This window comes from Streptomyces sp. P9(2023), from assembly GCF_032436795.1.
Lineage (GTDB): Bacteria > Actinomycetota > Actinomycetes > Streptomycetales > Streptomycetaceae > Streptomyces.
This window is the reverse complement of the sequence record NZ_JAUPWM010000040.1, coordinates 1-55,970: the sequence shown is the minus strand read 5'-3', so window position 1 is coordinate 55,970 and position 55,970 is coordinate 1. Positions and strand designations below refer to the sequence as shown.

At 69.2% G+C, this 55,970-nt stretch carries 54 protein-coding genes and 9 pseudogenes (1 of these 63 running past the window's edge); 35 read left to right on the top strand and 28 right to left on the bottom strand.

Annotation, left to right across the window (positions count from 1 at the left end):
* Positions 1–625: the 5' portion of a LysR family transcriptional regulator gene (locus Q5762_RS31635; RefSeq protein ID WP_315895705.1), read on the bottom strand. Its footprint begins 356 nt before the window's first position; the window shows 625 of its 981 coding nt (coding positions 1–625); the start codon lies at positions 623–625; its stop codon lies off the left edge, out of view.
* A gap of 93 nt (positions 626–718) precedes the next feature.
* Between Q5762_RS31635 and Q5762_RS31630 the strand changes: the two genes are divergently transcribed.
* Complete coding sequence (locus Q5762_RS31630) at positions 719–1,876, top strand: nuclear transport factor 2 family protein (RefSeq protein WP_315895704.1); 1,158 nt, start codon at positions 719–721, stop codon at positions 1,874–1,876.
* A 199-nt stretch (positions 1,877–2,075) separates the two neighbouring features.
* Here Q5762_RS31630 and Q5762_RS31625 read toward each other — a convergent pair whose 3' ends face one another.
* The 4 genes and pseudogenes from Q5762_RS31625 to Q5762_RS31610 form a co-directional block, all read right to left on the bottom strand.
* Entirely contained in the window at positions 2,076–2,645 is a 570-nt protein-coding gene (locus tag Q5762_RS31625; protein ID WP_315895703.1) for a HutD family protein, read from the bottom strand.
* A 1,011-nt stretch (positions 2,646–3,656) separates the two neighbouring features.
* Positions 3,657–4,202: a hypothetical protein gene (locus Q5762_RS31620; protein WP_315895702.1), complete on the bottom strand. Its 546-nt coding sequence runs from the start codon at positions 4,200–4,202 to the stop codon at positions 3,657–3,659.
* Positions 4,203–4,318: 116 nt separating this feature from the next.
* Positions 4,319–5,320 (bottom strand): annotated as a pseudogene (locus Q5762_RS31615) (lysyl oxidase family protein); the annotation flags it as partial.
* Between the two features lie 234 nt (positions 5,321–5,554).
* On the bottom strand, positions 5,555–6,373 hold the full coding sequence (locus Q5762_RS31610) for a DUF6042 family protein (protein ID WP_315895701.1): 819 nt from the start codon (positions 6,371–6,373) through the stop codon (positions 5,555–5,557).
* A gap of 70 nt (positions 6,374–6,443) precedes the next feature.
* On the opposite strand from Q5762_RS31610, the gene Q5762_RS31605 reads away from it, so the two are divergent.
* Positions 6,444–6,638, top strand: a complete 195-nt coding sequence (locus tag Q5762_RS31605; RefSeq protein WP_315895700.1) for a hypothetical protein — start codon at positions 6,444–6,446, stop codon at positions 6,636–6,638.
* Positions 6,639–6,915: 277 nt separating this feature from the next.
* Positions 6,916–7,005, top strand: a pseudogene (locus Q5762_RS31600) (helix-turn-helix domain-containing protein); the annotation flags it as partial.
* 27 nt (positions 7,006–7,032) lie between these two features.
* Here Q5762_RS31600 and Q5762_RS31595 read toward each other — a convergent pair.
* Positions 7,033–7,515, bottom strand: a complete 483-nt coding sequence (locus Q5762_RS31595) for a hypothetical protein (protein WP_315895716.1) — start codon at positions 7,513–7,515, stop codon at positions 7,033–7,035.
* Positions 7,516–8,266: 751 nt separating this feature from the next.
* Here Q5762_RS31595 and Q5762_RS31590 point away from each other — a divergent pair.
* Genes Q5762_RS31590 through Q5762_RS31570 form a run of 5 tightly spaced genes read left to right on the top strand, consistent with a single transcriptional unit; the run spans position 8,267 to position 12,379 of the window.
* The gene (locus tag Q5762_RS31590; RefSeq protein WP_315895699.1) at positions 8,267–9,556 is read left to right on the top strand and encodes an ATP-binding protein; all 1,290 of its coding nucleotides are present in this window, start codon (positions 8,267–8,269) and stop codon (positions 9,554–9,556) included.
* 1 nt (position 9,557) lies between these two features.
* Entirely contained in the window at positions 9,558–9,965 is a 408-nt protein-coding gene (locus tag Q5762_RS31585; RefSeq protein ID WP_315895698.1) for a roadblock/LC7 domain-containing protein, read from the top strand.
* A complete protein-coding gene (locus tag Q5762_RS31580; RefSeq protein WP_315895697.1) occupies positions 9,962–10,318 on the top strand; it encodes a DUF742 domain-containing protein in 357 nt (118 codons plus the stop codon). The genes Q5762_RS31585 and Q5762_RS31580 overlap by 4 nt, the downstream gene beginning before the upstream one ends.
* Positions 10,299–10,922 carry an ATP/GTP-binding protein gene (locus tag Q5762_RS31575; protein WP_315895696.1) on the top strand — a complete coding sequence of 208 codons (624 nt, stop codon included), beginning with the start codon at positions 10,299–10,301 and terminating at the stop codon, positions 10,920–10,922. Before Q5762_RS31580 ends, Q5762_RS31575 begins: the two co-directional genes overlap by 20 nt.
* Positions 10,919–12,379, top strand: coding sequence for a cytochrome P450 (locus tag Q5762_RS31570; protein WP_315895695.1), 1,461 nt, complete (start codon positions 10,919–10,921; stop codon positions 12,377–12,379). Before Q5762_RS31575 ends, Q5762_RS31570 begins: the two co-directional genes overlap by 4 nt.
* 91 nt (positions 12,380–12,470) lie before the next feature.
* On the opposite strand, the gene Q5762_RS31565 is transcribed toward Q5762_RS31570, so the two are convergent.
* The 3 genes from Q5762_RS31565 to Q5762_RS31555 all read right to left on the bottom strand — a co-directional run bounded on the left by Q5762_RS31565 (position 12,471) and on the right by Q5762_RS31555 (position 15,296).
* The gene (locus tag Q5762_RS31565) at positions 12,471–13,502 is read right to left on the bottom strand and encodes a terpene synthase family protein (protein ID WP_315895694.1); all 1,032 of its coding nucleotides are present in this window, start codon (positions 13,500–13,502) and stop codon (positions 12,471–12,473) included.
* A 368-nt stretch (positions 13,503–13,870) separates the two neighbouring features.
* On the bottom strand, positions 13,871–14,032 hold the full coding sequence (locus Q5762_RS31560) for a hypothetical protein (protein WP_315895693.1): 162 nt from the start codon (positions 14,030–14,032) through the stop codon (positions 13,871–13,873).
* A gap of 319 nt (positions 14,033–14,351) precedes the next feature.
* Positions 14,352–15,296, bottom strand: a complete 945-nt coding sequence (locus tag Q5762_RS31555; RefSeq protein WP_315895692.1) for a LysR family transcriptional regulator — start codon at positions 15,294–15,296, stop codon at positions 14,352–14,354.
* 116 nt (positions 15,297–15,412) lie between these two features.
* Here Q5762_RS31555 and Q5762_RS31550 point away from each other — a divergent pair, with 116 nt between their 5' ends.
* The 5 genes and pseudogenes from Q5762_RS31550 to Q5762_RS31535 all read left to right on the top strand — a co-directional run bounded on the left by Q5762_RS31550 (position 15,413) and on the right by Q5762_RS31535 (position 18,114).
* The gene (locus tag Q5762_RS31550) at positions 15,413–16,225 is read left to right on the top strand and encodes an inositol monophosphatase family protein (protein ID WP_315895691.1); all 813 of its coding nucleotides are present in this window, start codon (positions 15,413–15,415) and stop codon (positions 16,223–16,225) included.
* Positions 16,222–16,920, top strand: a complete 699-nt coding sequence (locus Q5762_RS31545) for an NAD(P)-binding domain-containing protein (protein WP_315895714.1) — start codon at positions 16,222–16,224, stop codon at positions 16,918–16,920. The genes Q5762_RS31550 and Q5762_RS31545 overlap by 4 nt, the downstream gene beginning before the upstream one ends.
* Positions 16,921–17,260: 340 nt before the next feature.
* Positions 17,261–17,494 (top strand): annotated as a pseudogene (locus Q5762_RS40080) (nuclear transport factor 2 family protein); the annotation flags it as partial.
* 1 nt (position 17,495) lies between these two features.
* Entirely contained in the window at positions 17,496–17,651 is a 156-nt protein-coding gene (locus Q5762_RS31540) for a hypothetical protein (RefSeq protein WP_315895690.1), read from the top strand.
* A 262-nt stretch (positions 17,652–17,913) separates the two neighbouring features.
* Positions 17,914–18,114, top strand: a complete 201-nt coding sequence (locus tag Q5762_RS31535; protein WP_315895689.1) for a hypothetical protein — start codon at positions 17,914–17,916, stop codon at positions 18,112–18,114.
* A gap of 151 nt (positions 18,115–18,265) precedes the next feature.
* Here Q5762_RS31535 and Q5762_RS31530 read toward each other — a convergent pair whose 3' ends face one another.
* Complete coding sequence (locus Q5762_RS31530; RefSeq protein WP_315895688.1) at positions 18,266–18,925, bottom strand: hypothetical protein; 660 nt, start codon at positions 18,923–18,925, stop codon at positions 18,266–18,268.
* Between the two features lie 73 nt (positions 18,926–18,998).
* On the opposite strand from Q5762_RS31530, the gene Q5762_RS31525 reads away from it, so the two are divergent.
* Positions 18,999–19,238 carry a hypothetical protein gene (locus Q5762_RS31525; RefSeq protein WP_315895687.1) on the top strand — a complete coding sequence of 80 codons (240 nt, stop codon included), beginning with the start codon at positions 18,999–19,001 and terminating at the stop codon, positions 19,236–19,238.
* Positions 19,239–19,534: 296 nt separating this feature from the next.
* Here Q5762_RS31525 and Q5762_RS31520 read toward each other — a convergent pair whose 3' ends face one another.
* From Q5762_RS31520 to Q5762_RS31500, 5 genes are all read right to left on the bottom strand, one after another.
* Complete coding sequence (locus tag Q5762_RS31520) at positions 19,535–20,179, bottom strand: response regulator transcription factor (protein WP_315895686.1); 645 nt, start codon at positions 20,177–20,179, stop codon at positions 19,535–19,537.
* A complete protein-coding gene (locus tag Q5762_RS31515) occupies positions 20,143–21,432 on the bottom strand; it encodes a sensor histidine kinase (RefSeq protein WP_315895685.1) in 1,290 nt (429 codons plus the stop codon). The genes Q5762_RS31520 and Q5762_RS31515 overlap by 37 nt, the downstream gene beginning before the upstream one ends.
* The gene (locus tag Q5762_RS31510; protein WP_315895684.1) at positions 21,429–22,226 is read right to left on the bottom strand and encodes a CPBP family intramembrane glutamic endopeptidase; all 798 of its coding nucleotides are present in this window, start codon (positions 22,224–22,226) and stop codon (positions 21,429–21,431) included. Before Q5762_RS31510 ends, Q5762_RS31515 begins: the two co-directional genes overlap by 4 nt.
* A 662-nt stretch (positions 22,227–22,888) precedes the next feature.
* Entirely contained in the window at positions 22,889–23,371 is a 483-nt protein-coding gene (locus tag Q5762_RS31505; protein WP_315895683.1) for a GNAT family N-acetyltransferase, read from the bottom strand.
* 431 nt (positions 23,372–23,802) lie between these two features.
* Positions 23,803–24,351 (bottom strand): hypothetical protein, encoded by a 549-nt coding sequence (locus Q5762_RS31500; protein WP_315895682.1) that lies wholly within the window; start codon positions 24,349–24,351, stop codon positions 23,803–23,805.
* A gap of 184 nt (positions 24,352–24,535) precedes the next feature.
* Here Q5762_RS31500 and Q5762_RS31495 point away from each other — a divergent pair, with 184 nt between their 5' ends.
* The gene (locus Q5762_RS31495) at positions 24,536–24,856 is read left to right on the top strand and encodes a hypothetical protein (RefSeq protein ID WP_315895681.1); all 321 of its coding nucleotides are present in this window, start codon (positions 24,536–24,538) and stop codon (positions 24,854–24,856) included.
* A 103-nt stretch (positions 24,857–24,959) separates the two neighbouring features.
* Here Q5762_RS31495 and Q5762_RS31490 read toward each other — a convergent pair whose 3' ends face one another.
* Complete coding sequence (locus tag Q5762_RS31490; protein WP_315895680.1) at positions 24,960–25,655, bottom strand: TetR/AcrR family transcriptional regulator; 696 nt, start codon at positions 25,653–25,655, stop codon at positions 24,960–24,962.
* A 100-nt stretch (positions 25,656–25,755) separates the two neighbouring features.
* Between Q5762_RS31490 and Q5762_RS31485 the strand changes: the two genes are divergently transcribed.
* The 6 genes and pseudogenes from Q5762_RS31485 to Q5762_RS31460 all read left to right on the top strand — a co-directional run bounded on the left by Q5762_RS31485 (position 25,756) and on the right by Q5762_RS31460 (position 29,467).
* On the top strand, positions 25,756–26,694 hold the full coding sequence (locus tag Q5762_RS31485) for an NADP-dependent oxidoreductase (protein WP_315895679.1): 939 nt from the start codon (positions 25,756–25,758) through the stop codon (positions 26,692–26,694).
* A gap of 52 nt (positions 26,695–26,746) precedes the next feature.
* Positions 26,747–27,118: a DoxX family protein gene (locus Q5762_RS31480; protein ID WP_315895678.1), complete on the top strand. Its 372-nt coding sequence runs from the start codon at positions 26,747–26,749 to the stop codon at positions 27,116–27,118.
* 89 nt (positions 27,119–27,207) lie between these two features.
* Positions 27,208–27,846 carry an NAD(P)H-binding protein gene (locus Q5762_RS31475; protein ID WP_315895677.1) on the top strand — a complete coding sequence of 213 codons (639 nt, stop codon included), beginning with the start codon at positions 27,208–27,210 and terminating at the stop codon, positions 27,844–27,846.
* 52 nt (positions 27,847–27,898) lie between these two features.
* Positions 27,899–28,159 (top strand): annotated as a pseudogene (locus Q5762_RS40075) (LLM class flavin-dependent oxidoreductase); the annotation flags it as partial.
* A gap of 65 nt (positions 28,160–28,224) precedes the next feature.
* Positions 28,225–28,596: an LLM class flavin-dependent oxidoreductase gene (locus tag Q5762_RS31465; RefSeq protein ID WP_315895713.1), complete on the top strand. Its 372-nt coding sequence runs from the start codon at positions 28,225–28,227 to the stop codon at positions 28,594–28,596.
* A gap of 112 nt (positions 28,597–28,708) precedes the next feature.
* A complete protein-coding gene (locus tag Q5762_RS31460) occupies positions 28,709–29,467 on the top strand; it encodes a MerR family transcriptional regulator (protein WP_315895675.1) in 759 nt (252 codons plus the stop codon).
* 9 nt (positions 29,468–29,476) lie between these two features.
* On the opposite strand, the gene Q5762_RS31455 is transcribed toward Q5762_RS31460, so the two are convergent.
* Positions 29,477–30,275, bottom strand: a protein-coding gene (locus Q5762_RS31455; RefSeq protein ID WP_315895712.1) for an IS5 family transposase whose coding sequence is annotated in 2 segments (ribosomal slippage) — positions 29,477–29,623 and positions 29,625–30,275 — 798 coding nt in all. Because the reading frame shifts where the segments join, the coding sequence is not laid out codon by codon here.
* Between the two features lie 497 nt (positions 30,276–30,772).
* Between Q5762_RS31455 and Q5762_RS31450 the strand changes: the two genes are divergently transcribed.
* The gene (locus Q5762_RS31450; protein WP_315895674.1) at positions 30,773–31,255 is read left to right on the top strand and encodes a VTT domain-containing protein; all 483 of its coding nucleotides are present in this window, start codon (positions 30,773–30,775) and stop codon (positions 31,253–31,255) included.
* Positions 31,256–31,423: 168 nt separating this feature from the next.
* A pseudogene (locus Q5762_RS31445) lies at positions 31,424–31,789 on the top strand (transposase); the annotation flags it as partial.
* Here the strand turns inward: Q5762_RS31445 and Q5762_RS31440 are convergent.
* The 4 genes and pseudogenes from Q5762_RS31440 to Q5762_RS31425 all read right to left on the bottom strand — a co-directional run bounded on the left by Q5762_RS31440 (position 31,699) and on the right by Q5762_RS31425 (position 36,080).
* Complete coding sequence (locus Q5762_RS31440; protein WP_315895673.1) at positions 31,699–32,046, bottom strand: VOC family protein; 348 nt, start codon at positions 32,044–32,046, stop codon at positions 31,699–31,701. The pseudogene Q5762_RS31445 and the gene Q5762_RS31440 sit on opposite strands and share 91 nt — an antisense overlap.
* A gap of 185 nt (positions 32,047–32,231) precedes the next feature.
* Entirely contained in the window at positions 32,232–32,483 is a 252-nt protein-coding gene (locus Q5762_RS31435) for a hypothetical protein (RefSeq protein ID WP_315895672.1), read from the bottom strand.
* A 590-nt stretch (positions 32,484–33,073) separates the two neighbouring features.
* Positions 33,074–33,247: pseudogene (locus Q5762_RS31430) on the bottom strand (IS5/IS1182 family transposase); the annotation flags it as partial.
* Between the two features lie 475 nt (positions 33,248–33,722).
* The gene (locus Q5762_RS31425) at positions 33,723–36,080 is read right to left on the bottom strand and encodes an LPXTG cell wall anchor domain-containing protein (protein ID WP_315895671.1); all 2,358 of its coding nucleotides are present in this window, start codon (positions 36,078–36,080) and stop codon (positions 33,723–33,725) included.
* 222 nt (positions 36,081–36,302) lie between these two features.
* Between Q5762_RS31425 and Q5762_RS31420 the strand changes: the two genes are divergently transcribed.
* Complete coding sequence (locus tag Q5762_RS31420) at positions 36,303–36,833, top strand: hypothetical protein (RefSeq protein WP_315895670.1); 531 nt, start codon at positions 36,303–36,305, stop codon at positions 36,831–36,833.
* Between the two features lie 372 nt (positions 36,834–37,205).
* Here the strand turns inward: Q5762_RS31420 and Q5762_RS31415 are convergent.
* Both Q5762_RS31415 and Q5762_RS31410 read right to left on the bottom strand, forming a co-directional pair.
* A protein-coding gene (locus Q5762_RS31415; protein ID WP_399495311.1) for an IS3 family transposase occupies positions 37,206–38,401 on the bottom strand; the annotation gives its coding sequence in 2 pieces (ribosomal slippage) (positions 37,206–38,119 and positions 38,119–38,401; 1,197 coding nt in all).
* 68 nt (positions 38,402–38,469) lie between these two features.
* Positions 38,470–38,874, bottom strand: a pseudogene (locus tag Q5762_RS31410) (DUF4360 domain-containing protein); the annotation flags it as partial.
* Between the two features lie 1,725 nt (positions 38,875–40,599).
* Here Q5762_RS31410 and istA point away from each other — a divergent pair.
* The 3 genes from istA (at position 40,600) to Q5762_RS31395 (ending at position 43,939) form a co-directional block, all read left to right on the top strand.
* A complete protein-coding gene (gene istA / locus Q5762_RS31405) occupies positions 40,600–42,246 on the top strand; it encodes an IS21 family transposase (RefSeq protein ID WP_399495310.1) in 1,647 nt (548 codons plus the stop codon).
* Positions 42,243–43,040, top strand: coding sequence for an IS21-like element helper ATPase IstB (gene istB, locus Q5762_RS31400; protein ID WP_315895668.1), 798 nt, complete (start codon positions 42,243–42,245; stop codon positions 43,038–43,040). The genes istA and istB overlap by 4 nt, the downstream gene beginning before the upstream one ends.
* Before the next feature lie 134 nt (positions 43,041–43,174).
* The gene (locus tag Q5762_RS31395) at positions 43,175–43,939 is read left to right on the top strand and encodes a methyltransferase domain-containing protein (RefSeq protein WP_315895667.1); all 765 of its coding nucleotides are present in this window, start codon (positions 43,175–43,177) and stop codon (positions 43,937–43,939) included.
* A gap of 906 nt (positions 43,940–44,845) precedes the next feature.
* On the opposite strand, the gene Q5762_RS31390 is transcribed toward Q5762_RS31395, so the two are convergent.
* Entirely contained in the window at positions 44,846–45,631 is a 786-nt protein-coding gene (locus Q5762_RS31390; protein WP_315895666.1) for an alpha/beta hydrolase, read from the bottom strand.
* A 404-nt stretch (positions 45,632–46,035) separates the two neighbouring features.
* Here Q5762_RS31390 and Q5762_RS31385 point away from each other — a divergent pair, with 404 nt between their 5' ends.
* Both Q5762_RS31385 and Q5762_RS31380 read left to right on the top strand, forming a co-directional pair.
* Entirely contained in the window at positions 46,036–47,655 is a 1,620-nt protein-coding gene (locus Q5762_RS31385; RefSeq protein ID WP_315895665.1) for an acyltransferase, read from the top strand.
* Positions 47,655–48,254, top strand: a complete 600-nt coding sequence (locus tag Q5762_RS31380) for a hypothetical protein (protein WP_315895664.1) — start codon at positions 47,655–47,657, stop codon at positions 48,252–48,254. Before Q5762_RS31385 ends, Q5762_RS31380 begins: the two co-directional genes overlap by 1 nt.
* Positions 48,255–48,354: 100 nt before the next feature.
* On the opposite strand, the gene Q5762_RS31375 is transcribed toward Q5762_RS31380, so the two are convergent.
* The 3 genes and pseudogenes from Q5762_RS31375 to Q5762_RS31365 form a co-directional block, all read right to left on the bottom strand.
* On the bottom strand, positions 48,355–48,498 hold the full coding sequence (locus Q5762_RS31375) for a hypothetical protein (RefSeq protein WP_315895663.1): 144 nt from the start codon (positions 48,496–48,498) through the stop codon (positions 48,355–48,357).
* A 249-nt stretch (positions 48,499–48,747) separates the two neighbouring features.
* Positions 48,748–49,636: pseudogene (locus tag Q5762_RS31370) on the bottom strand (PhzF family phenazine biosynthesis protein).
* A 237-nt stretch (positions 49,637–49,873) separates the two neighbouring features.
* Positions 49,874–50,086: a hypothetical protein gene (locus Q5762_RS31365; protein WP_315895662.1), complete on the bottom strand. Its 213-nt coding sequence runs from the start codon at positions 50,084–50,086 to the stop codon at positions 49,874–49,876.
* Between the two features lie 215 nt (positions 50,087–50,301).
* Between Q5762_RS31365 and Q5762_RS31360 the strand changes: the two genes are divergently transcribed.
* Positions 50,302–50,574, top strand: coding sequence for a hypothetical protein (locus Q5762_RS31360; protein ID WP_315895661.1), 273 nt, complete (start codon positions 50,302–50,304; stop codon positions 50,572–50,574).
* A 345-nt stretch (positions 50,575–50,919) separates the two neighbouring features.
* On the top strand, positions 50,920–51,420 hold the full coding sequence (locus tag Q5762_RS31355; protein WP_315895660.1) for a hypothetical protein: 501 nt from the start codon (positions 50,920–50,922) through the stop codon (positions 51,418–51,420).
* Positions 51,421–51,445: 25 nt separating this feature from the next.
* Here the strand turns inward: Q5762_RS31355 and Q5762_RS31350 are convergent, their stop codons facing one another.
* Entirely contained in the window at positions 51,446–52,354 is a 909-nt protein-coding gene (locus tag Q5762_RS31350) for a squalene/phytoene synthase family protein (protein ID WP_315895659.1), read from the bottom strand.
* Positions 52,355–52,446: 92 nt separating this feature from the next.
* Between Q5762_RS31350 and Q5762_RS31345 the strand changes: the two genes are divergently transcribed.
* From Q5762_RS31345 to Q5762_RS31330, 4 genes and pseudogenes are all read left to right on the top strand, one after another.
* Positions 52,447–53,160 carry a hypothetical protein gene (locus Q5762_RS31345; RefSeq protein WP_315895658.1) on the top strand — a complete coding sequence of 238 codons (714 nt, stop codon included), beginning with the start codon at positions 52,447–52,449 and terminating at the stop codon, positions 53,158–53,160.
* Positions 53,127–53,534 (top strand): annotated as a pseudogene (locus Q5762_RS31340) (nucleotidyl transferase AbiEii/AbiGii toxin family protein); the annotation flags it as partial. The gene Q5762_RS31345 and the pseudogene Q5762_RS31340, both read left to right, overlap by 34 nt.
* Positions 53,535–53,586: 52 nt before the next feature.
* Positions 53,587–54,249, top strand: coding sequence for a nucleotidyl transferase AbiEii/AbiGii toxin family protein (locus Q5762_RS31335; RefSeq protein ID WP_315895657.1), 663 nt, complete (start codon positions 53,587–53,589; stop codon positions 54,247–54,249).
* Positions 54,250–55,108: 859 nt separating this feature from the next.
* Positions 55,109–55,324, top strand: a complete 216-nt coding sequence (locus tag Q5762_RS31330) for a hypothetical protein (protein ID WP_315895656.1) — start codon at positions 55,109–55,111, stop codon at positions 55,322–55,324.
* The last annotated feature ends 646 nt before the right edge of the window (positions 55,325–55,970 follow it).

Genomic DNA, 55,970 nt, shown 5'->3' with positions numbered 1-55,970 from the left:
GGCGCAGGAGCGCCGCCGAGCCGTCGTTGTCCTCGACCCAGGTCTGGTCGGCCAGCGTCTGCATGTGCACCGGACCGCCCCCGGCCTGCGGATGGCCGACGGGCAGGACGACGACCATGTCGTCCAGCCCGAGGAACCGTCGCTCGACCCGCGAGTCATGGGGCAGCCCCGGTGGCGCATCGGTGACCACCGCGATGTCGAGATCGCCGGCGATCACGCGGTGGTGCAAGTGTGCGCTCAGGCCGGGGACCAGGCTCCAAGGGAGGGATCCGGCTTGCTTCAGCAGGTCCCGGATCGCCTCGGGAACGATTCCTGCGGCCAGGGAGGGGGTGGCACCAACAGCCAGCGGCCGAATGAACGCCCCGTCGTGAACGTCTCGTGCGGCGAGAACGGCGCGGTCGGCTTCGTTGAGCGTGGCCAGGGCGTTGCGCCGAAACACCTCGCCGGCAGGCGTCGGACGCACACCGCGCGCATGGCGCTCGATCAGAGGCACGCCGAGCTGCCGCTCCAGTCCGGCGATCTGTCGGGAGACGGCCGACTGCGTGTGGTTGAGCTCGGCGGCGGCCGCCGACAGCGACCCGAGGCGGCACACGGTCACGAAGGTCTGCCACACAGTCAGTTCCATGGCGCCAGTATGCAGCCGGTATGCGGATCCAGCAGGGCTGACCTGCGAAATCTGCGCTGGTCGCAGCCATCGCAGTGCACCATTCTGACCCGCATGACCGCACCACACACGATCGCCGTCCTCGGCTTGGGGCGCATGGGCGACGCGATCGCAACACGACTCACCGCGCAGGACTGGGACGTCGTCGGCTGGACACGCTCCGGGCGCACATCAGGCACCGTCAGGATGACCGGCGATCCGAATGACGCCGTGGGCATGGCCGACCTCGTGATCCTGGCGTTGTTCGACGGACTGGCCTGTCGGCAGGTACACGACGACGTCCGCGACTCGCTGCGAGCGGACACGATGGTGCTGAACACCAGCACCATCGCCCCCGCCGAGGCGGCAAGGCTGGCCCGGCAACTCGGCCCGTCCTACGTCCACGCGCCCGTGCTCGGCTCCGTGCCGGCTGCCGCCGCCGGCGCCCTGCAGATTCTCGCCGCCGCCGGCCCAGGCGCGCTCGATCGAGTCCGACCGGTTCTGGAAGCGCTGGGCACCATGAGGCGCGTCGACGACGCCGCCACCGCCGCTGCACTCAAGCTGGTCGCCAACAACAGCCTCGCCGGCGCCGTCCTCGCACTGCGCGACTCACTGCGGCAAGCCGACGCCCTCGGCCTGCAGCGCGCCGAGGTGCTGGACGTCCTCGAACTCGGCCAGCTCGGCGGGCTCGTGGCCCGCAAACGCCCCTTCCTCGACAGCGACTCGGCTGCCGGCACCGCCGACTTCACCATCGGCGCGCTGGCCAAGGACATGACTCTGCTGGCCGACGCGTCGAACACACCTCTGCGCAGCGCCTCCGGTCTGGCCGACACCCTTGCCGAACCGGAGGCCGACATCGCCATTGCCGCCACGGTCCCCGCCGTGGCGGACGCCGTGCTCGAACCGCTCCGCGCCTACATCCGCGGACACGCCACCGGCGACCCCACTCACTTCCGCGACGCGTTCCTGTCCACCGCCCACATCGAGGGAATCCGGGACGGCGCATTCGTCTCGTGGCCCCTGGACGAGTACTGCGCTCTCTTCCACGGCCAGTCGGCCCCGGACGAACCGATCCGCTCCCGCCGCATCGACGCCGTCGACGTCCACGGCACCGTCGCGACCGCGACCATGACGCTCTCGCACGGCGCGGACACCTTCACCGACATATTCCTGCTGGTCCGCGTCGACGACAGTTGGCGCATCGCCAACAAGGCTTATCACCGACGCTCCTGAGAAGGCTTTCCCCAGGCGGAAGTTCACGTTGTCCCCCAGGTGCTCGTGGTAGGGACACCTGGGATTGGATGCTGCGTCAGTCCCGTCGAGATCGACGAGGGGCTGTCTGCGGCCGAGTGAGGTCCCGGGCACCACGACTGGCTGGGCAGTGGCTGCCGGTACGGCAAGGGCGAGGTCCGTCGCAGGGCGCCGGCTGGAGTCAGTTGGTTGGCGCGATGTCTGCCCATAGGGCGGTGGCGTCGGGTGTGATCGGTGTGACCGCTCCGCCCGACGCGCAGTCCTCTCCGTCCCACCACACGCCTTGGCCGGATGCCAGGACATGCCCCTCGGTGGCGGCCTGCCAGTTGCCGCGCAGTACGTAGAGGACCCCGGCGTGTCCGGCGGGTGGGACGACCGGGACGGTGACCTGCGACACCCGGGCGTTCCAAGGGCCGCGTCGTACCATGATGTTGAGGACCCGGCAGGGGCCGCCGGGCAGTTCGGCGGTCGCGGTATGGTCGCCGGCGAACGCGAAGGGCTCGCCGGCGCGCGCGAGCAGCCGGTCGAACACCCCGGGGCAGGTCAGCCGCAGGCCATCGCCGGCCAGCAGGGTGAGTGTCCGGTCGACATCGGGGAACGCCGAGAACGGCCCGTCCCGGTCGATGTCGGCGACGCTGGCGCGCCACCCGAACCCCTCCGCGCCCGCAGGCGACGAGACGATCGTTCTGGTCGTTCCTCCGCCGTTGCGCCACGGGCCGGCCGGGAGTGTCTCGACGTCGAAGTGGTGCATGGGCGGGCTCCTGGCCTGTGTGTGGCGTGAGTGCGGGTCGTACCTGTGGGTCGATGTCGGCCGAGGCGCGTTCGCCGGTGGTGGCGGCCGTGTTCAGGTCCGGGTCGCCGATGCCGGTGCGCTCGGCCGACGAAGTGTACGTGCCGCCTGCGCGAGCACGGCGGGGCGGTTCGTGGACGTCCCTCGTCGGCCGCGCCGCCTGCCCCGGAGCCCTGGGCGCCTGCCGTCGTTCCACTCCAGCCTTGGTGGCGGGGGAGTGGCCCCCGCCGCGGTCGACCGCGCACGGCCGAAGCAGCACGGCGTGCGGTACGCGACCGCGTTGCGGGTCGGCGGTCGAACCCGCCGGTGGGATGCCACCGCGACGTGTACTGACGACGGGACCCGCGTGTTCGTCCTGCTCGATGGCGTCGCAAGCTCCGGCACGGTGCGCGCGTGGACCCGTACCTAGGCCCAGCCTGCTCGCCCGCGCCGCCGCCGCGGGCTGCGGGGCGGAGATGGGGCCCGCGGCGCGTTCACGCGTTGGCGGCGCCGCGGAGCCCGGCCACGGCATCTGGAGGGCCGGGCACGTGCCCGTCGTCGTCGGCGTGGCAGCTGGAACGAGCCGCTGGACGCGTACCAGCCGCTCTCTGCCCGTCGTGGATCCCCGGCCCTGACGGGTAGGGGCGGCTGAGCAGGCGCCGGGTTCACATGGGGAGGGCCACGCTGCCGCGGTGCGGGGAGGGGCGCGCGACGGCGCGATCTTGGGTTGGGTTCGCCGTCACGGTCCCAGCGTCGGCTCAGGGCCCTGCCGGCCCCTGCGGTACTCAACTGCGGGCCGTGTGCCGCTTGGCTCTCCGCAACCTGTGCTTGGTCTGCTGGAGGCTTGTGAGAAGAAGCTCCGCGAGGAGGTGGCGTGGTTGCGGGGGAGGGCGAGGTCGAGCGGGTGCGGGCGGCTCTCGACGTCCAAGGCGGCGAATATTTCCTCGACCAGCCGCTCGGCCATCCTCGGCGCCTTCGGCCGTAATGGGGTGATCAGCCGCCGCCTGGCAGCCTTGCGGATCCGGGCCGGGAGAGCCGAACCGTCCCAGCAGCATGAGTGACCAGGGGCTCTTCGAGGGCAACGACTCGATCGGCTTCGACATCGAAGCCGAGCACCGGATGGCCAAACTCGCCCTCCGGATCCATCAGCACCGGCTTGCCCAACCGCCGCCCGATCTCCCGAAGGAAGCCACAGAACACATCCAAGCGCTCCTGGCCCCGCAACTCCCGCAGGTCGACGTCGAAGTCGACTTCATCGTCGGCATGGAAACGGAAGATCGCCAACACATCGGCAGTCGGCCAGACCCGCAGGGTCGGGCTCTCGGCATCCGCCGGGCGGGACAGCACTACCTCCGCCCGGGGCACGGGAAGAACCATCTCCCCTTCGGAGTACTGACATTTCCAGCCCTTCTCAGCGACAAGATCGAGGGCCGCCTGCCAGTCCTCCACCAAGGCATCCGGGACACGCATGTCCGGCAACGACCCCATCAAGTCCGGGTCGAAGAAGCACCTCACGTCATCCCACAGCAGATCAGCCACCCCGCCATGCTGCCCGGCTCGCCGACCCGACGCACCCCCGTTTCCCTTGTCCAAAGAAATGGGGGCACACCCCCCTGGGTGGGATCAGGTTCACTGATCCCACCCAGGGGGGAGGGTCAGTTGGCGTCGACGAGGTCGTGTGCGGGGACGGTCACCGTCCGGCTGCCGGGCTTGCCGCCGAGTACGATTTTCCGTAGGGCGCTGTTGTTGGTGAGGTCGGTTTCCTTGAGCCTCTTTGCCGGGTTCGCCAGCACCTGGATGTAGTAGGTGCCGTTGGGAACGTCGGTGATGTCGAACGACTGGCCCGGCAGGTCCTGGGTGTACGTGTCACCGGAGCCGACGTCGAGTACCTCGCGGACGGAGATCGAGTTCTCCTGGCCGCAGGCGGTGGCCAGATCGGTGTTGTACGGGAGCCAGTTGGCGTTCTTCACGGTGTAGTCGACCGCGTCGGTGTTGGCCAGGCAGACGGCCTCTTTGCCGCTGCGCACGGCTTCCTTCTTGTCCGCCTTCAGGAGTCGGTAGCTGGCGAAGTCGGTGAAGTGCCAGTGGACATGGCCCGGCCGCGGGTCCCATTCCATGGTTCCGGTCGGGGTGTAGCCGACCTGCTTGCCCTTGGCGTCGTAGAAGTACTGGAAGGCGTCCATCTCGTCCTTGCCCGGCGAGCGGAAGCCGTCGACGACGTGCTGCGCCGGGCCGGCGTTCCAGACGTTGGCGCTGAAGGCCAGGTAGTCCTTGCCGGGGATGTCCTGCTCGCCGTCGCTGATGGTGATGCCGTAGGCCGGCAGCGATCGCAGGTCGGGCTTGGGGACGTTCGGGACGGACGGCTTGCCCGCGGGTCGCTCGGCGAGCGGGCCCAGGGCGGGCGCCTTGCGTGAGCCGTCGTTCTGGCCACGGGTGTCGCCGACCTGCGTCGCACGCGCGGCCTGCTGCTTCTTCAGTGCCCACGGCAGGGCCGGCGGCGCCGCCTTCAACGGCCCATGGCCCACGTTGTACGAAGGGCCCGCGCCGCTCGTCACCGGTGCGGCGGCCTGGGCGGGCGTCGGGGCGTGACCCGGCCCGTGGCCGGAGTGCGCGGCCGGCGCCTGGTGGGTGGTGCCGTGCCCGGCGTGTTCACCGGATGCGCAGTGCGGTGTCGTGGATTCGCCACCGCGAGGCCGGACCGGCTCGCGGGCGAGGTCGGTCAGGGTCCGTCGGCGGACGAAGTCTGCCCCTGGACGTCCGCGCCGCCGGATCCGTCCTCCTGCTCTTCGGCCGGCATCTCGCACGGGTTTCTCGCTGAGGATCTCGGTCATGGGTTCCCCTGGAGTGGGCCGGGGCTGGGCGCCCCGGTCGGCGGCGGAGGTCGTGGGGGCTCAGCCTCGGACGATGGTGATCCGGTTCTCTTCGAAGTGCGCCCAGTCCAGGACGAGGTGGAACCGCTGGTGGTTCTTCAGATCCTCGAGGAGCACCTGCTCGCGGGCCTCGCCGCGTTCCAGCCGGAGTTCGCCTTCCCGGAACATCCGCCCGAGCGTGTACCGGACGTCGTCGTGGCGCAGGTCTGCTGCCTCGGCCAGCCGGTCGATGGAGGTGAAGACCTCGTCCGGGCGCTCCAGCTCGTCCTTGAGATACTTGATCAGGGCCTGCTCCGAAGGGGCGCTCTCCCAGACGCGTCGCGTGTCCGCGATCCTGGCCCGTTCTTCGTCTGCCAGCGGCAGGACGTTCTCGGGCCTGGGGATGTTCTCGGGCATGGACCACGCGCCGTTCTTCTGGGTGGCGATGCCCAGAGCGAGCATGGTGTCCGCCAGTTCGCGGATCGTCGTGGGGACCGCCAGGCCGGCATCGTGGAGCAGTCCTTCGCACTTGGCCTGGTGGGCTTCGGCATCCGCAAGGAGCTGCGCCTTCTCCTCGTCGGTCTCGGCGTAGTTCAGCTCATCGGGGTCCATCCAAGCGAGGGGGGAGTCGAGGGTGTCTCCGTCCCGGCCGAAGAAGCCACTGGGCCGACCGTCGAAAAGCTGATGCACGACGTCGTCGATGCTGCCGCGCAGATCCCGGACCGTCGCGGTGCCGAAGATCATGCACACCACCATCGACTGATGCTGGGGCAGATAGCTCGACCAGCCGCTGGGGAACCAATCGTTGTGCATGGACAGGTAGCTGTCGCTGTCCTGAGGCGTGTCCTGGTCGACGGACATGGGTCTCCTTAGAGAGCTGCTGGGGGCGGGCGGCGACTACCGGGGGAGTGTTTGATCTGTTCCTCAAGCAGTGGGCGAGCGGCCCGTCCTGGTCGTCGTGGTCGTCGTGGTCGTCGTGTTCGAGGAGCCCCGCTTCGGCGAGGCGCTGGAGCCCGGCACGAAGTTCGGCCTCGCTGTTCTGCTTGCCGAAGACTCCACCTCGGATTTGCGCGATGAAGTCGTCGACGCTGACGTCGTCAACGAGGAACGGGAGCCACTCGCTTGACCTTCCCGCAGTGGCCGATGCCGTAGAGCGACAGGCCGGTGCTGAGCATGTCGGGCTCGACGACGACGGGTTGCGGCCGGGCACTGCGGATCGGGGACATGCTGCTCCATCTCTGTGCGCGGGTCGGCGCCGTTCAGCACCGTATCGGCGGGTCTGGTGGTGCGTGGTTGGTTCGCGCCACGCACCACCAGATCGGGCAGTACTGAGGTTTTCGTTGCGTTGTCGGTTGTGACAGGAGAAGAGCGGTGCCCGGTTTGAGTCAGCCGAGAGGACCTCGGTGATCGCCCGGGACCTGCGGGTCAGCGAACGGTCGGTGGAGCGTTGGCGGCGGGCCTGGCGCGAGGGTGGCATGGATGCCCTGCGCTCAGCCGGGCCGGCGAACGTGCCGAAGCTGTCAGCGGCCAAGTACGCCGAGTTGGAGGAGGAATTGGGCAAGGGTCCAGCCGCTCATGGGTGCGAGGAGCAGCGGTGGACGTTGGCCCTCGTACACGCTCAGTTCCTGCCGACTGCGCGTCCGCCCGCGCCCAGCGCCAGCGCCGCCCGTACGACTTGCCGCCGAAGATGCCCCCAGGTTCAGGGGTCGCCCGTCCTGCCATGCCTGCAGCGGTCCGAGCACGGAGATCCGCACCTCGGGCCGCCGGCCGCTCGACCGGCGGCAGTGCGCCGCACCAGGCGCCGTCCGCGTGTTGGGGCCACGGCCGGGGACGACCAGGCCGCAGTCGAAGGCGTGGATGCTGGCGGCGGCCCGGTCGCGCAGACCGAGGTTCACGTGGATCCGCGCGAGGTGTTCGACCACGGCATCCTCGGAGGCGGCGAGCGCCGCGGCGATCTCGTCGTCCCGCAGTCCGCACCCGACCGCCGAGACCGTAGTCGGCACCCGACCGCGGGAGACCGTAGTCCGCACCCGACCGCGGAGAGCACCCTGCGCTCCTGATGCGCGAACACGCCGGAGCCTGGGCAGTCGGTGGTCGCGCGGTCGGTGGTCGCGGCCGTCGGCATCGCTGCTCCCCGGGGTCCGGACCGGTCGGTTCGGTCTGGCTGCCGCCGCCGACAAGAGAGGCGGGAACCTCGGGCAAGCCATCCGGAACGATGGGGAGTGACACGCGCGACGGGGAGTCCTTCGTGGAGCCGGCGTGTCGAGGCTTGGGGCCCGGTAGGCGCCAGAATCTGATCGGTTCATTGCGTATTTGGCGCGACCGTTGGTCGTTTTATGGGTCCGGAATGACCAGTGGAGCCTGTCCTTCCAGCAAAGTCACATGGCGAACCCGAACTGACTATGCTCCCCGATGTGTTGCGCTGCGCTCACAGCGAGTCATGGACGCTGTGGTGCGCGGGGATGGAACGTGTTTGCGAAGAGAAGCGGCCATCAGCGCATCGCATCACCTCAGTCCGCTCATTTCAGACTGTTTAGGGACCCCTTGATGGTTCGCGCAGGATCAGTTTCCAGAACCCGGCCGACTACGGCTGTTCGGATATGGCTTCTTCCCCCTGGAGTTCTGGCCGGAGCGTCCGCAATGGCGTTGCTCCTTTCCCCTGCACAGATACGGACACCGATTGCCTGGTGCGGCCTTGCCGCGGTCGTCCTGACGGTCGTCACCTCGGCCGAGGCCGCACGCAGGTTGCGATCGGTGGAAGCGGCCCGCCACACGCGGGCGAGCGCCGCGGCAGAGGAGTACCACGCGCAACGCGAGGCCGCCCTGATCGGGCGGCTGGCCGATCAGCGGGCCACCACCGTCTGGCTCGCCGAAGAGCTCCTGCCCGCGGCTGTCGACCGTATGCAGAAGGGCGATCCCGCCTCGGAGATCCTGCAGGCCGTCAGCTTCGGGAAGCACCTCGACGGCGAGTTCACCGAAGCGCTCAGGGGAGCTCTGCGGACGCTCCTGGAAGCCGTGGAGGCCGAGGAGCGCACCCGGGACGCCTCCCAGCGGGCGCTTGTGGCGGTCGCGCGCCGGGTTCAGGCGATCGTGCACCAGCTCGCCAAGGACCTGCATTCCATGCAGATCCTCCACGGGACGGATGTCGTGGTCTCCCGCGGTCTGCAGGACATCGACCATCGCAACGCGCTGATCGGCCGCCTCGCGGCCAGCATCGCCGTCCTCGGTGACGCGCGGCCCGGACGCCAGTGGTCGAAGGCGATTCCGCTCTACGACGTACTGCGCGGAGCGATGTCACGGATCGTGGACTACCCCCGGGTGAAGCTGCAGGCGGTGACAGAGGTGGCGGTGATCGGACCGGGAGCCGAACCGCTGATCCATCTGCTCGCCGAGCTGCTCGACAACGCCACGACGTTCTCGCCGCCGCACACCCCGGTGGAGGTGACCGCGAGCGAGGTGCCCTCCGGCATCGCGATCGAGATCGAGGACCGTGGAGTCGGACTCACCGAAGAGGTCCGGCAGCGCCTCGAACGCGTCATGGCGCAGTCCTCGTCGGGTATCCACCTGGCGGGCCTGGGCGAGGTGACACAGCTCGGCCTGCCCGTCGTCAGCCGGCTGGCCCGCGAGCACGGCTGCGAGGTCGACCTGCGTATCTCCGCGTACGGAGGTGTACGGGCCGTCGTGCTCGTCCCCCGGCGTCTGATCACCACGGTGCCGCAGCCCGTCGTGCGGGCCCAGGAGCCCGCCCGGAAGCGCGTCGGCGGCCCGATCCTGCCTCGGCCGACCCCGTCGCGCGAGGCCGTCACGGAGTCCGCCGAGGTCAGGAAGACCCCCAACGGACTCCCGCAACGCCGACGGGAGTCGCCTGTCCCGAAGCCCGTCGTCCTGGCGACTCCCACGCCTCCCGCCGCACCGACCGCCTCCCGGGAACCGTCCGGCACCTCCCGCCAGCCGGGTCTGATGTGGGAGGCCTTCAACGGCGAGAAGAGATCGATCGCCGAACCTTCCACTCCACACAGCGAGCCGTCAGATGAGGTTGAGTAACATGCAGCCACTGCCCAACATGGACTGGATGCTCAAGGAGCTCGTGGGCGGCGTCCCGTACGTGCGACACGTGGTCGTCCTGTCGTCGGACGGACTCTGCATCGGGCAGGCGAACACGGCGTCCGACACCGCCGACGCGATCGCCGCCGCCTGCTCCGGCATCCAGAGCCTGGCGAGGGCCATCGCGCAGATGTTCCCGCACGGGGACGGTTCGACTCGGATGGTTGGCATCGAGGCCGACGGCGGATACTTCTCCTTGATGGCGGCCGGGCCCGGGGCCTATCTCGCGGTCCTTGCCGACCAGGAGGTGGACGCCGGACTGCTCGGCGACCGCATGCGGACGTTGGTGGTGCGGATCGGCCAGCACATGACCAGCCCGCCCCGTGATGACGTCGGGCAGGCGATGTGACATCGGAGAACCAGGACCCCTGGGAAGAAGGCACTCCTGTCCCGCTCTACGTCATCACCGGCGGCCCGGGTTCCTCGGCCAACACCTTCAACCTGGTCACCCTCATCGCCGCGAGGTCCGAGCCCGAACCCGCGATGCAGCCCGAGCAGGCGGCGATCCTCACCATGTGCACCTACCCGCTCTCGGTGGCCGAGGTCTCGGCGTACCTCAGTCTTCCGTTCAGCGTCGTCACCGCGCTGCTCTCCAAACTGGTCGACGCCGAGCGGGTCGAGGCGATCGCACCCGTGCCGGTGGCGGCCTACCCCGAACGCGGCCTGCTGGAGGCGGTGATCCATGGACTACGTAAGCTCTGACGCGCCCGGAGCCGGCCCGCGTGGCACCGACGTGCTGCTGCCCCACGGCGCCAGGGGAGTCAAGGTCGTGATCGTCGGCGGCTTCGGCGTCGGCAAGACGACCATGGTCGGGGCGGTGAGCGAGATCCCGCCCCTGACCACCGAAGAGACCATGACGCAGGCAGGCGTAGGGATCGACCACAACCCCGGCGCCGAAGGCAAGAAGACCACGACCGTCGCGCTGGACTTCGGAAGGATCAGCATCAATCAGGAGCTGATCCTCTATCTGTTCGGGACGCCGGGACAGGAGCGCTTCTGGTTCCTGTGGAACGGCATCTTCGAAGGCGCGCTCGGCGCCGTGGTCCTCGTCGACACCCGCAGGATCGAGGTCTCCTTCGAGGTCATCACCCGTCTCGAAGACCGCCGCGTCCCGTTCGTCGTGGCCGTCAACGCCTTCCCGGAGGCCCCCAAGTACCCCGTACCGGATCTGCGCGCAGCTCTCGCCCTCAGCGAATCCGTGCCCATCGTCACGTGTGACGCACGGGACCGGGCGTCCTGCCGTGACGCCCTGCTCTCGCTGATGGGCTACCTGTACACCCTCGCCGCCGCCCAGGAGACCGCATGACCGTCCCACCCTCCGAACACGCCACCGCGACGTCCGGGGCGATCCCGCCCCCGGGCTGCCCGGCCCACACCGCCACGGGAACCGACGGAGCCACCCGGCTCTACGGCGCCGCCGCCGAGACGGACCCCATGGGCCTGTACGAGAAGCTGCGCGCCGCCCATGGTCCGGTGGCGCCCGTCCTCCTCGACGGCGACGTACGCGCCTGGCTCGTCCTGGGGTATCTCGAGAACCGCGACGTGGCCAGCCGCCCGACCCAGTTCTCCCGCGACCCCCGTGTCTGGCACGGCTGGAAGAGCGGGGAGATCGACCCCGCCACCTCGCCGCTCGTGCCGATGATCGGCTGGCGTCCCGACTGCGTCTGCGCGGACGGCGAAGAACATCAGCGCCTGCGTGGTGCGGTCACGGCCGGCCTCAGCCAGTTCGACCATCGCGGGATCCGCCGCGACATCACCCGCTTCGCCCACCAGTTGATCGACACGTTCTGCGAGAGCGGCGAGGCGGAGCTCGTCGCCCGGTTCACCGAGCACCTGCCCATGCTCACGCTGACCCACCTGCTCGGAGCGTCGGAGGAGTCCGGCCCCAAGCTCGTGCACGCCGCCCGTGACCTCTTCAAGGCCACCGAGACGTCGCTCGCCAGCAACGCCTATGTGTTGGAGAGCCTCGAACGGCTCGTCGTCGCCAAGCGTTCCCGCCCGGGGCACGACATCGCCTCCGCGCTGATGGCCCATCCTGCCAACCTCACGGATGAGGAGGTCCAGCACCACCTGCGCCTCATCCTGCTCGCCGGGTACGAGACGACCGCCAACCTCATGTCCAACGTCCTCCGCATGGTCGTCACCGACCCCCGGTTCCGCGGTTCGCTGGCCGGCGGCCAGATGACCTTGCCCGAGGCCGTGGAGCAGGTGCTATGGGACGAGCCGCCGCTGATGGTGTGCCCGAGCCGCTGGGCCAACGGTGACACCACCCTCGGTGGACAGGAGATCAAGGCGGGCGACATGCTCCTGCTGGGCCTGGCCGCCGGAAACGTCGACCAGGCGATCCGCCCGGATCCCTCCACCCCCGTGCACCACAACCGCGCGCACCTGTCCTTCAGCGCCGGTACGCACGAATGCCCCGGTCAGGACATCGCCCGCATCATCGCCGACACCGGCATCGACATCCTGCTCACCCGGCTTCCGGACATCGCCCTGGCGGTCCCCGAGGAGAGCCTCACCTGGCGTTCCTCCACCTGGGCCCGGCATCTGACGGAACTGCCGGTGAAGTTCGATCCACGCTCTCCCAAGGCCGACGAGGTCCAGGCCCCGCTTCCGGCGCCCCCCACCCAGAGCGGCGCGATGCCGGCAGCGCCGGCGCGTCCGGTGGCCGCCCCCGAGCCGGAGGGCCGGACCTCGGACGGCCGGCCCGCACCCCGTGCGTCGTGGTGGAGGCGCGTCGGACGTCGCCTGCGGAGGCGGTAGGCCTGCGCGGCCGGTGCGTGAACGCGGAGTGTTGCGGCTGAGGGGGGGGCCGACGAATGTGCGTCGGTGCCTCTCGGCTGCGAGGCTGCCGTCACTCCGGGAAGGAGGCGTCCGCGGGGACGTAGCGCGGTGCTCCGGTGTACCAGGAATGGAGACCGGAGAGGAAACTGCACGCTCCCCGGAGCCACTTCTCCAGCTCGACGCGTTCCTCGGGGTGCAGCCCGGCTCGCAGGACGAGCAGGGGCAGGTCCTTCTGCCTGAGGCGCTCGAAGTCGCGCAGGCGGGCGTTCACCAGATGCAGGGCAGCGGGTACGGCGGCGTGGAGGTTGATGCCCAGGGACGTCCCGACGACCAGGATGAGGTTGTTGACATCGTTCTCCTCATGGACCTCCCTCTCATAGGAGGCGATGTCGTTCGCCAGCCCCATGAAGTCCATGAAGGCGTCGAGCAGGGCACGGACGATGCGGCTGTGCCGGACCTGCTCGGGTATTCGCGCGCCGGTGGCCAACTCGACGGAGTAGGGGGCCGTATGGGCGGCGAAGCTCTCGCGTCGGAACGGGACGTAGTCGATCAGGTGGGGGATGCGGCCGCTGAGGCTGTTGGCCAGTTCCTCGACTCCCGCATCGATGTACTTGGCCAGGGCCCGGTTGAACTCGATGTGCCAGTGCGCCAGCCTCGGGGGGAAGAGGCGTTGTTGCAGATCGGCGATTCCCCTCTCGACGGCGTTCGTCGGTTCCGGTAACCGGGCGCCGCGCTCCGGTCGCAGGAATGCGTGCAGCCGGGCGGTGAAGATCCGCGCGCCTGGGAGGTCACCGGTCTGCTTGAAGGCGGAGGCGAAGTAGTCGTCCCACGCCAGAGCCCAGATGTTGAACCGGTGGTTGACCCGGAGGTCGGCGAGTGAGGCGTCCGGAAGGGTCCAGGCGGTCAGCTGGTCGACGGTCATGGCATGGAACCTGGACCGCGTCCATATCGGGTCGCCGGTCGACGGTCCCTCGGAGCCTTCCAACATGCCCATCTCGCGCGCCCAGGACTCGCTCTCCTCGTGCAGGTCGGGCAGATACGGATTCACCCGCAGCGGATGGGGCATCCACAGCTGGGGGAGTTCGACGGCATGCACTGTCATGGGGACCAACCTCCGTCTCTCCTCGGCGCGTCGGCCGGTGCCCGTCCTGCGGCTCTCCAAACCTGCCCGCCACGGACGATCGGCAATCCCGCAAAAGTTTCTGACTGGTGATCAGAAAAGGCTCACTTGCGGAATGGATCGGAGCGGAACCAGTCCTCCTCCGGGCCGCGGGGACAGCACAAGCCCGGCCCTTCCCCCCCCGGTTGCGGGAGGAAGGGCCGGGCGGCGCGGGCTACACCTGCTTCACCCGGATGTTCCGGTACGAGCCCAGGGCCGGCATTCAGCTGGACACCGGCATCGCCTGGCTCTGGCGGGTCTGCCCCGTGCCAGGACCATGTCCCGAACGCTTCGATCGCCGCGGCCCGAAGTCACGCCGGGCGGAGGAACATCACGACGCCGACCCACACGGCCGGGCCGAGCGTCAGCGCGACGACCAGACGCGGACGTGCCAGAGCCGGCGCCATCGCGCCTGCGGCCGCGATGGTGGCGACGATGACGATCAGGGCGATCAGCGACTGGTCGGTAGTCACAAGTCCTTCTGAGAATCGGGGCCCGGCTCGTCCAGGTGGTCAGCACGCGAAGGATCGGAGGGCTAGCTCGGCAACCGCACTCCGGCACTTGCAGCGCGCGCTGGTCTGCACCCAGCTGGGCGCCGCGATGGAACCGGTGCCCCAGTCATGCGGCGAACGGTCGGGATCGTCGTACAGCACGCCCACTGAGGACGGGCTGCGATCACGGGCGCCGTCCGCATAGCCTGGGCTCAGGACCCAGGGCCTGGTCCGCGCGATCGAAGACGCGCTCGTCCTGCACGCGATGCGAGGGGACGACGAGGTTCCCCGGGCGTATCCGTCACTTCCCGGTCCGGTTGGTGAAGGGCTGTTGAGAGGCGGTCGGCGGTGCGAATAGTGCCTGGACGAGTCCGGTGGCCAGGTCTCGCAGCCAGGTGTGGGCGGGGTCGTTGTCGTAGCGCTGGTGCCACAGCAGGTACAGGGGGATGTCGGGCAGCGGGAGTGGCGGCGGCAGTGTGGTCAGGCCGAGTTGTTCCCGGGCCGTGCGGGTGACCGCGTCGGGGAGGGTGACGACGAGGTCGGTGTCGAGGGCGAGTTGCAGTGCGAAGGCGGCGGTGGGCCCGGCGGCGACGACGCGTCGTTCGAGGCCGCGTGTGGTCAGGGCGTCATCGATCGGGTCGCGTAGGTTTCCGCGCCGCGAAACGGTGAGGTGTTCGGCGGCTGCGTAACGCTCCAGGCTCAGCGGGCCTTCGGTGAGCGGGTGGCCCGGTCGGACGGCGACGACCAGCCGGTCCCTGCCGACGAGGCGGTGGCGGATGTCGGGGAGCGTCGGAGTGCTGGAGCTGGATTCGAGGTCTACCTCACCCCGGCGCAACTCGGCGTCGTCCGCCCCTGGTTCGGCGGACAGGCGCAGCCGCACGCCGGGGGCCTGGCGGTGGACGGCGGTGATCAGAGCCGTGCCGGAAGCTGCGGTCAGGGCGTCGTGCCAGCGCACGGTGAACACCCGGTCGAGAGCTGCCAGGTCGAGTTCCTGCTGCGCGGAAAGAAGTTGGTGGGCCTGCTGCACGAGGGCGTGGACCTCGGCGCGCATGGCCAGCGCCCGGGTGGTGGGGACCATGCTGCGGCCGGTGCGGACCAGGATCTGGTCACCGGTGGCCTTGCGGATGCGGCCCAGGGAGCGGCTCATCGCCGGTGCGGTGACGTGGAGGCGTGCTGCCGCGCCGGCGACGCTGCCCTCTTCCAGCAGGGCGTCCAGGGCCGTGAGCAGGTTCAGATCCAGTTGCATGACAGTAAGTCTACAAGTGACAAGCATGCACTTGTTGTTAATGATCGGGCGCCCTACCTTCGAAGGGCGGGGGAGAGGCAACCGCCCCTCTTCTACCGATCCCCAGGGAGCCCAGCATGAGCACAGCCATTTCTTTCGACGCCGGTACGACGCTCCTGTCCGACGTGACAGCTGCGGTGAAGACCGCCGGCGTCACGCTGCGCGACCGCCACACCTCGCACGCCCGGGGCGTGAGCCTGGACGAGGTCGTGGGCGAGATCCACGCCAACGACGACGCGGTGCTGGACGTGCTGCGGGAACCGCTGCTGCGGGCCCAGCCGGGGTCGCAGTGGGCCGAGGACGAGCTGGCCGGCGGCGCGCTCCCGCCCGGGGAGTGGTGGGTCGTCGACCCTGCCGAGGGCAACATCAACCACGTGCACGGCATGGAGGACTGGGCCGTCACCGCCACCCTGGTCCGCGACAACCGGCCGGTGCTCACCGTCGTCCACCTGCCGCTGACCGGCGACACCTACACCGCCGTCGCCGGCGGCGGTGCCCGCCTCGACGACCGGCCCCTGAAGGTGTCTGCCAAGACCGACCTGGGCGCCGCGCTCATCGGCACCGGCCAGGCCAAGCCCGGCGAGGACGAGCGCACCTTCCGGCGGATCGGTGACTCTGTCACCGCGATGCTCATCAACGGCCTGGTCGTGCGCGTGTCCGTTCCCGCCACGATGCAGCTCATCCACGTCGCCGCCGGACGCATGGACGCGTTCTGGCAGTTCTCCGACGTCCGCTCCGGCCTCGTCGCCGGCGCCCTGCTGGTCTCCGAGGCCGGAGGCACCGTCACCGACCTGACGGGCGAACCCTGGAACACCGGCAGCCGCGACTTCCTGGCCGCCGCCCCCGGCATCCACGCCGCCGCCCTCAAGGTCCTCTCGCCGATCGCCTGACCGGAAGCCTCCGCTCTTCCCCGCCCCGATACCGCAAGGAGCATCACCGCATGACCAACATCGGCATCCTGGGCGCCGGCCGCGTCGGCACCAACCTCGCCGGCAAGCTCTCCGCAGCCGGACACCACGTCACCCTCGGCGGCCGGAGCCCCGAAGACACCGCCGCCCGCACCGCCGGGCTCGCCCCGCGGGTCGCCTTCGCCGACCAGCGCACCACCGCCCGCACCGCGGACATCGTGATCAACGCGACGCCCGGCGACAGCTCCCTGGACCGCCTCACCGACCTGAGCGCCGAGCTCGCCGGCAAGATCCTCATGGACGTCTCCAACGCCACCCGCGACGCCGCAGACGGCCTGCCCGGCGCCCTGTGCTATCCCGGCAGCAGCCTTGCCGAGAAGCTCCAGGCCGCGCTCCCCGACACCCATGTGGTCAAGACCCTCAACACCATGCTTTTCATGGTCATGACCGCTCCCGAAACCCTGGCCACCCCACCGACCGCCTATCTCTCGGGCGATGACGAACATGCGAAGAGGACCGTCACCGGCCTGCTCGGCGACCTGGGCTGGCCGCCCGAACGGATCGAGGACCTCGGCGACATCACCACAGCCCGCGCCACCGAGGCCATGATCCTGGTCGTGCCCCACATCCTGCGCCGCCACGGCTTCAAGCCCTTCGCCGTCTCCCTCGCACGCTGAGCCGCCAAGACCGGGTTCAGACCAAAACCAGGTAGCGGGCTCGTGCGAGGCGGATGGGTGCTGGCAGGGACAACGCCCGCTGGGCTGCAAATGACGCCCGAACTCATCGACATTGATCACGCCTACAACACGCGAGGCGGCTCCCGAAGTCGTCGACAAACGACTCCCATTCCCGGGTTCTGGCTCACTTTCCGTGGAGGGCTGACGGAGCGTGACGTCGGTGCTCTGTCTGTCTGCTGTGGGTCTCATCCAATTAGGTGGCATCGCCGGCCGGGCCAGTGTGCCCATCAAGCGGCTAACGGGCTTGGGCCTACGTTGACAGCCGGTAAGGGGGGAAGCGATGACCGATCACCCGCACATTGGTGTGTTCCGGCGCGCCATGGAGGCCTTCTCAGCAGGCGACATGAAGGCCCTGGCGGAGGTCTTCCACCCGGACGTCGTCTGGCACAACGGGGGCCACGGGCCGCTCTCGGGGGACTTTCACGGCCGAGAGGCCACATTCGAGATGTTCCGTCGTGACTTCGAGCTGTCAGGTGGCACGTACCGCCCTCAACTCCACGATGTTCTCGCCAACGATGCCCATACGGTCGCCCTTCCATGCCACTGCGTCGCGCGAGGGCAAGCAGCTCGACATGGACTACGTGATCGTCTTCCACATCAGCGACGGCAGGATCGCCGAAGGTTGGGAGCTCTGGGCTGACCAAGCAACATACGACGAGTTCTGGTCGTAGAGATATGAGGGGCTGCGGTGGCCTCCACGCCGGCGCGCGCACGCCACCACCACGGCAGCACCCATGCGGCGTCGTTGATGCACGCCGGGACGGCAGCGAGCGCACGGCCGGGCCTGTGCATCACGGTCAGTCAACCCTTCACGGAAAGTGAGCCAGAACCCATTCCCGTGTACAGAGCCAAGGCGCTGCTGCGCACGGCCGGTGTGCCGAACCCGTACGGCTCTGGGAAGGCCCGCGCGGACGGGCCCCGCTCCAGGGGCAGGTGAGTGCTCAACAGATCACCGAACTCCTCGACTCCTTCCTCCTGGAAGAAGACGCGCTGGACGCGCTCGTGCACGAGGCGTTCGCGGAGCAGGCCCGCGAGGTGAACAACCAGGGACTCGCCGCGCAGGTGGAGTACCTGGCAGGCACGTGCGCGGACGTGCATGCTCTGCGAGACCTGCTCAAAGACCTCACCGCTTGATGCCGTTACGGCTGTCCAGGTGGGTTGCCACCCGCCGTGCTCGACAGCGGGTGACCCGCCGCCGCGAACCCCTTAAGGTCGCGTCGATGCCCTTCCATCCGTACCCGAGCCCACGGCGCCGCGCCCGCGATGGCGTGGCAGCGCGGGCTGCTCAGGGCGGTGGCCAACTGGAGAGCGGCTGCCGGCTTGAGAGGCCGGTGGTGACGTGCCCGGAGGCCAGGACCCGGGCGTACGTCCCCGGCCCGTAGGCGACCAGAGCTGCCGCGAGCGATGCCGCGGCTGTGTCGGCCGGCCCCGCGCCCCACCAGTGTTCGTCCTCAGGGGCGGGTGCCTGACGGGGCAGTTCGCGCCGGACGGCGAGGAGCGCGGCGAGGGCCTGGGCGTGAGCCGAGTCCATGGTGACGGTCAGCAGAGCGGGGCCGAGCTGGTGGACCCGCCCGGTGAGGTTGTGCGCGGCGAGAGCCCGCCGCAGGCCGGTGCTCGACACCGCAGGGTCACCCGCGATGTCGGCTCGGCCGGACGGCGCGGCCGGTTCGCGCTCGACGCGCTCGCGGAGGGCGGCGACAGCGGCCGGGATCACCTCCAGGGTTTCAGCGGCCTCTGGGCTGAGACCGGACAGTGCCCCGGCGAGCACCTCCAGAGCGGTGGCTGCGTCCTCGACGGCGCCCGCAGTCCAGCGCCCCTCGGGTCCGCCGGCGTCGGAGAGAGCACACGCGGCGATCACCACGCTCTCGGCCAGTGGGTCCGGGCGGGTGGTGGAGTTCTTCATGTGCCGCCCAACGAGTCCGGCCAGTTCGCGTGATGCTGGCAACCACCTTTGAGGGACGGACGTTGGAGGGGTGTGAGGTCCGCATCGACGCCTTCTGATAGGGGAGGATGCGTGTATGGCTATCAATCAGAATCCCACTGGCATAGATAACGTCGAGGAGCCTGTCGCTTCCGAGCCGCCCGCTGCTGCTCCGGCTCCGGCTCCGGATGCGGAGCTCACGCCTCGCTGCGGCATGGTGGGGCCCGACAGCTGGGACCTTTTTCTGCAGGGCAACTTCTTCTGCTCGCTGCCGCGCGGCCACGACGGCTTGCATTACGAGGAGGGCGCACCCCGCAAGTGGTGGGACTACGAGTAGGCAGGTGCCCCGGCGGGCGAATGAGCCGCCCCCCGGTGAGATGGCGGCTCTTTTCGGCGCGTCGGCGCTATACGTGTCCGTAAAGCGCGACGGTCAGGCCCCCGGCCATGCCTCAAACCCGGCGTCCTGCCGCTCCCAACCCCGGGGCCGCTGACGGCAGTCCGGGCTGGACTGGGCTGAGCTGGACCGTGCTGGTGACGCACGATGGCGAGGCCGGGGTGCTGGTCGCTGACCGAAGCGAGCCGTGCCCCGTCGTCTTCGACGTGGGCAGCTCCAGTTCACTGGCTGCCGGAATACTAGCGCCGCAGGTACGCGAGGACGGCCAGGACCCGGCGGTTGTCCTCAGTGGACGGGGCGATGCCGAGCTTGGCGAAGATGCTCGCGGTGTGCTTCGCGACGGCGCTCTCGCTGAAGTGGAGGGTGGCCGCGATTGCGGCGTTCGAGCGGCCCTCCGCCATCAGTTCGAGGACATCGCGTTCCCGGTGGGTGAGGATGGCGATGGTACCCCGGGCTTCGCCGCGCGACAGCAGCCGGGCGATCACCTGCGGGTCCAGCACGGTGCCGCCGGCGGCGACACGGCGTACGGCATCGACGAACTGACCGGTGTCGGTGACCCGGTCCTTGAGCAGGTAGCCCACGCCGCCGTCGCCGCTCGCCAGGAGCTCGTTCGCGTAGAGCTGGTCGACGTACTGGGAGAGGACGAGGACGGGCAGGCCGGGATGGTGCCGGCGGGCTTCGAGGGCGGCCTGGAGGCCCTCGTCGGTGAAGGTCGGTGGCAGGCGGACGTCGACGACCGCGACGTCCGGCTTCTCCTGTAGCAGGGCGCGCAGGAGGGAGGGGCCGTTGTCCACGGCTGCGACGATGTCGAAGCCATGCTCCCGGAGCGTGCGGACCAGGCCGTCCCTCAGGAGGAAGAGGTCTTCGGCAAGGACGACGCGCACGGGATCTCCAGGGTCACTGTGGTCGGTCCGCCCTGCGGGCTGTGCAGGGCGAGGCTCCCGTCGAAGGTAGCCAATCGCCTCCGGACGCCGAGCAGCCCGGTCCCCCGGGCGGGGTCCGCCCCGCCGCGCCCGTCATCGGTGACGGTGATGCGCAGCCGCGGGCCGCCGTCCCCCACGCCGTCGCCGTCGTGTGCGAGGACGATGTCGATGCGGTCGGCCCCGGAATGCTTCGCTGCGTTGGCCAACAGCTCGTTGACCGCGAAATAGGCGGCCGATTCGACCGCGGCCGGCAGCCGCCCGACCTGGCGGGCCTCGACGTGCACGTCGAGGAAGCTGTCGAGGGCCAGGGAGCGCACGGCGTCGCCCAGGCCGCGGTCGGTGAGGACCGGCGGCTGGATGCCCCGGACCAGAGCACGCAGGTCCTCCAGTGCCCGCGCGGACAGCTCGCGCACCTCCAGCAGGGCGGCGCGGGCGGCCGGCGGATCGTGCTGCAGCAGGCGCGTCGCGCTGTCGAGCCGCATCCCCAGGGCGACGAGCCGGGCCTGTGCCCCATCGTGCAGATCCCGCTCGATGCGCTGGAGTTCGGCCGCCTGGCTGTCCAGTGCGACGGTCCGTGTATCTGTCAACTCATCGATGCGGCGGGTGAGTTCGGCGCTGCGAGGCGCGGTGAGGAGCAGCCGGATCCAGCGGGCGTGCAGGCGCAGGACGAAGGGTGCGAGGACAAGGCCGGCAGCCGTGAAGGCGAGACCCAGGAGCAGCGCCGCGACCATTGTGCCGGTGCTCTGGACCGGCACGAACGCGTACCAGTTGCCGTCGTCGATCAGGCGCCACACGAAGGGCTGGACGAGCGCCCCGAACAGCCCGTACACGACGAGCGACGGAGGTACGGCGACCAGCAGACCGCCCACCCAGGGCTCCAGCCACGCCCAGGTCAAGTCCCGCCAGAACCCCGCGTCGGCCAGGACCCCGCGGGCCCCCGCCGTCCGCGGGAGCGGATCCGGCGGGCTGATCCGCACCCCCGACCAGCGTGCAGCACGTTCGCGGCCGCGGTCGGCGCACCGGCGCAGCGCGGCCGCGGTCGGCGGCAGCGTCCGGTGGCCGAGGCCGACGGGCAGCAACAGCAATGCGCCTACGACGCCCGACCCGACGACGGCCACGGCCACGGCCAGCAGGCCGGCCAGGTGACAGCAGCCGACGGCGGCGGCCAGGCCGCGGAAGGACGCCGCGCGGGAATGGGAGGTGATCGAACTCATGTCCCATGCAGAGTAGTCGGTACGGCTTCCGCTGCCGGTGTGTCCCGTACGGCCCACACCAGGGCCACCACCAGGCAGGAGAGCCCGAAGCAGAGCATCGGAAGGACCGCCCCGGACTCCTCGTCCATGAAGAAGAGCAGTCCGAGGTTGACGAGCGTGTGGAAGCCGCCCGCGAGCAGCAGGCGGTACGGACCGCCCGTGCCGTCGAGGGCCACACCCAGCACGACCGACATGGCCACGGTGGCGACGAGGAACCCCGCGGCGTAGGCCGGGGCCTGCGCGAAGACCGGTACGTGCCAGGCGCCCCACACCACGCCAACCGTCACCGACGAGGCAAGAACCCCCAAGCGGGTCCGCAGCAGCGGCTGGAGGAAGCAGCGCCAGCCGAGCTCCTCCGCACACGCCCCCACGAGCTGCGCGGCCGCGATCAGCATGAAGGGGTGGTGCAGGGCTCCCGGCGGCGTGAAGCCCGCGCCCCCCGAGGCCACCCCGTACGCGAGCACGGTGAGCGCGACGATCAGCCCGGCCGCGCCGAGGAGGGCCACAGCACGACCGCCAGTGCGCCGTTCACCCTCGCCCCGCAGCAGCTCGCGGGTCCGCCTCCACCGGTACAGCGCGACCACGCCCACCCCCACGGCCGGCCCGAACTGGGTCAGCTGCATCACCTCAGTGGGCACACCGGTCCCCGACTGCACCGCGCCCAGTACCCCGGCCGCCACGAACGCCACCGCGGTGAACACCCCCGCCGCACCCCATACCCCGGCACGCCCCGCCGGCTCCACGCCGTCCACCATTTCCATGACCGTCCCGCCCGTCTGCTCGTGTCCCTACGCAGACGACGATGCCGGACCGCGCGGCCCCGGCCACTGCACCTGACCACCGGGCAGGGGTGTACCCAGCTCCACCCCTCCCGTACTGCGGCAATAGATCGTGATCTTCATGGGCCGGAGGGTTGCCCGGCGACGGTAGTGGCGGTGGCGGTGGCGGTGGCGGGCGCGGGCTTGGCGGCGGCGTCTGCGACAGGTCGACCAGCGCAGTCGGTGGGCGAGTCGTTGCGGCGTGAATCACCACCTGTATTCCTCCAGGCGGGGTCACGGCCCCGAGGGCGAGGCCGAAGGGCCCTCGGCGCATACAGGACCGCGCCGTTGGGCTACTTCTTCGACGAGGCGGAGGCCGAGCGGCTGAGCGCGGAGATCCAGGTGGTTGCCACCATGCGCGACCAGGGCGTGCGCCGGGTCGCCTTGCGCGCCAACGGGACGCGGCCGACTCGGGGCTGCTCGACGACGAATGAGCCTCACCCCGGTCTGAACCGTGGCGCACATCTACCTCCCCCAGGCCTATTAAGGGCTTGTTCCCTCTTCGGATCATTAGGCGGGCGCTGCGGATCCAGACGAGGGCTGTAGCCGGTGCCGGGGATCGGCAGTGGTGAACTGTTCCGCTGCCGATCCCCGTGTGATTACCGCTGGGACAGGTCCGGTGTCGTGGTGCGGAAGCGGGCCGTGGTTGCGTCCTCGCTCCAGCGATGCAGTCCGGCCTTCTCCAGCACGCGAACCGAGGCCGGGTTCGACAGTTCGACATCGGCGTACACCGTGTGGACGTCAGGCGAGCTCAGGGCGAACTCCACCAGGGCCCGGGTGGCCTCGGGTGCATAGCCTCGGCGGCGCCGTGAAGCCACGATGCCGTACCCGATTTCCAGGGTTCCCTCGCTGGGCGGCCAGAACAGCCCAATCGCGCCGATCACCAGGCCACTCGCCCGCTCGATGATCTGCCGTTGCCCGTACGGGCCCAGCGCGTCCGGCCGGTCGGCGATGAAGCCGGCGATGACGCGACCTTCGTCGGCGGGGAAGTCCTCCGCCCAGTGCGGCAGCCGCACCGCGTCGAGGACAGCGGTGACCTCGTCGGCGGGCCATGGCCGCAGCACGAGGCGGTCAGTGGTCAAATCCGTACCGGTCAATGAGAAAGAAGAAGACACGCGACACTCCTGGTCGTTTCAGACGACCGGGTCGCTTACCAACCTCGCGCGACCCGGACAAGGGCATGCTGATGGAGCGTCTGGCGGGCCATATTCATCAACCTCCCTTGTCGCAGGGGCAGTCGCGTCGATCACGCGTCGACCGATCGTTTCAAGGGCGAGGAGGCAGCCAAGTGCCCACGCTTCGGCGAGCACGGCATCGACGCGGACAGGGCGCTGGTCGTGTTCGATGAGTCGGCTGAGTCCACGCTCGTCGCGTCGTTGGCCCGGCGTCCGTGGGACGTGGTCGTTGTCGGGGTGGGATCCGCAAGACGAAGCTGCTGTTTCTGCCCTTCGAGCGCATCGTGAACCTGATCCGCCGCCATGCGCCCCAGGCCGCCATCGCGTTCAACACCAGCTCAACTGCTCGGACGGCAACGGCGCCGGTAGTAGGCATACGTCAGGGCGAGCACCAACGGGCCCCACAGGGTGATCAGGCCGCTGACCGTGGCGGCCAGGAGGTGCCACCACACGCTGGTGTACGGGCCGTCCGTGAAACCCGCGATGTGGAACGTGCAGAGGGTCCAGTCGACCAGCAGTGCGGTGAAGAGCAGACCGGCGAGGGTCGCGGGGACGATGACCGCGAAGGGCGGTATGCGTCGGCCGCGGAGCATCGGCACCCAGCCCGGCACGGCCTCGCCCCAGGGGCGCACCAGGCCGCGGCACAGCAGCGCGAACGTCTCGGAGAGCAGGCTCAGCGTGAGGACGTAGCCCACGTTGGCCCACCGTGCCCAGGTCATGGGGGGACCGTCGATGCCCATCATGAAGTCGAACCCGATGGGCAGCCTCCACAGGCATACCGGCAGGCCGATGAGGGGGATGAGGCGGGCCGTGCGCTCCGCCCAGAGCGGTACGGGGCGCGCTGTCCCCGTGTTCACGACAGTTGAACTCGCTGCGAGGGTTGCCATGCGATCACTGTTGTGGATCTTCATCGCCTAGGGATCGCGCTGGGGCAGGATCTGTCTCCCCCTCGTGGGGGAGCGGTGTACGCCGCCGGGCGGGGGCGCGCCCGCATGGCCTTCGCCATAGCGCACCTCCCAGCCGAGGCGGGAGACACCCCCAACCTCCCACCAAGGAACGGGTCGCGAAGCGATGGAGCGACTGTTCAGGGGCCGGCCCGCCCGCACCGACGAGGCCGGCGTCAGCCGGGCCAGGATGAACCGCGCCGCCACGGTGCTCGCGGAGTGGGACAGCCGCGTTGGCCGGAGCCCGGCCAGCCTGCGCGACCAGAAGCTGAGCGAGGAGATCACGCTCCTCCGTCGACAGCTCAAGGACAGCCGGCGGAAGCGTCAGCGACTCCAGCAACAGGTCGACGCCGCAGCCACGGTCATCGCAGTTCTCCTCGCCGAGAACTCCGCTCTCCGCGAGCAGCTCATCAAACGCGCCGCCGTCGTCGTCCCCTCCGCTCCGTGAGTGAGTTGCGACTGAGGCTGTCAGCCGTGGAGGGTGGGCGCCGGTGTGCTGCGGATATGGCTGGCCCGCCCAGCCCCTCCCTGACACTGTCCGCTCGCGTGATTCAGGAGGTGCCGGCTCCGGGTCGTGCCAGGCGGATCATCGCGCGGTACAGGGCGGTGGGTGCGGGGGCGTCCGGCAGGGTGGGGGCGTCGGTGCCGGGGGTGGCGAAGGCGCGGAGCAGGTGGCCGACCAGTCGGCGCCAGCTGTCGGGGGCGGCGTCGCCGGTGGCGGCGATGACGCCGGCGTTGGCCATCAGCAGGATGACGATGTCCTGGTGGGTGAAGTCCTCGCGCAGGTGTCCGGCGCCCTGGGCGCGGGTGATGAGTTCGACGACGCCGTGATAGGAGGCGGCGCGGCGCTCTTCGAGTGCCTTGGCGGCGGGGAAGGTCATGGTGAGGACGTCGGCGAAGCCGCGGTCGGCGGCCTGCATGGCGCAGACGGTCTCGATGTAGCGGGCGAAGCCGTGCCAGGGGTCGGGGTCGGCGAGGGCCTCGGTGACGGCGGCGGTGTAGGCGTCCATGCGGTCGGCGAAGACCGCGGTGATGAGGTCTTCGCGGGTGGCGAAGCGGCGGGAGAGGGTGGCCTTACCGACGTCGGCCTCGCGGGCGACAGCGGCCATGGAGACGCCGAGGCCGTCGGTGGCGTAGAGGCGGCGGGCGGCGGCCAGGATGCGGTCGCGGTTGCGTTCGGCGTCGGCGCGCAGTCCCGGTTCGGGCTGTGGGCCTGGGGTTTCGGTAGGGACGGCGGGCGGTGTCATGGCCCCACTGTACCGAAGTGGAACACCCTTCCCGGTTGTGTTGTTACGCTGGCATCGTGGAAACGGGAAGGCCGTTCCACTTCTTCTGAAGGTGATCACCGTGCGTGCTGTAACCCTGGACTCCGTCCCCGCCACCCCTGCCGTGACAGACATCGACACCCCGCGCCCGCAGGCCGGTGAGCTGCTGGTGAAGGTGGCCGCCTCCTCGGTGAACGGCTTCGACGCCGCCACCGCGGCCGGCTACCTGCAGGGCATGATGGAGCACCGCTTCCCCCTGGTACTGGGCAAGGACTTCGCCGGCACCGTCGAGGCCCTCGGCGAGGGCGTGGACGGCTTCGCGGTCGGCGACGCGGTCTTCGGCGTGGTGATGAAGCCGTTCCTGGGCACCGGCTCGCTGGCCCAGTACGTCACCGTCCCCGCCGCCTACGGCGTCGCCCCGATCCCCGCGGGCCTGAGCCTCCAGGACGCCGGCGCGCTCGGCCTGGCCGGCACCGCCGCGCTGGACAGTATCAACGCCGTGGCCCCGGCCAAGGACGAGACCGTGCTGATCTCCGGCGCCACCGGCGGCGTCGGAGCGTTCGCCGTGCAGATCGCCGCCGCCCGCGGCGCCCGCGTCATCGCCACCGCCCGCCCCGGCGCCGAGGCCGACTTCATCACCGCCCTCACCGACGCCGACGTTCACCTCGTGGACTTCACCGGCGACCTGGACGCCCAGGTCCGTGCCATCGCCCCGAACGGTGTCGACGCAGTCCTGCACCTGGCTGGCGACGGCGACCAGCTCACGGGCCTGCTGCGAACGGGCGGACGCATCGCATCCACCCTGGGCTTCGGCCCCGACGCCGTCCAGGGCCAGAACGTCACCGCCCACGCCGTGATGGCCGACGCCAACGCGCAGACCCTCACTACGCTCGCTGCCGAAGCCGCCTCGGGCGCACTGCGTGTCCCGGTCACCGCCGCCTACCCACTGGAGCGGGCCCCCGAGGCGTTCGCCGCCTTCGGCTCCGGCGCGCTCGGCAAGCTCGCCGTCACCTGCGCCTGACCCCACCCCCACCGCGGCCGACCCGCCCCGAATCGAAGGACCCCTGACCCCTGTGAACGTCTTCCTGTGGATCGCGCAGGCCCTGCTCGCCGCCATGTTCGCCATGGCCGGTGTCATGAAGGCCACCCAGCCCAAGGACAAGCTCGTCGCCAAACTGCCCTGGGTCGCGGACTTCTCGCCCGCCACCGTCCGCTTCATCGGCATCGTGGAGTTCGCGGCGGCGCTGGGCCTGATTCTCCCCGCCGCCACCGGCACCGCCCCCGTCCTCACCCCGCTGGCCGCCACCGGGCTCGCCATCACCATGCTGCTGGCCGCGATCACCCACGCCCGCCGCAAGGAACCCGCCGCGATCGCCTTCAACGCCGTCCTGCTGATCCTGGCCGTCGTGGTCGCCTGGGGCCGCTTCGGCCCCTACTCCCTCTGACCTACGCCCCACCGCCCCGGGGGCCGGACCACAATCGGCGGGACCGGCCCCGGGCATCGTCCGCCCCACACCGGCAAGGAGCCACCCTGATGCGCGTCACCGTCTTCGGCGCGACCGGCGGCATCGGCCGCCTCACCGTCCAGCAGCTGCTGGACGCCGGCCACCACGTCACCGCGCTCGTCCGCACCCCCGCCAAGCTCTCACTCACCCACCCCGAGCTGACCGTCACCACAGGGCAGCTGTCCGACCCGGCGGCCGTGCGCGAGGCCGTGGCAGGCGCCGACTCGGTGATCAGCGCCCTCGGCCCGTCCCTGAGCCGCTCCGCCACCGGGACCCCGCTGACCGAAGGCACCGCGAACATCGTGGCCGCCATGAATCAGGAGAACGTGACCCGCTTCATCGGCCTGGCCACCCCCTCACTGCCCGACCCCAGGGACCAACCGCACTGGAAGCACAAGGTCCTGCCCGTCATGGCCAGGCTCATGTTCCCGAACGCCCTCACCGAGCTCACCGGCATGACCGCTGCCGTCACCGGCTCCGGCCTTGACTACACCATCGCCCGGATCACCAACCCCACCAACAAGCCCGCCACCGGCCGCACCCGCTCCGGTTTCCTCGGCCACGACAACGTCGGATCCGCCATGACCCGCGCGGACATCGCCGCCTTCCTCGTCTCCCAGCTCAGCGACACCCGCTACCGGCGCGCCATGCCCGCCATCAGCAACTGACCCACCGAACGACGTGGGCGGCACACCAGCCACAACCCCCTGATCAACGCGAGTGGCCCGCCATGGAAATCGGCATCCTGTCCGACCTGCAGACCGCCCCAGCCACCGGCAGGCTCCGCGACGCCGGCGGCCGCACCCGCGAGATCGTCTCCTACGCCGTCGCCGCCGACCAGGCGGGCTGGACGTCTTCGCCCTCGGCGAGCACCACAGACCCGACTTCGACGTCGCCAACCCCGCCATCCCGCTCGCCGCCATCGCCCAGGCCACCGAGAACATCCACCTCACCAGCGCCGTCTCCGTCCTGTCCACCCTCGACCCGGTCCGCCTCCACCAGGACTTCGCCTCCCTCGACCTCCTCAGCAACGGCCGCGCGAAGTCATCACCGGCCGCAGCGCCTTCCTCGAAGCCTTCACCCTCTTCGGTATCGACCCCGCCAACTACGACGATGTCTTCGCCGAGAAGCTCGACCTGCTGTTGGCGATCCGCGACAACGAGCACGTCACCTGGTCCGGCCGCCACCACCCCGCCCTGCACGACCTCCCCGTCCCTCCCCGCCCGCAGCAGGACAAGCTGCCCCTGTGGATCGGGGTCGGCCGCACCCCCGCCGGCGCCGAGCGCGCCGACCGCATCGGCCTACCTATGGTCCTGGGTGGCTCTGTTCATGGGAGACGACGGCGCTTCTACGGGGATTCGGGAGGCACCGGCGCTCTGAGCAGCGTCGAACCAGAGGTGTGGACCGTGTCTGTTTGATTGCGAGGAGCATGGGCTCCTGGGGTTGAAGTTGCCGCTGCGGCAACTCCTGCCGTCGTGACCAGGGCCGGAGAGACCGGCCTTGCGACGACACGCATGTGCGGGAGTGACGATGGACTGGCCGATCTCGGAGGTGGCCCGGATGTCGGGAGTGACCGCCCGGACCTTGCGCCACTACGACGAGACCGGCCTGCTGCCTCCGGCCCGGATCGGCGCCAACGGGCACCGCTACTACGAGGAGCACCAACTCCTGTTGCTGCAGCAGATCCTCGTGCTGCGGGCGCTGGGCGTCGGGCTGCCGGAGATCGGCCGGATCCTGTCCGAGGAGGTCGACGAGGTGGATGCCCTGCGGGGCCACCACCGGCGGCTGCTCGCGGAGCGAGACCGCCTTGATGGCTTGGCCGGCACCGTCTCCCGCACGATCGCCGAACTGGAGCAGTCCAGGAAGGACGGCAACCCCATGACCATCAACCGACCGGAGAACCTCTTCGAGGGCGTCCAGCCCTCCCAGTACGCGGAGGACATGCGCGACTTTCCCGAACTCGCCGAGGAGGTCGGACGGCGCGCTGCCACGATGAGCCAGGCCGACGCGGATGCCGGGCATCGTGAGCGTACGGCGCAGATGATCCGGCTGGCCGAACTCATGACCGCGGGCCACACGGCTGACGCAGAGCCGGTCCAGGCCGAGATCGAAGCCCAGTACCGGGCGCTGATCGAACTGCGTGCCGTGTCCGCCGAGGAGTACCGGGCCATCGGACGCTCCTGCGTGGACAACGACGCCTGGCGCACCGCGTACGAGGCGATCGCCCCGGGGCTGGCCGCGTACCAGCGTGACGCCATCGAGGCGTACGCCATCACCAGGCTGAACTAAGACCGTGTCCTATGTGGTGAGGCGGACGAGGCGTTCGTAGCAGCAGATGGCCGCGGCGAGGCCGAGGAAGGCCAGGTAGTTGCGGGGGTGGCGTTCGTAGCGGTGGTTGAGTCGGCGGTAGCCGGTCAGCCGGGACATGGTCCGCTCGATCACCCCCCCTGCGGCGCCCGAGTCGTTCCGAGGACTCGATGCCCTTGCGGGCGATGCGGACGCCGATGCGCTTGCCACGGAGCCATTTCCGCAGCTCAGGCATATCATTGGCCTTGTCGGCGTGCAGACGCTGAGGTTTGAAGTGCCAGCCGCGGTGGGGGTCGTGTCTCGTTTGGTGACCGAGCACCATGGGCTTCAGGGCCTGGCTGTCGTGGACGTTGGCCGCGGAAAGGCCGACGACGAGGGGCAGTCCTGCCGCGTCCGACAGGACGTGCATCTTGGAGCCCGGTTTGCCCCGGTCCACGGGGCTAGGACCGGTGAGCTCGCCCCCCCCTTTTTTGGCGCGGACGTGGGCGGAGTCGAGGACCGCTCGGGAGAGATCAAGCAAGCCGGCATCGTCGAGGCGGTGCAGGATCTCCTCGTGCAGCCGGCCCCAGACTCCAGCCCGTGACGAGATCAGGAACCGGCGGTGGGCTGTCGACTTCGAGATCCCGAAACACTCCGGCAGTGCCCGCCAGGCACAGCCGGAGACCAGCACGTAGATGATCGCGGCAAACAGCGTCTCATCAGGCGTGTCCTGCGTCCCGCCGCCCTGCGACCGGACCCTCGCCGGCGGGACCAGCGGCTTGGCGATCTCCCATAACCCGACCGGAACAATCCAACTCCACGCACCCCAGCCCCAGCTGACCTCAACGACCGCCTCACCACATAGGACACGGTCCAAGTCACAGTGGTTGTGACTGAGCGCGCTAGTTTGGCCCGGGTGGACAACCTTGGTGCTCAGAAGTCGCTCCCGAGGGGGCGGCCAGAGGGGCGATCAGCCAGAGCGAGGCCCTGCCGCACCGGCAGGCACCTACCCTGCTGTTAAGCCACCAGATTTCACTGAGCGCGCCTGTCGTTGCTCGGGTAACCCAGTGCCCTGTATCCGCCGTATGCACGTTCGGTTAGGCTGACCTCTCCTGGCGTGGGGACCACGGCGTGCGGGTTCGGGTTCCGATGCCGCAGGCGGGAACCCAGCGGACTGAACGGGCAGAGGCAGGGCGCAGGTGAGAGACGGTGACCGGGCTCGTGAGCGTCGTGCGCCCGGTGGGGCGGGAACGCCCATGCGGGTGACGGGGGACGCGGGTTTTGGCCCGGTGCTCGGGGCGAGGCGTCGTGGATAAGATCGCGCTCACCGCTGGAGCCCTGTACGTCATCGTCCTGCTTCGCGCCGGAGGGACGTTCGCCGTCGGGTGGCTCGCCGGCGCCGGTGCCCGGCGCAGCAGGTTCGCCGGGCGGATCTCTTCGGCGAAGTTCCGGCGCGCCGAGCGAGCGATCCAGCGGTGGGGCGCGCCGGTGGTGGCCGTCTCCTTCCTGACCGTCGGTTTCCAGACCGCCGCTAACTTCCTCGCGGGCAGCATGCGCATGCCGTTGCCGCGCTACCTCCCTGCCCTGTTCGTGGGCGGAGCAGCCTGGGCGTTGATCTACGCGACCGCGGGGCTCGGCGTGCTCCAAGTGCTGGGAAGGCTCTTCGCCGAGCGGACGGCTCTCGGGGTGTCCGCCGTGGCCGTCCTCCTCCTCGCGGTGTGCGGGGTGGTGATGTACCGCAGAAGAAGGGCGGTCCCGTCCTCCGGTGACACCGTGGCCGACGAATCGTGAACCCGTCCCGCAAGGGACGATGCCGCGGCGGGCGAGATGTACGCGCGGCCTCAGCTCTCCTCGAACGGGATCTGTAGGGCGAGGTCGTGCGCGAGGTCCCCTGCAGCCTGCCCTCCTCCGTCTCGTCCCCCGAGCGCACGGCCGGCGCGGTCGGCCACCGAGGCGCCCGGCATGCCCCGCCGCCGGCCGAACCGGGTGCGTGCTGACAAGGCGTACGCCTCCCGGAAGAACCGTGCCTACCTGCGGCGTCGCGGGATCTGCTGCACCATCCCGGACAAGACCGACCAGGCCCGCAACCGCAAGAAGCTCGGCGCCCGCGGCGGCCGCCCGCCGAGGTTCGACAAGATCGACTATCGGGAACGCCACGCGGTGGAGTGCGGCATCAACCGCCTCAAGAGGCACCGGGCAGTGGCCACACGCTACGAGAAGCTCGCCGTCCGCCGTCAGCGGTGGCCCAGCACGTTGACCACCCGTCCGCTGGGGTCGCGGACGAAGAACCGCCGCACGCCCCACTCCTCGTCCTGCAATGGGTGAATGATCTCCGCACCGCTCGCCCGCATGACCGCATAAGCCGCATCCACGTCGTCCACCTCGACGCTCATGTCGGGGGTGACAGGCGCGGTCTTGTCGCTGGTCATGATGCTGATCTGCGCCGCTGGGACGGACGGGGAGGCGAGCGTCATGATCCAGCCGTGGTTCATCACCTCCTCGAAGCCCAGCAGGCCATAGAACTCCCGGCTTTCCTGCACGGCCTCCGACTGGATGTTGGGCACGACACGGTGAACGGCCATCGACGACTCCAAGTGAGAACCAACGTGTCTCTATGTCTCCCCAGGAGTACTACGGCACGTCCCCCGCCGCGCGCATTTCGATACACGCCCTCAAGCCCCTCACAATCGAAGACCAAGGTGATGCTCCGCGACCACTCCCCAAGATCGGTGCCAGAACCTGGTTCTTATCTACGCAGCCGCAGGTGTTATCTGCCGTGCAGGTAGAGGCGGGCTGGGTTGAAGATCTCGTGACCGGTGGGGAAGCGGATGCGTATTCCGGACTCTGTCCACGTGGTGGATTCGATCCCCTTTGCGCCCAGGGCGGTGTCGATGTCCAGCCAGTGTCCGTAGGACAGGCTGGAGTCCCTGGCGATCACCATCCTGTAGGAGTGCCGCCCGGACAGGTTGTGCTCGTGTATCAGCCCCAGGAAGTGGGGCGACTTGTCCTCGTAGACCACTGATGAGGGTCGAGGCGGGCACTGGTGGGATCCGCCGCGGCTATCTCGTCTGCCGCATATGGCTCGCTCGGCTGTCAGACCGGCTGTCGCAGCCACGACTCGAGAGGCTCGTCGGCGAAGCCCGGCAGGAGCCGCGCTTGGCGGATTCGCTCCTCGGCCTTGGCATGGGCGTGCCAGCGCGAAATGCTCGGCTGGGCCAGGTCGCGACGGCGGATTCCAGGATCGTGCGTGCCCACCAGCACGCGGCCGGGGCTCGATGGGTCCACCTGCCCGAGAAGTACGGCAACTGGAGGGGTGTTTACAACCGGCTTCGCATGTGGGCCGTCGACGGCACCTGGGGGCGGGTTTTCACCGCGCTCATGGCCCAGGCTGACGCCGACGAGGACTTGAGCTGGGTCGTCCCGCCGCGGGACCGGCCGATGGCGTGGTCGTCCGGCTCGCCTGCGGGGCCCCCTTTTCCAGCAGGAGTGCTCCTGCTATAGCAAACAGTCAATGTGCTTCGCATCGATGACTACATGCTCGACGAGGATGAGTGGACCGACGGCTTCGAGCCCGAGTTCCTCTCCATCCGTGTCACTCCACCACCAAGCTCACCGCGCTGACCACATGAAGATGCCCGCGATGTGCAGGCCGGCCAGGTAGATGGTCGCCGTCTTGTCGTACCGGGTGGCCAGGCCGCGCCATTGCTTCAGGCGGTTGATGCACCGTTCGACGGTGTTGCGCTGCCTGTAGGCCTCGCGGTCGAAGGCGGGTGGTCTGCCGCCTTTCGTTGCATGGCCAGGTTCCGCCAGTGGGACTTCGGCGCCCGCACCGGCACCGAGTTCAACGAGACCGACAGGGGAACGTACGAGCTCGAAGAGATCCCTCTCGCCACCGACGCGCTGAGCACCGTCAACATCATGCCCCCCCGAAATCGCCACCCTTCTCTGCGAAGCCGTGGCGAGGGGCGACCTCTTCCAACGTCCGGAAATGCGGCAATCAGCTACCCCTGAAATCACCGATCTGCGAGGCATCGCTCCCTCGCGGCGAGGTCCCGCAACGCGGAAGCTGAGGACGCCATCAGCGCCTGGAGGGCGAAGGTTTCCCCTCCACGACTGCCCGCCGGCCGAGGCGGGATGTCCTGGGCTCTGTCAACGCACCGGAGGACTGCTGATCCGGGCGGTGCCGGCCTGGATATGCGAGAGGGCCCCTTCCCAAGCGCGGGAAGGGGCCCTCTGTGGTGTGGCTTCTGGTGCGGGGTTAGTTCTCGGTGTTCGCCCGGCGGCGGCGCCACCAGACGAGTGCGCCACCGGCCGCGACGGCTGCGGCTGCGATGCCTGCGATCAGGCCGACCGGGGTGTCCGAGCCGGTGTCGGCGAGGTCGCCGTCAGGGTCCTTCGGGTCGGGCCTGCTGGTCGGGGGGCTGGACTGGCCATCTGTCGGGTCCGGATCCGGGGCCGTCGGGGTCGGCGTCGGGTCGGGCTTCCCCGGTCCGGTCGGCGTCGGGGTCGGCGTGGGGTCGGGGGTGCCGTCGTCGGTTGCGGCCGACCCGTTGCCGCCGAGGAACGCGGTGTCACTGTCGCGGGCGGAGGTCTGCGCTCGCACAGAGTCCTTCGTCGTACGCGGAAGCTCACGGTGCTGCGTGGTGAATTCCACGCCGGAGACGTTCCGCTTGGGGGCCTTGGAGAAGTCGACGCCGCCGACGAAGAAGGTGTAGACGCGTCCATCACCGAGGGGCCATTCGTAGGTGAAGTCTCCCTCGGTGAAGGACTTGACCATCTCCTTCCACACCGTGCGCTTGTCCCAGTCGGCATTCTCGCCGCGCAGCGGCCACCGCTTCAGATCATTGCTGTTGATGATGGGGCGGAAGTCGGTGGCCTTCTCCGCGTCCTGGAGGCGGATCCACTCCGCCGCGACGCGGGACTTGTAGACGCGCCGCAGGTCGGCGTACTTCGGATCGGTGTTGATCTTCTCCTGCACGTGCGGGACGAGGTAGCGATCGATCAGGCGGTGGCTGTACTCCTTCTCCGCCTTGCTCAGCTTCGTGTCACACCGCTCGCCGGGGACGGGCGTGGTGAAGTCCATCGCGGCGTGGTTGACCTTGAGGGGGGCGTCCAGGATGTAGATGCCGCCGTCCTGCTCGCGGACCTTCGCGCGGCCGGGGACGATCCAGTTGCGTCCCGAGCCCCAGCAGGGCACGCCGTTGACCTTCGGCGCGGCGTTCATGAACTCCTTGCCGGGGGACTCCTTGGGGTTCATGGCGCGGGAGAAGTCCCGCTTCATCTCCATGTCGGCCACGAGGAGGACCCGGCCGGTGTCGGTCTGGCCGAACCCCTTGTCCATGATCGTTTCGGGCTGGTCCGGGTTCAGGTTCACCCAAATCCGGTCCGGGGTGAGCGCCAGCCACGTGAACAGGGCGTCCGAGGCCAGTTCCAGCTTCGCCTGTCCGCCGTAGCCGGGCTCGGTGTCCTCGTCCGGCACGAGGTCAGCCTTCATGGAGTAGTCCAGGCCCTTGCCCTTGACGGGGTTGCCGACGTACTGAAGTTCCAGGGTGGAGAAGTCGACGCCACCGGGGCCGCGGCCGAGGACGCTGCGGGTGTTGGCCTGGTTGTGCTGGTTCTGGATCTGCCGGGCCTGGGCGGGGTTCTTGCCGGAGCCGTAGGCGATGGAGTTGATCGGCCCTTGTGTGCCGGTGTTCGGGCGCGGGTTGAACACGGGGTAGGACTTCGTGTACTTCGTCTGCGGCCACAGGCCCTTCGCGGTCGCCCGGCGCTCCGCGATCCGGATCGGATTGTTGCCGGTGCCGCGCTCGGCCCGCAGCTTGGTATTCTCGGCCTTGTAGTCTCGGACGGTGGCCCCGTTGGGCTTCTCGCTGGTGAACATCGTCAGCCGCGACCGGGTGAAGTCGTACTTCGCGTCCTTGTGGCGCAGGATGACCTTGTCGGCCTTGAACTGGCCCGGCTTGCGCTTGCCGTCGGACTTGAACTCGCCGAGCTCGCCGGTGCGCTGGTTGTAGGCGTCATACCGGCGGGACGCGATCTTGTTGCCGTCCTTGTCGTAGATCTCGATGGTGACTTCACACATCCAGTCCGGGCCGATCAGGTTGAAGTCCTGGACGGCCTTCCGCTCGAATACACCCCCCTTCTGCTTCGAGTGCTGAGCACTGATCAGGTTGACCTTCCACTTCGCGAACGGCTTCTTCGTGCCCGTCCCGCTCAGGTACCGCTGATACCGGGAGTAGATCGCCGTGCGCATGTCCTCGGGGTTCTTGGACTTCGCCCAGGCCGTGTCCCACTTGCGGATCTCGGCGTCACTGCCGGTGAGCTTGGACAGCTCCGCCTGAGTGGGCGCCGGAACCGTCTCCCAGCCCTTAAAGCTGTTGTTGTAGTAGAACTCCTCGTCCGGCCCGGACTTCGTCCAATGGTGCTGCCCCGTCGGGGCGCCGGAGTTGTTCGGGGTGCGCGGGAAGGTCTTCTTCAGGTGCATCTTGTCGCACCGGCTACCCGTGGTGATCTTCGCGTAGTCGCCCGGCGCGGCCGATGCCGTCGACGGCAGGCCGATCAGCAGCATCCCCGCCGTGGAGATGACCGCCAGCGCGGCGGAAAGGCGCCTTTTCAAGCGCTGTCGTATGGGTGTGTGCACGTGGTGTCCCTGTGGTTGGGGGCCGCGGGACTTGTTCGGTTGTGGGCGGCCTGGGCAGGGCCCCCGTGTCGTCCCTGTCCGCCGGCCAACACCTTAGAGGCTGCCAACGTGCCGTGTGCAACGGGTTGTTGACGTGGCGTGTGGAGGGATGGCGAAGCCCTGGGGGGTGTTGTCTGTGGGGTTCGGTACGGTTCCGTCATGACCACACCGCCCGCCGACTACGACCCCACCCGCCACCCCGACCTCCTCGCGTGGCTGACCGAACGACAGGCCGCCTTCGAACCCTGGGCACACGAAGCCGGAGGCGTCGACCTCTTCGACTTCTCTGACGCCTCCCTGGAAGCCCTGGGAAACCTGATCCGCGAGGCGTTCGCGGAGATGGAGGAGGTCACCGCCCAGCGCCGCACCCCGTTCGTGCAGGGTGCCGTCTGGTACATCGGCGAGACGTTGTGCCGCCGCCGGGGATGGGTGTGGAAGTACCAGCCTGACATCAACTTCGGGCAACTGGCACCCTTCTACGGCGAAGTCGAGAACCGGGGGCTCAGCGACACCCCCTCTGTGGGCGCACCCGGCCGGGACGCCGACCCGGAAGAGGACTTGTATCCGCTGAACATCGTGCGCCGAGTGGTCTCGCCGGAAGACATCCTCGGTGATCCCGTCGATGAGTGCCTGGTCGGCATGGTCGAAGGCTGGTACGACGACGAGGACGAGGAAGACGGCGAGGAGTGATGCCCTCCACCCTCGCCGGAGGGGTCGATATCAGCGCGGCTGCCTGCGCGTGGCCCGCTGCCTCTGCGGCGGCGGCTTGTCGGTGGCCGGCCTTCCACGCGAAGAAACCTGTCGTGATGCTGCTCAGGATGGCCGACCCGGCGGCAATCAGGGCGATCCCTCTCTCACTCATGCCGGTGATCCTGTCCTGAGGTGCTGACGCCAGCCCCGGGTAGCAGCCACTTTGGCGGGCAGTCAGGGAACTGGGCGGCTTCGCTCGTCAGCGTTCGCCAGGCCGCGCGGATCCGTTGCTCGGATTCCCCGGCCCCCAGCATCCCCCGCAGATAGGCAACCTGCTCACCCACGGGCCTTGACCCCGAATCTTGAACACGTCTATGCGGATTGGGTCAGGGTAGTTGTTGTCAACGGCAAGGCGTTCTCGTAGGCGATCGGAGATCGCTGACCGAGGCGGGAGTGCCGGCGTCGGGTGTTGTATCGGGTCAGCCAGCGGAAGGCATCGAGTCGCGCTTCGCGCTCGCTCGGCCAGCCCTGCCGGCCTTTGAGCGTCTCTCTTTTGAAGGTGGCGTTGAAGGACTCGGCGGCGGCGTTGTCCGCGCTGGACCCGATCGCGCTCATGCTCTGCCGGACCCCTGCTGACCTGCAGGTTTCGGCGAAGGCCCTGCTCGTGTATTGGGATCCGTGATCGGTGTGGATGATCGCTCCGGCGAGACTGTCGCGGGTTCGCTCGGCTGCGGCCAGGGCGTCGATGACGAGCTCGGTTCGCATGTGATCGGCGATCGCCCAGCCGGCCAGCCGGCGGGAGGCGAGGTCGATGACGGTCGCCAGGTAGAGCGGCTTCGCGCCGCTGACCGGCAGGTATGTGATGTCGCCGACGTACTTCGTGTTCACCGCGTCCGCGGTGAAGTCACGGCCGATCAGATCCGACGCCTTCGCCGCGGCCGGGTCCGCGAGGGTGGTGCGGTGCCGGCGGCGCAGACGCACGCCCTCGAGTCCGATGGTCCGCATGATCCTGGCGACGCGCTTGTGATTGATCCGTATCCCCTCGTCGCGGAGCTCGGCGGTGACTCTGGGGGCTCCGTAGGTTCCGTCGGAGTCCTGGTGGACCTCGCGTATCCGATCAGCGAGCTCTGTCTCGGCGGCCCGGCGAGCCGTCCGCACGGCCGCGGTGCGGCGCCAGTAGTAGAAGCTCGACCGGGAGAGGCCGAGAATGATGCAGAGCCGCTTCACGCCGTGACGGCGCTGGTGATCTTCAACGAACTGGCAGCGGTTCACCAGCGCGTCTCCGTCGCGAAATACCGGGCCGCCTTGCGGAGGATGTCGCGTTCTTCCTCCAGCTCGCGGGTCCTCTTTTGGGCCGCGGCCAGCTCCGCCTGAACGCCGTCGCCACCTGACTTCGTCGCGGAGTGGGCGCCGGAACGCCGTCCGTCGGCGGCCCGGATCCAGTTCCGGAGTGTCTCGGTGTTCACTCCCAGATCGGTGGCGACGGACTTGATCGTGGCTCCCGGCCTCGACCGGTACAACGCGACCGCGTCCGCCTTGAACTCGGCGGGGTAGTGCTTCATCCCCACAGGGACTCCGTTCTCCTGGACCATCAAGGTCCAAGTCTCTCCGGTGTCCAAAATCCGGGGTCAAGGCCGGTGTTCGGCGAGCCCTGGAAGTAGTACGAGGCCTTCTCGGTGCTGCTTGCGCCGGGCTGGAGGGAGGCGTAGCCGCGGTAGTCGGCGCTGGCGATCGCGTAGGTGAATCCCTGGGGTACGTGCACCAGGAGGTTGAGCTGGCAGTTCCTGCGGGCGGCGGTGGGGGAGGAGTCGCCGCCCACCTGCGCGAGGTATTGGCTGTAGGTGACGGTGAAGGCGGTGTTGTCCTCGGACACGGCGATGGCGGCGGTGCCGAGCGGGCAGCCGGAGCCGTTCACGGTGGCGATGTCGATGACGATCCTGTCCGGGGGCGGGTCGACGATCGACGCCGGGCCTGCCTGGGCGGGCAGGGCGGAGGCGAACAGAGCGGTGACCGCTCCGCTGACCAGCAGGGGGACTCGCATGGTTCTCCCATCCGGTGCTTTGGTGCCGGGCGAGTGCGGGCGCGCGGGTGCGTCCGGTCGCGGGGCTGGGGGGGGTGCGGCGCGCCGCGGGCGGGCGGCCGTCACGGACCTGGTGCGGCAGATCGGGGCGCTGGCGGTACGGACAGGGGTGGTGCGGCCGGCAACGGTTGAAGCATCATGTACATGTCAGGCTCGGTCCCTGGGGCGCCCCACCGGTACGGGCGGGGGTGGTCGAATGCTAGAAGCCCGCGCACAAAAGGGCAGGGCGGACCCCGGCCAACAAACACCCCCAGAATGCCCTCACGTTTGGCGCGGAACAGCGGGTCCCACCTCTGCCGCCCCACACGAACCGTCCGCCCCGCACGCCACACAGCCGCCCTTGATGCATCGGGCGGGAGCCGGACTCCCGCCTGCCCCCTCGCCCCCCCCGTACCGCAGCGGTGTACGCGACGCTGTGCCGCACACGCCGACACGCACCGGCCGCCTGTCCCCAGGCCACCTGACCCCAGGCCGCCCGCCTGTCCCCAGGCCGCCGTCCCCAGGTCACCTGTCCCCGGGGCCGCGTCCCACACGCCGCCTTCCCTCCCTCGCCAGACGAGAGTGGCGCCTTCGAGCCGGTCCGTTCTCCACGGCTGCCTCGCCCGCGACGGCCGGCGGAACGAGCCCTGTGTTCTCGGTGATGTCGACACCGTCGGGGGCGCGTCATGTTGTGGTCTTCGGCCGGTGGGGGCCGCCCGGAGTCTCCGAAGGCCGTGCCGGCGAAGATGATCTTGACGCGGCTTCCGTACGACTCCGGCTCGACCGGGCACTGGACTGTGTGGCGGTCACCTGTCGCGGCACGACGGCCCGCGACGACGAGTCTCAGCGCGAGTGAGACTGGGTGTTGCGGCTCGGTTGAAGGTGAGCAGGGCGGAGTTCGCTGAGCTGGGCATTGCTCACTTTGGTGAGCGCATCCCCTTGTGGGGCCTTGCTGTAGACGGCTTGAGCTGGCCGTAGATCAGATCGCCAATGGAGCGGCTGGCCTGCGTTACTCAACCCGTTCGTTAGCGGGGGCTGTGTTGCTCATGTGGAGCGGATGCTGCGCAGCTCCACCGAGCCGCCGGTGTAGGTGGTCGAATGTCTGCGGTCCGGGGGACTGCTTCTGCCGGCTTTGAGGTGGATTCGGGCGCTCGGGGAAGTGTGGTGACGCAGGCCGGCTCGACAAGCTCTCCCTGTCACGGCATCTGCGCCTGGGCCTCCCGCCTTGCCGGCTGGCTTTATTCACCAGTAGTGCCGTCGGTTGTTCACGGGTTTGGGAGGCACCCAGATCCACGGTCGGGTGATGTTCACGAGTTTTGGTTCTGGCTCAACTTCTGTGGCGCGCCTCCGCCTCGCCGGCAGAACATGTCGGCCCGATACCAGCCAGCTGTACCAGCTTCCAGCTCGTTCGGACAGCGACGACCGCAACCACGACTGCGAACACCGTGAAAAGGCCAGCCGCAATGGGGCTCTTGCACCTGGCCGCGGTCACGACCATGCAAACGAAGACAGCCCAGTCCACCCAGGTCCGCTTCAACAACGTCACCACGCCACTCACGGCACCTCCCGGCGGGACAGTAGACCACGCGGCGTAGCACGTCACTCAATGTGTGCACTTCACAGAAGTTGAGCCAGAACCCGAGTTTTGACAGCGCTGGGGTACTTGCCAGGGCAGCATCGGGATGCTCCTGGTGAAAGGTCCTGGTCATGCCGCAGATGTCCAAGGTCGAGCTGTACGCAGCGATCCGGCGTGATCACCGTGCTGGCATGAAGATGCGCGAGCTTGAGCGCAAGTACAACGTGTCGTGGCGAACCGTGAAGAAGGCCGTGGACTCGGTCTGGCCGGAGCCCCGGAAGAAGCTGCCGCCGCGGCCGACTGCGCTGGATCCGTACAAGCCAGTGATCGACGACATGCTGCGGACGGACCTCGACGCGCCGCGTAAGCAGCGGCACACGATCACGCGGATCTTCCACCGGCTCGTCGAGGAGCACGGCGCCGATGTGTCCTACCAGATGGTCCGGCGCTACGTCTCCGACCGGAAGCCGGAGATCCTGGCGGCCTCAGGCAAGGCCCCAGTGGAAGCGTTCGTGCCGCAGACCCACCTGCCGGGCCACGAGGCGGAGGTCGATTTCGGCGACGTAACCGTGCGCCTGGCCGGCGAGCTGGTGACCTGCTACCTGTTCTCGCTCCGCCTGTCCTACTCGGGCAAGGCCGTGCACCGGGTCTTCGCCTCCTGCGGCCAGGAAGCCTTTTTCGAAGGGCACGTGCACGCGCTTCGCACGCTGGGCGGTGTCCCTCGGAGCAAGATCCGCTACGACAACCTGAAGTCGGCCGTCGCCCAGGTGCTGGGACTCAACCGGGCCCGGGTGGAGACCGATCGGTGGATCGCCTTCCGCTCGCACTTCAACATCGAGAGCTTCTACTGCCGCCCCGGCATCGAAGGCGCCCACGAGAAGGGCGGCGTCGAAGGGATGATCGGCTACTTCCGCCGCAATCACTTCACACCGGTCCCGGAAGTCGACTCCCTCGCCGAGCTGAACGAGATGGTCGACCAGTGGGACCTGCACGACGGGCATCGGAGGATCGGTTCGAGGCCGCGGACCGTCGATGAGTACTTCGCGGTCGAGCAGCCGTTGCTGATGCCGCTGCCGCAGGAGTCGTTCGAGACGGGCCGACTGTTCACGCCACGAGTCGACCGCTACAGCCAGATCGCTGTCCGGACCAATCGCTACTCGGTTCCGACCCGCCTGATCGGCAAACGGGTGCGTGTCGTCTTGCACGCCTCTCACCTGGTGGTTTACGACAGGAACGTCGAGGTGGCCCGCCACGAGAGGCTGATCGCGAAGGGCAGCTGCCGCCTGGACCTGGACCACTACCTCGAAGCCCTCATCCGCAAGCCCGGCGCCTTCCCCGGTGCCACAGCCCTGGAACAGGCCCGGTCTGCAGGCAAGTTCCCCCCGGTCCACGACGCCTGGTGGGCCCAGGCCCGCAAGGTCCACGGCGAGCGGGACGGCACCCGGGCGTTGATCGAGGTCCTGCTGCTGAACCGGCACCTCGCCCACGAGCACGTGGTCGCGGGCCTGGCCACCGCGCTGAGAGCCGGCGCCCTGACCGCCGACGCTGTTGCGCTGGAGGCCCGCAAGGCTGCCCAGGCGGAGGACGAGCCAACCGTCGGCGCCTCCGTCCCGGCGCTTCCCGGCGAGACGCCGGCGACCGTCACGTCGCTGCACGAGTGGCGCCTCGCACACCTCCCGCCGGACACCAGACCGCTGCCGTCGGTGACCCCCTACGACCAACTGCTCCGACGCCGCCGCACCAGCGGCAGCGACCACCGTGAGGGAGAAGCACAGTGACCCTGCCCCGCCAGCGCGGCTTGACCGAGCAGGCCGCCGACGCCGCGATCGACACCGCCTGCCGCCTGCTGCGGCTGCCCTCGATCCGCAACGAGTTCAACGAGATCGCCGACCGGGCGATCAAGGACCAGATGACCTACCGCGGCTTCCTCGCCCAACTGCTGATGACCGAGTGCGACGACCGGGCCCGACGTCGTTCGGAACGACGGATCAAGGCCGCGGGCTTCCCGCGGGAGAAGTCTCTGCGGGCGTTCGACTTCGACGCCAACCCGAACATCGACGCGGCCACCGTCCACACCCTCGCCAGCTGCGAATGGATCAAGAAGAGTCAGCCGCTCTGCCTGATCGGCGATTCCGGCACCGGCAAGTCCCACATGCTCATCGCCCTGGGCACCGAGGCGGCGATGAAGGGTTACCGCGTCCGCTACACGCTTGCCACGAAGCTGGTGAACGAGCTGGTCGAGGCCGCCGACGAGAAGCAGCTGAACAAGACCATCGCCCGCTACGGACGCGTTGATCTCCTCTGCATCGATGAGCTCGGCTACATGGAACTCGACCGGCACGGCGCCGAACTCCTCTTCCAGGTGCTGACCGAGCGCGAGGAGAAGAACAGCGTCGCGATCGCCTCCAACGAGTCCTTCGGCGGCTGGACCAAGACCTTCACCGACCCCCGCCTCTGCGCGGCCATCGTCGACCGACTCACCTTCAACGGCACCATCATCGAAACCGGCACAGATTCCTACCGCCTCGCCAGCACCCGCGCACGCGCTGAAGAACCTGCCCAGGCCGGCTGACTCCTCCAGGACCACCACGGCGACCCGCCGCCCTTATGGGCGCCGGGTCGCGCCCTACGCGCTGACTTCGCGTCTCGAACCGGCACGAGCAGGTGGTCTTGCCCTAAAACGTCAGAGCCATAAGCATCCTCGGTATGAGCAGGGTCTATGACGATGAGCGGCTGGCGGGCGTCTACCAGCACGGCAATGAGATGCCCGATGAATCACTCCGCGACTGGGCACACCTGATCGGTTCCTTCGCAGGCCGTTCGTCCCCTGCCGTGGTGGAGATCGGGGCGGGAACCGGCATGTTCTGCTCGGCGATGGCCCGCTGGTTGAAGCCATCGAGGGTGGTCGGTGTTGATGCCTCCTTACCCATGCTCACCCAGGCTCAGCGCTTCAACTCCCACCCTGCGGTCCAATACCTGGCAGGCACCGCGGAAGCCGTGCCCACCCGCTCCGACCTGTTCGACCTGGCCATGCTGTCCCGCGTGATCCACCATCTGCCCGACCGTGTCCGGGTCGCACACGAGCTAGCCCGAATCCTCCAGCCCAGCGGCGTGACGGTCATCCGGACCACATTCCGGGAACGGTTGGATGCACTCGTCTACGACTACTGGCCGCGTCTCCGCGAGCTGGATGAACAGCGGTTTCCATCCAAGTCCGAGGTGCTCGAGGACTTCGCTGCGGCCGGCTTCACGGTCCGGACAGTCACGTCCTTCGCTCGACCCGTCACCGCCAGTCTCCGGGATTACCACGCCCGCATGACGTCTCAGCCCCAGTCGAAGTTCACCCAGCTCACCGCTGCGGAGTTCCGAGACGGACTGCGGCGGCTGCAAGCCGACGCCCAAGACGAGTCGACGAAATGCCCGGTTCCCGTGGCGGAGCGGTACGACATAGCCGTGCTGTCCCCCTCCTGAGGGACGAGAAGTCCCCTCACACAGAAGCATCCACGTCGAACTCTCGCGCGCTCCCACCCCCACCACGCTGCTGTCATTTCCCGTGAACATTCACCGGCCCGTTGATCACCAAGTGCTGCCGAAACTCGTACACAAACGCTGCTGCTGAAAGTGAACGAAGCCAGCCGGCCACCTTGAAGCAGAGTGCTGCCGTTCTCGACAGGCGACTGCTCATGCCCGAAGGCAGACGCGCCGCCGAATACCTGGTGGCCGTGAGGACCGGAGACTTCCACGAGATGCGGGAGTCGTACGTGTACGACGGAGGGATCCTCCCCAAGGAGACGGAGCACGTCGGCATCGTCCACGACACCTGGCGGGCCGGGGCCGGCCCGCACGGCGCCTGGATGCGGTGCCTCAGGTACACCGAGGTGGCCGCCGGCACGCTGCGTGCGATGTGCCTGAGGGGCGACAAGGGCAGCGTCGGCATGGTCCTGTTCACGGCCGCAGACAAGAACCGCGACGCGGTCGAGGAGACGGCCCGGTCCGTCGGCGCCAACTTCCTCCGGCCCGCTGCGGACGGACCCGGCGGGACGCGACCGGAGCGCCGAAACAGTCGGCGCCCCACCCGGATGGGCGGGAACCTGATCAACGCGGTAGCCGACGCGGCCGATCGGAACACCGCCCCCGAAGCCGACGGGAGCGGGGGGCTCGTGCGGATGCCGTTCCCAGCTGCACCAGCGAAGCCTGGGGGGCGAAGTTGCGGCTGGGACGACGCGGCACTGGTCAGGGTGTCCGCGTTCCCGTCCGATGGCGTGGCGTCTTGGGCTGCTCGCCAGGACGCCGCAGCCGGGGACTTGGCGGCCTGGGCAAGCATCGGCTCGAAAAGGGGTGCGGGCTACTCGAGTCGGGCGGCGCGATGTTCGGGCGTCAGCGTGCCTTGGCGTACAGCTCCTCGATCAGCCGGGCGCAGGTCTCCGGCTCCCGCAGTGTCGGGTAGTGGTCGCAGGCGGCGAGGCGGACCAGGCGGCAGCGGGGGATCCGCTCGGCCATCTCCTCGTTGCAGCGGACCACCTCAGGCCGGTCCAGCTCGCCAAGTGCGAGCACCGTGGGCGCGGCGATCTCGCCGAGCCGGTCGAAAGCCGGGGGATCGGTCTGTTGGTGGGCGATGTTGGCGAACCAGGCGGGCAGCACGGCCCTGAGGTGGTCGGCCGCGACCGGGTCGGTCTCGGGGGTGCCGCCGGCGGCCTGGCCCCACCGGCTGAGGCCGAGCCGGACGATGCCCTCCATGTCGCCGGTCTTCGCGAGCTTCCCGATGTCCTGGTAGAGCTCCGTGTCGGCGAGACTGTCGTAGCCGGTGACGCCGGGGACGAGGAGTGCGAGGCCCGCCACCCGCTCGGGGTCGTTCAGGGTCAGCGCGATGGAGGCGGCCCCGCCCATGCTGGAGGCCACGAGGACCGCCCGCGCGAGCCCGAAGTGGTCGAGCACCGCCCTGAGGTCCGCGGCCGGCGAGTACGCGACGTCCGGGGCGGGCGAACGCCCGTAGCCGCGGGCGTCGTAGCGGATGACCCGGTGCCGTGAGTCGAGCGCGGGCAGGACCGGGTCCCAGATCGTCGAGTCGCCGACGCCAGGGTGGACCAGGACCATCGGCGGTCCGTCCCCTCCGGTGTCGTCCGCCCAGAGTTCGCCGCCGTCTACCGGCACCATGGTTTCCATGGGGTCAGTCTGGGCGGGCGGCCCGGTCCCGTGCCAGCCTGAGCCCGGCCATGTCGGCGTCAAGTATCGAGTCGTGCCCATGCTGCTGACGACCAGTCAGGACGACGAGCGGGAACCTCCTTGGACACCCCTGCCGGCCGGGTCCACTCTCAAGTCAGTTGTGCGCCCCCACTGGCCCCCCGGGGGCGGAGACCGGCGGGAGCGCACCAAGCCCGTGCTGTTCACCGAATCCCGGAGACGTCCGTGAAGGACGGCCGCTCAGGGCCCCGTACAGGGCCCCGTGCTGAGCGGCCGTCCCGCGAGGGGCTCCAGACGGGGTCGACAGTGCCACCCCCACATCCCGCGCGAGTCGATATCTGCAATTCATATGCGGATTTCGCATCGTGCATACTAGGATGGTCGTCATGATGAGTACCGAGGAGATCCTCCGACTCACGGTTGCCGCGCTGATGACGCGGACCGGCGAGCGCCAGGGCGACCTGGCTGCCGGGCTCGGGCAGTCGCAGGCGCAGGTATCCCGCAAACAGGCCGGGCGCGCCCACTGGTCCCTGGAAGACGTCGACCTCCTGGCCGCCCACTACCGGCTCCACGTGCTCGACCTCCTGGCCGGGCCGACACACGCCGTGGGCGTCCTCCACGGCGCGGTCCCGAGCGTCGTACCGGGCAGCCTGGCCCCGCTCGCCGTACCGCCCGCCCAGGGCTCTCTGCCGGACCGTCAGCCTGCCGCTCCCGCGCCGGCCCCGGAACGCGAGCCGGTGGGGCGGTGTGTGCTGTGCGGCGGGCCGGCTTTCGACGACGTCGACGGCTACCCCCAGCACCTCGACCCCGCCGACTGCTCGGCCCTCGCGGCCGCCGCGCAGGATGCCCCGGCCACCAAGCCGTCCGCGGCCGCGGACGCCCCCGCCACGGCGCCCGAGCCCGACCCGCCGGTCGCGGCGCCCGCCCCGCCGGCCCCGGCCGAGATGCCCACGGCCGCTCCGCCCACTCCAGTCGCCGCCCCGCCTGCCGCCCCGCCGACCCCGCCCGCGCCGTCCTCCGTCCCGGTCAACTCGCGGCAGCCCGCCCCGGGTTACGCCTCCACCAACCTGGTCGAGCAGATCACCGACCGGGTGCATGAGGTGCTCGCCGAGTGCTCAGGTGACGTCGACGCCGCGCAGGCCGCGCTGATCAAGGCCGCGATTCCGGACGTGATGGCGCTGCTGAAGTCCTCCCGGGTCGGCGGCCGGTACGAGCATTCGGAATTCCCACCGACCGCCGAAATCCTGCGCAAAAAGTCACAGAAGGGCGCAGATGAAATCTGGGAGGGCCGCCCCAAGTGGCGCAACTCCGAGCTTTTCGCGGCGGCGAAGAAGGGCGAGCTGATCGAGGTGACCGCGCTCGACATGAACGCGGCCTACTGCTCGGCGCTGAAGTGCTGGCTGCCGATCGGCCAGCTCCGCGAGGACACCAGCGGCGTGCACGACCCGAAGAAGGCCGGCGTCCACCTCATCACCCCGGCCACCTGGGAACACACCGACCTCCCCAACCCGTTGGGGCACCGGATCGAGCCCGGCGAGCTGTGGGTGACCGAGTCCACGCTACGCCTCCTGCTCGACTGCGCCCGCCAGGGCCTGGCCGACACCCCCGCGATCCACCGTTCGCTGGTCTCGGGCGCCTCGGAAGCTCTGCTGGAAAAGCTCCGCCGCGCCCTGGCCGAATCTCGGAAGAACGCTCTCGCTGAGGGAGACGAACTGACGGTGGCTTATGTGAAGGCCATGTATTCTAAGTTCGTGTCAACTATTGGCGAGTCAAGCGCGAACCGGGAAATCCGCCGCCCGGACTGGATGCACATCATCCGCGCGAAGGCTTTCGCGAATCTGTGGATGAAGGCCCACAAGGCACACCGGTCGGGTCTTCAAGTTGTCGAGATTTCCGGCACGGATGAACTCCACGTCGCGGGGGACTGGCGTTCCGTTTTCGCGGAGGGCCGAGACCTGAACCAGGTCAAGGAAAAGGACACCTACACCCTGGGGGGTAGGCGCTGATGGCAGGGTCATCGGAACTGTGGGGCCGCTGGGGCGATTTCGGCAAGTACAGCACCCGAGGAATGAAAGGCGGAGAGGCCCTTATCCAAGAGTTGAACCGGATCGTCTATTCGTCCGGGATCTCCTCGCCCGTCACGTCCAACCGCGGCCTTGCCGCCCGGCTGCGCTACCTCGACAGCGAGGCCGGCCTCGAAGCGCTGAAGACGCAGGGGGTTACCGACCGCGCGCTGAAGTCCTGGACGGAGGGCGGGGTTACTCCGTCGCCTAAGAGCCGGGAGCGGATCGACAGCGCGTACTGGGAGCGCCGGCGGGCTAACCTGATCCGCTCGGGATGGCTCAAGCGGCACCTGGACAACGACGGCCAGGGCAGCCGGATGGAGATTTATCCGGTGGACCAGTCCCAGGTGGACGAGAAGCGCCGGCGCCCGACCCTGTCCCAGCGCTCGATCACGGTCCGGTACATCTGGGAGGACCTGGTGGGCGCCTACGCCGACCAGGACGACGACATGATGGACGAAATCTGGGACGACGTCATCAGCGACCTGGACTCCGACTTCGCGGCCTACGCCTACGTCGCCTCGGTCGGCATCGGGGCCTGATCGGCACCCAGGTCGCCGCACAGTCCCTCGACTTCACCCAGCAGCTCGGAGAAGTGCGAGGGGCCCCAGGACGACGTCCTGGGGCCCCTCGCACGTTGTGCTATCGGCGGATATTGACCGTCACCGTGATGCCGCCGAAGGCGAAAGCGGCACCGCCGATGACCCCGGCGGCGGTCGCGGCCTCCGAGTGGCCGGTCAGCCCGAGGACAACGACGGCGATCACGGAAACCACGCCGGTGGCCACCGTGGCCACCGCGAGGCGGCGGGGCGGCTGTCCCGGCCCGGTCGGAGGCGTGGCCTCCGCCGACGGGATTGGGGATCGTCTACGTGATCAACCACCTCACCCAGAACCTGTCCGTACGGGACATCATCTGGATCGGGTGGCCACCTGTGACAACGCCTCGTCCCCGGCGTTGCAGCCGCCGGGGACGAGGCGCTTGCCTTGTGAGGCCGGTAGTCAGCGGACTTGATCGGTCAGGGCCTGTCGTTCGGGTCAGGCCGGGATGCGGGCCCCTGCGCCGCCGACCCTGATCCGCCGGTCGCCCGCCCGCAGTTCCACCGTCAGGACGCCGGGGCGCCCCATGTCCTCCCCCTGGTGGAGGGTGAGAACCGTCGCCTCGGGCACGAGTGCGAGCTCACGGGCGTACGCGCCGAAGGCTGCTGCCGCCGCCCCGGTCGCCGGGTCCTCCACCACACCGCCCACCGGGAACGGGTCGCGGACGTGGAAGACCTCCGCAGAGGCGCGCCAGACCAACTGCAACGTCGTCAGGTCGAGCCGGTGCATCAGGGCCTCCAGCCGGGCGAAGTCATACGCCAGGCGGGCCAGGCGCTCTCGGGTCGCGGCGGCCAGGACCAGATGGCGGGCGACCCGCGAAGGCGATGCGGGGAGGCAGGGCGGGATCGAGGTCGCCGGCCGGCCAGTCGAGCGCGGCGAGCGCCTCGGCCAGGTCCTCGGCCGCGACCTCCTCGATGTGCGGCTCGACGCTGGTGAGCGTGGCCCGCATCGCCCCGCCCTCCCGCGTCACGGTGACCGGCACGGTCCCGGCCCGCGTGCTGAACACCAGGTCGCCGGGGCCGATGCGCTCAGCGAGAGCCACGGCCGTCGCGACGGTGGCGTGACCGCAGAAGGGCACTTCCGCCTTGGGGCTGAAGTAGCGGATCGTGTACGCGCGCCCGGCGTCCACCACGCCGGAACCCGCTCCCTCGAACGGCGCCGTCAGGAACGCACTCTCGCTATAGCCGACTTCGGCGGCGATCGCCAGCATCTCCTCGTCGCCGAGGCCCGTGGCGTCGAGAACGATTCCGGCGGGATTGCCTCCCTCGGGATCGTCGGAGAAGGCGGTGTAACGCAGGACCTCGGAGGTTTCCCGTACATAGTTCATGCCGGGAGAACGGCACCGAGCCCCAAGATCGTTCCCCGGGTACAGGGACAACGTGGTGAGCCTGACGGTGAGCGCTTCAGCGCCCGGCCAGCTCCAGCTGCCGGCGTTTCGCAACGCCCGCACGGCGATGGACGACGGGACCGGGAGCCGACGGGTCAGAGTCAGGGTGCGAACGCGTCGACCAGCACGCGCAGCCGCAGCACGACATCCTGCTCGACGTCGCCCCGGTCCAGAACCTCAGCGGCGGGGGGCGAGCACGTCGACGAGCCGGCCGGACCGTACGGCCGACGGCACATCACGCAGACAGGCACGGAAGAACGCCCCGTCCCACCGGCCGCGAGCAAGGCCCTCGGCGAACTCCCCCTCGGCCTGCTCCGGCACCCACCGCCCCGCCCCGTACTGCTCCACAAGCGCAGCGGCATCCCGGCGCAGCGCATCGACAAGCACCACCGTCGTCACGCCCTGCCCAACGACACCACCACCGTCATCGACATGCCCCGGCGAGTTCACCATTCGACTCACCAAACGCGCCGGAACGACACAACCTGTGAGCCACACACCGCGTTTCCCCAGGTGATCGTCTGCGGGGGAGTGTCAGTGAAGATTCGTCATCTGGCTGTCAGCGGTGTAGCCCCAACGACCTGGTAGTTCACAGTGACAGGCTGGTGCTGACACGAGCGCCGAATGGCCACGTCATTCGCAAGGTCGAAGAGGTCGCTCATCGGCTCGATAGGCGGGTGTACGAAGGCCCCGGGCCGGAGGTGGCCGAGGCGCGCGAGGCCGCCACGCACATGACGGAGCTCGTCGATCTCCACGCCAGGGACAACCTCGCCGATCAGGCGGCGATGGCGGATCTGGAGCAGTCTCTGACCGCCGCGACCGCAGTCGTACAGCAGCTGGAAGCCCAGAGCGTTCCCGAGGAGCCAGCGCGCTCCTGACGGCCGGCAAGAGCCGCCCGCCAGCGGGGCCTGGGATGCCGGGCGGCATGAGCGACACGCCCACCCACGGATGACAAGGCGGGCAGGCGCCTCGCGGCCAATACCCTGCCGGACGGCATGACACGAACGCCGCCCGCCGCCGTCGCAGCGCCCACGCCGCCCGCGACCCAGAACGGCCAGGCTCCCCGGCACTTACCGGCAAGGGCCCGTGACTCCTCCTTACACCCTCCAGAGGGTCCGTACGGCGTCCTGAGAGCACCCCACGACCTGCCTGACAGAAGATCATGCTGCGGCGGCAGCCAACCTCCTCAGACGCGGGAGAATGCGTGTGGGAAGGTCGAGCGTGTGATCAACCAGCATGGTGGCTTGAGCCGCGAACTCGTACTCGTGGACGGATTGAGCCCTGCGGACATCGTGCTCCTTCACCGTGGGGCGCTTCGCGTGCTGCGTTCCGGCATCGACGCTGCCCACCTCGACGCCTACAGCGACGATCCCTGGCCACCCGCGGTGCTCCGTTCGTGCGAACACGCGCTATCCCTGGTCCGGGAGGCGGTGGCAGATGGCACTCGTTCCCGACGAACCGACCCCGGGATGGGCATCGACATCGACATCCATGACGACGCACAGTTCGACCTGCTGGACCTGACTCCCCACACGATCAACGCCGAAGGCTGGCGAGGGCACCAGCTGGTCCTCAGCGCCAGCGACTCGGGAACCTCACTGTGGATGGCCCTCACGCAGGAACAGGAGGCAGAACTCCTGTCCCGACTGCAACCGCAGGGGATCCCACCAGAGGCGATCACCTCCTCCGCCCTGCGATCCACGGCACCAGACACCACTCCCTGATCCGGCCTGAGCGACAAAACACCCCCTAAAGCCCGACCCGTGGAGCCCGCCGGGCCCGTGCCGCCACCTCCCGCAGCAGCAGTACGGCAGCCGCCGACCCCGGCGGACCGGAGCTCCGCACCGCCAGAGACGCACCCGCGCGGCGCACCGCGTCAAGGCGGAGGCCCTGGACGCCGACGAGAGCCCGTACGAAGGGCCGGTACGAAGCCTCCACCACGCCCGTGAGGGGGAAAGCCGCCGCCAGGTCGGTGGCCGCCCGGTCCGCCTGCTCCTCGACGAGCCGACCCAACGCCGCGCCAGGCCGGCTCAGGTCCGCGCGGTGGCGCGCCACCGCGTCGGCAGGCACTCCCAGCCGGCCCCCGCGCACGTCCTCGGCCAGGTCCTCCAGAAAGTCGATGCGCTGCATGGCACAGATAAGCCGATGGCAACCATCCATGAACACCGCCCGCCCCGACACGTCCGCAGGCGCGAGGAGACAGGCCGTGAGCATCAGCGCAGGCAACGAGTACTCCCGTACGTACTGCTCCAATTCCTCCTCGTCCGCGATGGCCCGCCACGCGACCTCAAGCTCGCAGCCCCGCAAGAACCCCTCCACATAGACGCGCACGTCCGGGTGACGCTCGGCGGTGCGCACCAGGCAACGCAGCACGGGCAACCCCGAGTCACCCTCGGCGAAGGCCTTCCGTACCAGGCCGTCCCACTCCACGAGCGCGGCCGCCCGCTCGTCCGGCGCCCCGCGGTCGATCCGGTCGTCGGTGTCGTGCATGAACGCGACGGCGGCCACGACGTGCGGCAGCAGCGCGGCAGGGAGCAGCAGCCGCGCGGCCGCGTACTCGGCCGTCGCGAACCTCCGCACCACCCGCCGCTGCTCCGTGTAGTCCCGCCGCAGCACCGGCTCCCTGACCCCAGCCCGGTCCAGGGCCCACTTCCACATGCCTTTTCTCCCGTCGTCGGCTGCGAGCCTAAGGGCGCCAAAGCCGGAAACCCGGATGAGCCCCCGACATCCTGTCTGCCAGACTCGTCGCGGTGTACGAGGTGTTCGAGATATACGAGGTCGACAACATCTACGAGACGCATGTGACGGTCCGGTGCCGCACTGAGGGCGAACGGGCCCGACTCGGCGTGTGGGCGGCGAGCCGGGGGCTGAAGGTCACCACCATCGTCCTCGCCCGGGGCCGGACACCGGTCCAGCCAATGCTGACCCTGCCCGACCGGACCAGGCACCCGGCGGTCGTGGCCGGGCTGCGGGAGGCCGGATTCGAACCGGTGCAGGTCAAGGTCGAAACGGTGCCATGGAGCGCGGAGCCCTCAGGCCCCGGCGGGGGCTACTACGAGCACCACCTCAAACGGGCGCTGCCCGCCGCGTACGACCGGGCCGCGCTCGAGGCCCTCGTCATGCCACACGGCGCCCACGTCTCCTGGAACCCCCGCCGGGTCCTACCAGGCCAGGGAGGTCGGCACGAGCGTTTCGTGACCCAGCGACACCCAGGACCAGCAGACGCGGCAGGACGCGCCTGCGACGTGCTCGTTGCCGCGCTGGTCGCAGCCGGGCACGAACTGGTCACGCAGGAACGGGAACTCGTCCTCTCCGACAGCGACCTGTCATTGGACGAGGGATGGCTGGAGGAAGCCGAAATAACGACAAACCGTGGGCGCCGTCGATCCCGGACGGGCCGGACACCGGCGCGGAGCCCCGCACCGACTACATGCGCCGCAAGGACGAGCTCCCACACACCCTGACCGCCGGCATCGGCGACGCGGCCGTCCGGCACCGGGTCTTCGACCCGGCCTTCAAACACTTCGACGAGGCATACCGGCCCGGTGACGGCGTCGTCGAGGACCCAGAGCTGCGGGCCCGCTGGCAGGCGGCCCGACGCGCGGCCCTGGAGCTCGTCCTCGCGGCCGTCGCCGACTCGCCGTGGACCGACTTCCTCGTGCTGCGTGGCAGCATGCTGATGTCCGCCTGGTTCGGCGAGGCTGCCCGCGACCCGAAGGACATCGACTTCGTCGTCGTCCCCGAGACCTGGCGCATCGAGGAGCCGCGTACCCGCGCCATGCTCGACGGCATCGCCGAGGCGGCGGAGCCGCCAAGCCGAGGAGAGCGGCACGGGCCTGTCGATCTCGGCGGCCGGCGGCGTCTCCGAGTACATCTGGACCTACGAGCGAGTGCCCGGCCACCGCTTGGTCCTGCCGTGGACGGCACCCGGACTGCCCGGCGGCCAGGTCCAGCTCGACTTCGTCTTCCAAGAACGCCTCCCGACCCCGCACCGCCCGACCGAGGTCGCAGGCGCCCGCCTGCTGGCCGCAGACCGGGAACTGTCCTTGGCCTGGAAACTCATGTGGCTGAGCTGCGACATGTATCCGCAAGCCAAAGACCTGTACGACGCGGTCCTCCTCGCCGAAAGCTGCGCCCTGCCACTCACCCTCCTGGAGACGGCGCTGCACGAGGCGGACGAGTGGCCGGGTCACCGGAACGAGCCGCTGAACCTCGGCATGGTCGAGAACGCCGTCCGCGAGACCGACTGGATGGGCTTCGACGACGCCCATCCGGACACCGAAGCCGCAAGGCGGGACCTCGGGCCCGTCTGCTGGCCGCCCTCGCTCCGGTGCTCGGGACACCGTAGCCAGGGCCCTTCCGGATCAGGCCGTGGTGCGACGGCGGGCACGGAGCAGTTGTACGTCCCTCATGACGTAGACAGCGGTCATGAGCGCAAAGCTGGCGAGGACGAGCCAGAACGCCGCCACCACCGTCAACGCGTCTCGTTCAACCTCCTGCCTGACCAGTCCCACGATCCCGGCCTTCTCATTGGGCATGCGAGTTCCGCATAACCTGACATGGTGTCAATATCCCGCCAATGTATGCACTTTCGGTATACACCGAGGTCGACAATCCGAGTTGTATGCGGAAGCCGCATACAACGCCGATGTCGAAACCTGCCGAGTTGGTGCCGCCCCTGTCGCCCCCGACATCCTCTGCCGCCGACCTCGCCCGCCCGCGACCCTTCGCACCCTGACCGACACCTCCGCTGCGCCCCCTCACAAGCCTCTGCTGCGTCTGCCCGGGCCGCAGGCCTCGAGGTCTTCGGCGGTTGCTTGAGCTGGGGATGGCCGTTGTCGGTTGCCTGATCGAGAGCCCCCTGCCGCCCAGATCCTGCGCCGGTCCAAGAAGGGCTGGACACGGCCGAACTAAAAGGCTCTGCACGGCACTTGGCACCGTTCGGGAAGGGTGTTGAGGCGTCCATCGTTGGGCAGCGTCGTTCCGGACCAGCAGTGATGGTCTGCGAGGGAGTGTCAGTGAAGAGTCGTCATCTGGTTGTCAGTGGTGTAGCCCGAGCGACCTGGTAGTTCACACTGACAGGTCGTGAGGGGCTGGTGCTGACACGAGTGATGAATAGCCATGTCATTCTCACGCCGACCATCACGCAGGCGTAGAGAGTCCCTGCCGGGCCGACCCGGCAGGGACTCTCTACGCGCGGTGCCGGCGCGCCGCGGCGACCGAGCGCGGACGGCCAGGCCCGCCGGCGGTTCCCCGCCGAGTGGCGGCCCGCCGACGTCGACGGCTGACGCTGGTCGACGATGCCCCGTCCCGCGCCGCCGATATCCGGGCCGCGCTCGGTCCCCGTCCCAGGCGTATGGCGCAGCGCCATGGTGGGGAGAACGGCTGTACGGGTCTCTTGAGGGGGGAAGTGTGGATCGCTGGGAAGTCGAGCGCGCCGTTCAGAAGGGTGTCAGCGACGCCCTCAAGGCCGAGCGGCGGCGACAGGAACGGCAGCGACAGATCCCTACACCTTCCATCTATGAGGGCAGTGGCTTCCCCTGGCACTGGGCCATCTGGGCCGTGGGGCTGACCATTCTCGGGGTGGTCTTGTTCTTCGGCTACCGGTTCGTGACGATGGAGCTCTAAAGGCCATCTGTACCGAGATGAAGCGGCGCTCCCTGAATTTTGGGGAGCGCCGCTTTTTGATGGGTGTTCAGGGTGTATGCGGATCCGGAATGTTGGTATGGGGTTTTGGTGGGGTGTCAGGTTGGGTTTGCGGGTGGGGTTATGAGGTTTCGTCACGTGGGTTTTCAGGGCCGGTATTTGGCACGCCCTCGCACCCTCTTTCCGGGCCGAAACCCAATTCCCCTTCTCGCCGCGACTTTCTCAGTGGTGTAGACCAGCTACCCATCCGGCGTACAAGCTGTGATGGCTCTGGGTTACCGCTCCCTTCGCCTCGGGGGAGGGTGGACACGGTCCTGGTACCCTGCGTAATGTAACTACCAGAGAGCACGATACCGCGACCGGTGAGCCGGCCCCGCAGGGGACGGAATCGAAAACCCCCGGGACACAGCGACCGATCAGCCCTCTGACCAGCCAAAACACCCCCGCAGGGGGTGAGGAGTCACCACCGGCCCCCCACACGGGGCCCACGCTCCCGGTCCAAGCCGGACCACCCCGCAGTCACCGCAGGTGACTGCCCGTCGGGCTACTTCCTCCGGCGCCGCGCAGCGGCGCGGCAGCTTTGGGAGTGACGCAGTCACTCCGCGTCGTGTCTCCGCAGGAGACCGCG

Coding starts and splice junctions, on each gene's coding strand:
- Q5762_RS31630 (WP_315895704.1), top strand. CDS start 719: ATGACCGCACCACACACGATCGCCGTCCTCGGCTTGGGGCGCATGGGC.
- Q5762_RS31625 (WP_315895703.1), bottom strand. CDS start 2,645: ATGCACCACTTCGACGTCGAGACACTCCCGGCCGGCCCGTGGCGCAAC.
- Q5762_RS31610 (WP_315895701.1), bottom strand. CDS start 6,373: ATGTCCGTCGACCAGGACACGCCTCAGGACAGCGACAGCTACCTGTCC.
- Q5762_RS31585 (WP_315895698.1), top strand. CDS start 9,558: ATGCAGCCACTGCCCAACATGGACTGGATGCTCAAGGAGCTCGTGGGC.
- Q5762_RS31575 (WP_315895696.1), top strand. CDS start 10,299: ATGGACTACGTAAGCTCTGACGCGCCCGGAGCCGGCCCGCGTGGCACC.
- Q5762_RS31570 (WP_315895695.1), top strand. CDS start 10,919: ATGACCGTCCCACCCTCCGAACACGCCACCGCGACGTCCGGGGCGATC.
- Q5762_RS31565 (WP_315895694.1), bottom strand. CDS start 13,502: ATGACAGTGCATGCCGTCGAACTCCCCCAGCTGTGGATGCCCCATCCG.
- Q5762_RS31555 (WP_315895692.1), bottom strand. CDS start 15,296: ATGCAACTGGATCTGAACCTGCTCACGGCCCTGGACGCCCTGCTGGAA.
- Q5762_RS31550 (WP_315895691.1), top strand. CDS start 15,413: ATGAGCACAGCCATTTCTTTCGACGCCGGTACGACGCTCCTGTCCGAC.
- Q5762_RS31540 (WP_315895690.1), top strand. CDS start 17,496: ATGCCCATACGGTCGCCCTTCCATGCCACTGCGTCGCGCGAGGGCAAG.
- Q5762_RS31525 (WP_315895687.1), top strand. CDS start 18,999: ATGGCTATCAATCAGAATCCCACTGGCATAGATAACGTCGAGGAGCCT.
- Q5762_RS31515 (WP_315895685.1), bottom strand. CDS start 21,432: ATGAGTTCGATCACCTCCCATTCCCGCGCGGCGTCCTTCCGCGGCCTG.
- Q5762_RS31510 (WP_315895684.1), bottom strand. CDS start 22,226: ATGGTGGACGGCGTGGAGCCGGCGGGGCGTGCCGGGGTATGGGGTGCG.
- Q5762_RS31500 (WP_315895682.1), bottom strand. CDS start 24,351: ATGGCAACCCTCGCAGCGAGTTCAACTGTCGTGAACACGGGGACAGCG.
- Q5762_RS31495 (WP_315895681.1), top strand. CDS start 24,536: ATGGAGCGACTGTTCAGGGGCCGGCCCGCCCGCACCGACGAGGCCGGC.
- Q5762_RS31490 (WP_315895680.1), bottom strand. CDS start 25,655: ATGACACCGCCCGCCGTCCCTACCGAAACCCCAGGCCCACAGCCCGAA.
- Q5762_RS31475 (WP_315895677.1), top strand. CDS start 27,208: ATGCGCGTCACCGTCTTCGGCGCGACCGGCGGCATCGGCCGCCTCACC.
- Q5762_RS31460 (WP_315895675.1), top strand. CDS start 28,709: ATGGACTGGCCGATCTCGGAGGTGGCCCGGATGTCGGGAGTGACCGCC.
- Q5762_RS31440 (WP_315895673.1), bottom strand. CDS start 32,046: ATGGCCGTTCACCGTGTCGTGCCCAACATCCAGTCGGAGGCCGTGCAG.
- Q5762_RS31420 (WP_315895670.1), top strand. CDS start 36,303: ATGACCACACCGCCCGCCGACTACGACCCCACCCGCCACCCCGACCTC.
- istA (WP_399495310.1), top strand. CDS start 40,600: ATGCCGCAGATGTCCAAGGTCGAGCTGTACGCAGCGATCCGGCGTGAT.
- Q5762_RS31395 (WP_315895667.1), top strand. CDS start 43,175: ATGAGCAGGGTCTATGACGATGAGCGGCTGGCGGGCGTCTACCAGCAC.
- Q5762_RS31390 (WP_315895666.1), bottom strand. CDS start 45,631: ATGGAAACCATGGTGCCGGTAGACGGCGGCGAACTCTGGGCGGACGAC.
- Q5762_RS31385 (WP_315895665.1), top strand. CDS start 46,036: ATGATGAGTACCGAGGAGATCCTCCGACTCACGGTTGCCGCGCTGATG.
- Q5762_RS31380 (WP_315895664.1), top strand. CDS start 47,655: ATGGCAGGGTCATCGGAACTGTGGGGCCGCTGGGGCGATTTCGGCAAG.
- Q5762_RS31350 (WP_315895659.1), bottom strand. CDS start 52,354: ATGTGGAAGTGGGCCCTGGACCGGGCTGGGGTCAGGGAGCCGGTGCTG.